Raw genomic sequence first — 57,119 nt, 5'->3', positions numbered from 1 at the left:
AGTTTTCAGAGGGTGCTGTGAAAAAAATCCAGGAAGCTGGAGGAAAGGTAGAGGTGATTTAAATTGCTGTCCACCTTAATTAATGCCTGGAAAGTGCCTGATTTAAGGAAACGGATGCTTTATACGCTGATAATGTTGTTAATTTTCAGAGCTGGATCCCATATTCCTATCCCTAATATAGATGCGTCCATTATAAAAGATTACCTGAAAAGTGGACAATTATTAGGTTTTTTTGATATAATATCAGGTGGTGCATTCAGGGATTTTACAATATTTGCTATGAGCATTATTCCTTATGTCAACGCCTCAATAATACTTCAGCTTTTGACAATTGCTATTCCAAGCTTGGAACAATTGGCAAAAGAGGGTGAGGAAGGACGTAAAAAGATTGCTCAGTATACGAGATATGGGACGGTAATACTGGCATTGATACAGGCAATCGGCTTGACATTTGGGCTGAAAGGTGCTATTGTAAATCCCAGTTTTATAAATATGACGATAATAGTCCTGACGCTTACGGCAGGAACGGCGTTTCTTATGTGGTTGGGTGAACAGATCACTGATAAAGGTATAGGCAATGGTATATCCCTTATAATTTTTGCGGGTATAATTGCGAGAATACCGAGTATGATTGCAACCACATTTAAATATGTGAGTGGAGGCACTACCAGCTTCTTGGGTGGATTAGGTTTTTGGATTGCTATATTGTTGTTAATTGTATCCGTTGTAGTAATGCAGGAAGCGCAAAGGCGTATTCCTGTACAATATGCTAAGAGGACGGTAGGAAGAAAGGTATACGGAGGCCAATCCACACATATACCCTTGAGATTGCTACAGGCGGGGGTTATACCAATAATTTTTGGCCTTTCGATAGTGGGTTTTCCATTGCAGATCGCAGCGTTTTTACCAAATACTACATTTGCTACCATAGTAAATAGATACTTTAACTGGAATAGCTTCGCATACAATTTGATTGATTTCATATTGATCATATTGTTTACTTATTTCTATACGGCTATAATTTTCAACCCTATAGAAGTAGCTGACAATATGAAACAATACGGTGGTTTTATACCGGGTATAAGGCCAGGAAAACCGACGGCAGATTATTTGACCCGGATAATGTATAGAATCACTTTTGTTGGCGGTGTTTTTCTTGCCCTTATTACGGTCATACCGATATTGATAATGAGTGCTACAGGTCTAAACGTAGCATTTGGCGGTACAGCAATCCTCATTGCCGTTGGTGTTGCCATAGATACTATCAAGCAATTGGAAGGACAAATGTTGATGCGCCATTATCAAGGATTTCTAAAATGAGGTGATAACATGAATGTTATATTGATGGGTCCGCCAGGAGCGGGAAAGGGCACCCACGCAGCGAAAATAGTTGACAAGTACGGTATACCTCATATTTCAACTGGCGACATATTCCGCGAAAACCTAAAAAATGGGACAGCACTGGGGAATAAGGCGAAAGAGTATATGGATAAGGGACAATTGGTACCTGATGAGATCGTCATCGAAATAGTAAAGGACCGCTTGAAGAGACCTGATTGTGAAAAGGGGTTTTTACTTGATGGCTTTCCCAGAACAATAAAACAGGCAGATGCTCTCGACGACTTTTTGAAAGAAATGGGCAAAAAAATTGATGCAGTGATTAATATGGTAGCAGAAAGGGAAACATTAATAAATAGGGTAATTTATAGAAGAGTATGCCCGGAATGTGGTGCCGTTTATCATTTAATAAATATTCCGCCAAAAGTAGAGGGCAAATGCGACGTATGTGGTGCAAATTTAATACAGAGAAAAGACGATACAAAAGAGACGATTGAGAAGCGATTAGATGTATATGATGAACAGACTAAACCTCTGATAGATTATTACAGCAAAAAAGGTCTTTTGTATGAAGTAGATGGCGGTAAGCCTATTGAGGAGGCTTTTGCAGATATTTGCCGCATATTGGGGAGCATCGACGATAAATGATTATAATTAAATCGCGCCGCGAGATAGAGATTATGAAAATCGCAGGTAGGATCGTCGCGGAATGCCTTCAGCTGGTTGGCGAAAAGATTAAGCCAGGGGTTAAGACAATTGAGCTGGACCGCGTCGCAGAAAATTATATAAAGAAAAATAGGGCAATTCCTTCTTTCAAGGGATACAATGGCTTTCCTGCAAATATATGTGTTTCAGTTAACGAGGAGGTTGTACACGGTATTCCTGGCGATAGGGAATTAAAGGATGGAGATATAGTAAGCGTTGATATCGGAGTGATTTATAATGGGTATCACGGCGATGCGGCGCGTACCTTCCCTGTAGGGAATATATCTGCCTCTGCGAAAAGGTTGATTGAGGTTACAAAAGAAAGTTTTTTTAAAGGTATCCAGTACGCTACCAGCGATCATCGGCTATACGATATTTCATACGCCATTCAAAGATATGTGGAATCCAATGGTTATTCTGTTGTGAGAGAATATGTAGGTCATGGCATAGGTCGTAGTATGCATGAAGATCCACAGGTTCCGAATTTTGGATGTTCGGGGAGGGGTGTAAGGCTTAGAGAAGGTATGACTCTTGCCATTGAGCCGATGGTCAACGAAGGCACTTTTGAAGTACGTACTCTTGACAATAACTGGACTGTTGTGACAGCAGACGGCAAACTATCTGCACATTATGAAAACACAATTGCTATTACACCTGAAGGACCTGAAATATTGACTATTCTGGCAGGTGAAATAAATGAATAATAGTAGTGATTTAACCCCTGGTCAGATTGTTAAATCGAAAATGGGCAGAGATAGTGGCAGATACTTTATTGTTTTGGCTGTAGATGGTGGATATGCGTTTATTGCTGATGGAGAGCTACGTAAGGTAGATAAACCTAAGAAAAAAAATATAAAACATCTTTTAAAGACAAATGAGTGCGATGAGTTCATTAGAGATAAAATATTGAGTGGCAAAAAGATTTCGAATGCGGATTTAAGAAAGGCTCTGGAAAAATATAAAAAGGCGTGAAATGGGGAGGTAATTTCCTTGCCTAAAGAAGATGTCATTGAGGTAGAGGGGACTGTTGTTGAGGCGTTGCCTAATGCGATGTTTCAGGTAGAGTTGGAAAATGGCTATAGGGTGTTAGCCCATATATCTGGCAAACTGAGAATGAACTTTATAAAAATCCTTCCGGGAGATAAAGTGACTGTAGAATTAACTCCTTACGACCTTACGAGAGGTAGGATCGTATGGAGAGGAAAGAAAGAAAAGGAGTGATTTTGTATGAAGGTAAGGCCATCGGTTAAACCGATTTGTGAGAAATGCAAAGTCATAAAGAGAAAAGGTAGGGTTATGATTATCTGCGAAAACCCGAAACATAAACAGAGACAGGGTTGAAAGGAGGCACGATTATGGCGAGAATAGCAGGCATTGATTTACCAAGAGATAAAAGGGTTGAAATAGGTTTGACGTATATATATGGGATAGGAAGAGCTACTTCAAAGAAGATATTAGAAAAAGCCGGGGTAAACCCGGATACCCGTGTTCGAGATCTTACTGATGAAGAAGAAAGGAAATTAAGGGAAATAATTGAGAATGAATATAAGGTCGAGGGAGATTTAAGAAGAGAAGTTGCGACAAATATAAAAAGGCTTATAGATATCGGATGTTATAGAGGTATCCGGCATCGTAAAGGATTGCCCGTACGAGGTCAGCGTACCAGAACTAATGCCAGAACGAGAAAAGGGCCTAAGAGGACTGTGGCCAAGAAGAAGAAATAAAAGTAAGAGGAGGGACGTATATGCCTAAAAACGTTAAAAAGGCCAGAAGAAGGCGCGATAGAAGAAATGTGGAAAAGGGTATTGCGCACATTCACTCAACTTTTAATAATACTATTGTAACGCTTACAGATATGACCGGAAATGCTATTTCATGGGCTAGCGCTGGTACAGTGGGTTTCAAAGGTTCAAGGAAATCCACACCTTTTGCGGCGCAGATGGCTGCAGAAGCAGCTGCAAAGGCGGCTATGGATATGGGCATGAGAAATGTAGAAGTATATGTCAAAGGGCCTGGAGCAGGCAGGGAGGCGGCTATAAGGGCGCTTCAAGCAGCAGGATTAGAAGTAAACGCGATAAAAGACGTTACGCCTATTCCGCACAATGGATGTAGGCCACCGAAGAGAAGAAGATTGTAAAGGAGGTGCTATAAATGGCGAGATATACTCAACCAGTTTGCAGGAGATGCAGAAGGGAAGGAATGAAATTATTCTTAAAAGGAGATAAATGTTATACAGATAAATGTCCGGTAAGCAGAAGGGCTTTTGCTCCTGGACAGCACGGCCAGAATAGAAAGAAGTTATCAAACTATGGTGTTCAGCTGAGGGAAAAACAAAAAGTGAAAAGCATTTATGGAATATTAGAAACGCAGTTTAGAAGGTATTTTGAAGAAGCAGAAAGGCGCAAGGGTATAACGGGTGAAAACCTGCTGCAGATGTTAGAGAGGCGCCTTGATAATGTAGTATATAGACTGGGTTTTGCATCCTCAAGGGCACAGGCAAGGCAGATAGTTAAACATGGCCATATACTGGTAAACGGGCAAAAAGTTGATATCCCTTCATATGAAACAAAGGTAGGGGATGTGATTTCAGTTAAAGAGAAGAGTCGTCAAATGCAGGTGATAAAAGACAATTTAGAAGCTAACAGAAATGTACCCGATTGGCTCCAGTTAGATAAAGATAATTTCCAAGGCACTGTAGTGGCATTGCCCAAGAGAGAGCATATTGATATACCGATTGAGGAGCATTATATTGTTGAGCTTTACTCTAAGTAATGTAAAGATAGCAGTTACCCTCGGTTTTGAAACATGGAACTCATGGATTAGGAGGGTTTTCATATCATGATAGAGATAGAAAAACCAAAAATAGAATGTCTGAAGAGGAACCCGGAAGGCACATACAGCATGTTTAGTATAGAGCCATTGGAGAGAGGATATGGCATTACTCTGGGGAATTCGTTGCGGAGGGTATTGCTTTCCTCGCTTCCGGGTACTGCCGTAACTTCAATAAAGATTGATGGCGTATTACATGAATTTTCGACGATTCCTGGCGTGGTAGAAGATGTACCTGAAATAATTTTAAATATAAAACAGCTGGCTTTAAAATTGCATTCCAACGATGACAAACCAATAGTGGCTTATATAGATAAGACGGGTGAAGGGGAAGTAATAGCAGATGATATAAAGACTGACGCTGATCTAGAAATAGTCTATCCAGATATGCACATCGCAACACTGGAAAAGGACGCTAGACTCCATATGGAATTAACTATAGCCAATGGAAGAGGGTATGTTACGGCAGAGAGGAATAAGCTTCCTGATCAGCCGATTGGATTGATTCCCGTTGATTCAATATTTACTCCTGTCAAAAAAGTCAATTATAATGTAGAAAACGCTAGAGTTGGGCAGATAACAGATTATGATAAACTTATTTTAGAGGTTTGGACCAATGGGAGCATTAAACCGGATGAAGCTATAAGCCTGGCGGCAAAGATATTAATAGAACATCTAAACTTATTTGTTACTATGTCCGAGCATATAAATGACATGGAGATTTTGGTGGAAAAAGAAAATAATCAAGATAATCATCTTATTGATATGCCTATAGAAGAATTGGATCTATCTGTAAGGTCATATAATTGCTTAAAGCGAGCGGGAATAAACACGGTTGGTGAATTGACGCAAAAAACTGAGGAAGAAATGATGAAAGTTCGAAACTTGGGGAAAAAATCATTGGAAGAAGTACAGCAGAAATTAAAGGCATTAGGACTTAGTTTAAAACCAAGTGAGGAGGGATAAAGGATGTACCATAGGAAATTAAGGCGTCCTACTGACCAGCGTATGGCGATGTTGAGAAATCTTACTACAAGTCTTTTAAAACATGGGAGAATAAAGACGACAGAAGCCAGGGCAAAAGAGACCAGAAAGTTTGCTGAAAAAATGATAACACTGGCTAAGAGAGGGGATCTCCACGCAAGGAGACAGGCTCTTGCGTTTATATATGACGAAACGGTTGTCAAGAATCTGTTTGATGAGATAGCGCCACGATATGCCGACAGGCAGGGTGGATATACAAGGATCATAAAAATAGGTCCAAGGCGCGGTGATGCAGCGCCAATGGCGATAATTGAGTTAATATGAGTAGACAGGGATTAAGTATTGCTTAATCCCTATTTACATTTTGGGGATAAATAATATATAATACAATTGTGGTTATTATGCGAAAAAATGAATATTTCTATATTAAAATTAAAGCATAAGAGGTGTAATTGTTGAATATAATCACTGCCAGGGATTTAATATATAGGTATAATTCAATGAGGAGTAGGGATGAGCAGTCAGAAAATGATGCGGCTCTAAACGGTATAAATGTGGATATAAAGCAAGGGGAATTTGTGACGATAATAGGGCATAACGGTTCAGGTAAATCTACATTGGCCAAGCATTTTAACGCATTGTTATTGCCGTCATCAGGAACAGTTTTGGTAGATGGTATTGATACCAGAAATGGTGATATGGTATGGAATATAAGACAGACAGCTGGCATGGTGTTTCAAAACCCCGATAATCAGCTGGTGGCCTCGGTTGTAGAAGAAGATGTAGCTTTTGGTCCGGAAAATTTGGGTATACCGCCCCAAAATATCAGAGAGAGGGTGGATGAAGCCCTTAGAGCAGTGGGTATGATAGAATATGCTAAAAAAGCTCCACACCTTCTATCAGGGGGTCAAAAGCAAAGGGTTGCAATAGCAGGTATTATAGCCATGAGGCCAAAATGTATCATATTGGATGAAGCTACTGCAATGTTGGATCCTTCAGGAAGACAGGAAGTTATGAATACTGTTAAAAAATTAAATAGAGAAGAAGGAATAACCATAGTAAACATCACCCATTATATGGATGAAGCTGTGGATGCAGATAGGGTAATTGTGATGGATCATGGTACTATTGTTATGAATGGTACACCCCGAGAGGTATTTAAAAACGTTGAGTTATTAAAACGATTAGGCTTAGATGTGCCACAGGTAACCGAATTGGCTTATTTAATAAGAAAAGATGGTTATGATATTCCTGTAAATATTTTAACTGTTGATGAAATGGTGGAATTGATATGTCGATTGTGATAAAAGATCTAACATACATTTACAACAAGGGAACACCTTTTGAAGCCGTTGCGCTTGATAACATAAACCTTACTATAGATGACGGCGAATTTATTGCTATTATAGGCCACACAGGTTCGGGTAAATCTACTCTTATTCAGCAGATGAATGGGCTTTTAAAACCCACATCAGGCCAGATATTAATAGACGACATCGATATAACTGTTAGAGGTTCAGATATAAAGAAAGTGAGGCAAAAAGTAGGGCTTGTCTTTCAATATCCTGAGCACCAGTTATTTGAGGAGACCATTTATAAAGATATTGCATTTGGCCCAATCAATATGGGTCTTGATGAAAAAGAAGTAGAAAAAAGAGTAAGATATGCCATGGAACTGGTTGAATTGGATTATGAAACATTAAAAGACAAATCGCCTTTTGAGATATCGGGGGGACAAAAGAGAAGGGTAGCTATCGCAGGAGTATTAGCGATGAAACCGAAGGTGCTTATACTTGATGAACCAACAGCAGGACTGGACCCAAAAGGGAGAGATGAAATTTTAGGCAATATAAAGAAGTTGCATCAAAAGGAAAATATGACCATTGTACTAGTTTCTCACAGCATGGAAGATGTGGCAAAGTATGCTAATAGAATAGTGGTTATGAATAAAGGCAGGGTCGCGATGACAGGTAAGCCAGCAGAGGTATTTGCAAGAATGGAGGAGCTTAAAGAGATGGGCCTTGGGGTACCGCAGGTTACTCAGTTGATGAAAGCCCTTAAAGATAAAGGATTTGATGTCAATGATCGCATATATACTGTGGATGATGCCAAAAAAGAACTCATAAAAATCATAAGGAGTAAGAAAAATGGCCATTAAAGATATTACAATAGGTCAGTACGTTCCTGGTGAAACACCTATACATAACATGGATCCCAGGGTAAAGATTTTATTATCTATTGTTTTTATAATAGTATTATTTATAGTAAAAAATTATACGGGATATGTTTATGTTGTGCTTTATATTATGGCATCTGTCTATATTTCAAAGGTCCATTTAAGCTATATTTTCAAAGGTTTAAAACCTCTCCTGGCAATATTATTTATAACCATGGCGATAAATATGTTTTTGACACCGGGTCATACCATATGGTCTTATGGTTCTATCAGGTTAACAGCAGAAGGTTTGAATTTAGCCATATTTATGAGTATACGATTGATACTTCTCATAGTTGGAACTTCCCTGTTGACTTTGACGACATCTCCCATAATGCTTACAGACGGTATAGAATTGATTTTGAGTCCTTTCAAGCGGATAGGTGTACCTGCTCACGAGCTGGCCATGATGATGACTATTGCGTTAAGATTTATCCCTACGCTATTGGATGAAGCTGATAAAATTATGAAGGCACAAATGGCCAGAGGAGCGGATTTTGAAAGCGGTAATATAATAAAACGGGCAAAGGCTATGGTGCCATTATTAGTGCCTTTATTCATAAACGCTTTTAGAAGAGCTGATGAACTGGCTATGGCTATGGAAGCCAGGTGTTACAGAGGTGGTGAAAACAGGACTAGAATGAGGCAGCTTCGCATTGAGAAAAGAGATTATGTGGCGATTATTGTTACAATCGTTATGATATTGCTGGTAGTGATGGATAGGTTTGTGGTGAGCTTATGAATAACATAAAGCTTATAATTGAATACGATGGCACCAATTATCATGGATGGCAATACCAGACCAACGCGAATACCATTCAAGGCGAGATGCTGAAAGCTATAAAAAAGATAACAGGAGAAAATGTTAATCTTATAGGGGCTGGTAGGACAGATGCTGGCGTTCACGCCAAGGGCCAGGTAGCCAATTTTAAGTGCAATGTCAGGATACCTGAAAAGCGTCTACCTTATGCGCTAAACAGTGTATTGCCTGATGATATTGTAGTAAAAAGTGCAGAAATAGTTGATGAGGATTTTCATGCGCGAAAGAGCGCATTGAGCAAGGAATACAGATATTATATCTTGAATAGCGAACAACCTTCAGCTTTGCTGAGAAATTATGTATATCATTTTAGATACAGATTAAACCTTGACCATATGAAAAGAGGTGCTGAACTTTTAGTTGGCACTCATGATTTTTCAGCTTTTAAAGCGGCAGGCGGTAGTGTGACGTCGTCTGTGAGGACGATTAAGCGCTTAGAGCTAAACACTATTGATGAAATAATAGAGTTAGTAGTGGAAGCTGATGGCTTTTTATACAATATGGTTAGGATAATAACAGGCACACTGCTTCTGGTGGGGACCGGACGGATGGTATGGAGCGACATAAGTCAGATAATTAAATCAAAGGATCGAAATAGAGCAGGACCTACGGTTCCTCCACAGGGCTTGTATCTTTATAAGGTTTTTTATTGACATGTGTATAATAATATATTATACTAAAACATAGTGTAATTTAAGCCCCGGTTTTTCATTCTATGCTTTTTGAGGAGGTAAAGAAGTTGAAAACATATCTGGCAAAACCAAATGAGATAGAGAAAAAGTGGTATCTAGTAGATGCTAAGGATAAAGTCCTTGGAAGATTAGCCAGTAAGATTGCTGTTATACTTATGGGTAAGCATAAGCCTGTGTATACTCCACATGTAGATACAGGAGATTTTGTGGTGGTTGTCAATGCTGACAAAATAGTATTGACAGGCAATAAGCTAAAAGATAAGATGTATATTCGACATACGGGTTATCCCGGAGGACTGAAAAAGACCAGCTATGAAGTATTGATGGAGAAAAATCCAGAAAAAGCATTGTATCTGGCGGTTAAAAGGATGCTGCCAAAAAATAGGCTGGCAAGAAAGATGATTAAAAGGCTGAAAATATACAGAGGGCCAGAGCACAATCACCAAGCACAAAAGCCTGAAGCATTGGATATTTAATGGAAGGAGGAAAAATATTGGCTCTTACTTATTACGGTGTGGGTAGAAGAAAAAAATCTGTAGCAAGGGTAAGGTTGTACCCTGGGACAGGTAATATAATAGTAAATGACAGGCCTGTAGACGAATATTTCACCACCTATACACAGAGGTATATCGTAAGGCAGCCGTTAGTAGTGACAAATCTGGCCGATAAATTTGATGTAAGTGCAAAGGTTGTTGGCGGTGGTCTTACAGGTCAGGCTGACGCAATAAGGCTGGGCATCGCAAGATCCTTATTGATGGCAGATGAAACGTTGAGGCCTGTATTGAAAAAATACAAATTATTGACAAGAGATCCGAGAATGAAAGAGAGGAAGAAATACGGACTTAAAAAAGCCAGAAAAGCACCACAATTTTCAAAAAGATAAAAAGGGTTACCTTGGTATTCAGGAGAGAGTGTATGTGTTACACTCTCTTTTTATTTGCCTGGTAAATTTTAATCTTTTGGTGTTAAGATAAATCATATTGCAATGTAAATAAAGTTATAATATAATAGAAAAGACCCCAAGTACAGGGGGTGGGAAGAGGGAGGTGCATAACCACATCATGAGTGCATTAGCAGCTTTTTTTGCGGGCCTATTATCTTTTTTTTCACCATGTATAATACCTTTGTTACCTGCTTATTTATCATACATTTTAGGAACAGAGAAAAGGAACTATAGCAGATTGTTAGCATTTATTATTGGCTTTAGCATTGTGTTTGTTGCTATGGGGGCATCGGCCAGCTTGATAGGGAAGATATTAGTAGCAAACAGGATTATTTACAGAAAAATAAGCGGTATACTAATTGTACTATTTGGCCTGATGATGATGGATGTTGTTAAAATTCGCTTTATGCAGAAGGAAAGGAAACTTTTTCAATATGAAAATGGGACAGGAGGACTGTTAAGTTCATTCCTGTTGGGGATATCCTTTTCAGCAGGTTGGACTCCTTGCGTTGGGCCTATATTGTCTTCTATCTTGATGTACGCGGGGATGGCAAAGACAGTGACTTATGGAATAACGCTTTTAGCATTTTATTCCGTGGGAATGGCGTTGCCATTTATAGCCATGGCGATTGCAGTAAATTTTATTACCATAAATTTTAGGTCGGTTTACCCTTATATGAGACATATAAGGGTTTTAGCGGGCATTATAATGGTTATATTTGGCGCACTGACGTATTTTAATGCGCTTGAAAAGATTACGGGGCTCTTTTTATAATTTTTATGGGTTATAAAAGTGAAAGGAGTAAGCATATGAGTAAAAAATTTATAGCTATTGGAATTGTGATTATTGCTTTGCTTTCAGCTATGCTCATTTATATTGATAAAACAGAGAAAAATTTAAATAATCCAAAGACTGCACAGACTCAGAAGAAGGCACAAAATACTGAAAAATATGATACGGATAAGGAGCAAAAAACCGGGAATAGTGAGACAGATAATGTTGTGGTAGGGATAAACGTAGGAGATATGGCACCTGATTTTACCCTTGAAGATTTAGATGGAAACAAGATAACATTAAGCAAATTGAAAGGGAAAAATGTTATGGTAAACTTTTGGGCGACAACCTGCCCATATTGTAAGATAGAAATGCCGGATATAAACGCTTTTTATAAAACCCATAAGGATGAGCTGGAAGTATTGGCGGTAGATTTAGGCGAATCGGATTCCACTATAAAAGACTATATTAAAGATAAAGGATTTGAGTTTAAGATTCTGAAGGATACAAATGGCGATGTTGGCTATGCATATGGTATTAGATTTATACCAACCACTTTTTTCATAGATAAAAAAGGCATTATAAGAGCGGTTGCCAACGGCGCTATGACTCATGACGAGATAAGTCAATATTATAACGCTTTGAAATAAAATTTCGTGGACAAGTTTCATGTATTAATGTTATAATGCTGTAGATGACTTTAAATTAGCCCGGTGAGGCTAAAAAGGAGGAATTCTTTTGAGTAAAAAAGTCTACGATATCAAAGAAGTACCGCCAGTAAGGGAATTTGTGCCGTTATCCTTACAGCATGTTTTTGCTATGTTTGGGGCAACTGTTCTCGTACCTTTATTGACTGGACTGGACCCATCAGTGACCCTTTTTACTTCAGGACTCGGCACACTTATATTTCATCTGGTTACAAGGGGTTATGTTCCGGCATACCTTGGGTCGTCGTTTGCTTTTATTACACCTATCATTGTTGCGACAAAAGAATTTGGCTTAAAAGGTGCATATACGGGTATGTTAGCGGCGGGTCTTTTGTATGTGCTGGTATACATCATCATAAGTATTACCGGAGTAGACTGGATTGACAAAATTTTGCCGCCAGTGGTAGTAGGACCTGTGGTCATGATAATAGGTTTGAGCCTGGCACCGGTAGCTGTTCAGCAAGCTCAGGAAAATGTTCTGGTTGCAGCGGTTACAGCTTTGTTTATAATTATATTTGCTATTTTTGGCAGAGGTTTTTTAAAGATAATACCTATTTTGCTGGGCACCATGTGCGGATATGTATTTGCCATGTTGATAGGTATTGTGAATTTTAAACCTGTAAGGGAGGCAGCATGGATAGCATTACCTAAATTTAATTTCCTGTCAGGTCATAGCCCTGAGCTGGTATGGGGAGCTGTTTCGTTGATTGCGCCGCTGGCTATTGTCTCTATGGTAGAAGATTTGGGACATGTCCTTGTAATAGGCAATATCGTAGAGAGAGACCTTATTAAAAAGCCTGGCATACACACCGTCTTTTTGGGTAATGGTCTTGCAACGGCGGTGGCGGCATTATTTGGAGGACCTCCCAGCACCACATATGGAGAGAATATAGGAGTTTTAGCTATAACAAAAGTGTATAGTTCTGCTGTTATAGAAGGGGCTGCTGTAATAGCTATTCTATTGAGCTTTGTCCAGAAAATAGGAGCTGCGATAGAAGTTATTCCAAAACCTGTAATGGGTGGAATAACCATAATATTATTTGGTATGATAGCTGCTGCCGGTTTGAGGACGCTTATAGACAATAAAATAGATTTTTCGGATACGAGGAATTTGCTCATAGCCTCAATTATATTTACACTGGGAGTCGGCGGAATAAAGTTTAATATAGGGAATCTGGTATTTCAAGGCGTTGGGCCAGCTACAATTATAGGCATACTTCTCAATCTTCTGCTACCGAAATCGACGAATGAGGAAGAGAAGGGAGAAAAGAAGTACCCGTCGCTGGAAATATCTTATCCAGAAGAGAATATAAGAAAGAAAGAGGAATAAAAAAATGCCGATTGAAATCGGCATTTTTTTTATTCCTCTTTTATAGCCTCAACAGGGCAATCATCTAAAGCCTGACGGGCAAGCTCCTCTACATCCTCGGGAACTTCGTCCACAATAACCTGAGCCATTCCATCATCATTCCAATCGAAAACCTCTGGGCATGTATCAATGCAAGCTCCACAGCCAATGCAGAGGTCTTGATCTACAGTTACTTTCATTATAACCCTCCTCAGTTAATTATAGCTTAAAGCTTAAATATAGCTTAAACCATTTTAAAAGCTTTTTAAAGTATTATATGTTATATAATCGCATTTGTCAAGATATGGTTTTAGCTTTTAAAATAAAATAAATGGGGTTAACAGGACTCGAACCTGTGACCTCTACGATGTGAGCGTAGCGCTCTAACCAGCTGAGCTATAACCCCATAAATTACATATCATATTATAGCACATTGATGGTATATGTCAATACATAATTTCTTTTAACTTAAATTGGTAATTTGAATGTAATTAGCATTTATAAAAACTCCGTATACATATTATTTAGAGATCAAGCAATAATATAGACAAAGCTTCAATGTTTAATTTGAAATACTATGAAGATTTTTTAATTAAACGACCGATTTATTTAGAGTTAGGCAAAAGAATGGAGGGGAAAAACTATGCACAGGAAAAGATTTCTTAAACAGGATATGGAAGATGATGTTACATATGAAAAGAAGCAATTTATAGAGCAAGATGTGATATATGACTATGATGAGAGTAGTGATGAAGAATCGGGTAATGAGGAAAATAAGATAAATATGGTAAAGAAAATGCTTGAATTTAATAAAATAGAGAGGAAACAAAAGAGGGCTTAACTGCTCTCTTTTATTTCTTTGTGATATAATATTACTTGTAGTTCACGCTGAAGTTGCAGCATTTTTAATGTAATAAATGGACGGGATGGATTATATGGATAGTGTAGAGATTAAAGACGAAATAAAGAATTTTGCTTATAGCCTTGGTTTTGATTTAGTGGGGTTTACTACAGCGGAAGCCTTTAATGCAGAGATCTTGTACCAGAGAAAAGCGGAAGGATACCTGTCTGGTCTTGAAGAAAAGGATATAAAAAAGAGAGTTACACCCCGGTTGTCTCTTAATACGGCAAAAAGCATTATTGCGCTGGGCTTAAGTTATAATATACCTATAAAATATGTTCCCCAAAGGGGCTATGCCATTATATCCAGAAGTGCATACGGCAAAGACTACCACAAGGTAATGAGTGATATGATGTTAAAACTTGTAAAATATATTGAAAAGATGTATAATGTAAAGAGTATATATATGGTAGATACAGGGCCTCTCGTTGATAGGATGGTCGCTTATAGAGCAGGAATTGGTTGGTATGGCAAAAATTGTAGTATCATAAATGACGAATACGGTTCATGGATATTTTTAGGGGAAATCCTAACCGAATTAGAATTGCCACCGGATTCTCCTGTTGAGAGTCGATGTGGGGATTGCGATCTTTGCTTAAAAGCATGTCCGACCGGTGCTCTGGTTTCACCTTATACCCTTAATGCAAATAGGTGTCTATCGTATAATACTGTTAAAAAAGGCATTCTTCCTGATGATATAAAGGATAAAATGGGTATGAGGATATATGGTTGCGATACATGCCAGGAGGTGTGCCCTGTAAACAAGAGAGCTAAATATACAAATAAAAACGAGTTTATTCCACAACCTCCTATGCCACTGATTCCGTTAGAAGATGTGGCAAAAATGGATAAAAAAATTTTTGAAGAGATATTTAAACATACTTCTGCAGGGTGGAGAGGTAAAACTACTTTACAGAGAAATGGAATAATAGCTATGGGAAACTCAGGCGATAGCAGGTATTTAGAGATTTTAGAATCCTTTTTAAATGATAGCAGACCAGGCATAAGTGATGCTGCAAGGTGGTCATTGGAAAAGATAAGGAGTAGAGCAAATGGACAGGGAAACAGCTAATATGATTATGCGGACTTTGGAGAAACAATATCCGGGTGCTGGGCCAGGATTACGTTTTGAAAATCCTTTTCAACTCTTAATTGCTACAATATTGTCTGCACAATGTACTGATGCAAGAGTTAATCAGGTCACTTCAAGACTTTTTAAGAAGTACAGGTCGCCGGAAGATTTTGCTCATGCCAAATTAAATGAGATTGAGTCTGAGATAAAAGAGTGCGGGTTGTACAGGGCTAAAAGCAAACACATTATTGAAACATGTAAGAAGCTTGTAGAGGACTTTGGAGGAGAGGTTCCGCAAAACAGAGAGGACTTGATGAAACTTCCAGGTGTTGGCCGCAAGACAGCTAATGTAGTTTTGAGCAATGCATTTGGTGTAAATGCTATAGGGGTTGACACTCATGTTTTCAGAGTAGCCAATCGACTGGGGCTTGCTTCATCTAAAGATGCATTCGGGACAGAAAAAGACCTTATGGAGATATTACCAGAAGAAATGTGGGGAAAAGCCCATCACCTGTTGATATACCATGGAAGAAATATTTGCAGGGCGAAAAGACCTCGATGTGGTATTTGCCCTGTAAATTCTTATTGTAAGTATTATAATGATTTGAAGGGATGATAGAAACAATGGTGTCGGAGACCAGCACAACCGGCAAAAAAATATTCGTGGGATTTATAATTACAATCTTGGTTCTATTTATGATGGGTGTGGCTTTTGGCGGAACTTATGCTTATTTATTATTAAACGAAAAAACTATAGTTAAAAATGTATATGTGAATGGTATCAATATAGGTGGGCTATCAAAGGAAAATGCTATTTTAAAATTAAAAGAACATTATGAGCCTTTAACCCAAAGGGATTTGATACTTCAATGGGACAGTGGCGAGAAAAAAGTTGTCTATTCACAGGTAGGCGTATCTTATGACTATGAAAAAGTAGTGGATAAGGCTTATGCCATAGGTAAGGATAAAAATGTCATTAAATCGCTTAAGGATATTTACAATGCCAATAAAAAAGGCGTAAGACTGAGTTTGAATATGGAAATCGATGACAGAAAAATCGACGATATATTGGGCGTTATTGCCAAAGAAGTAGATATGCCTTCAGAAGATGCAAGGCTTTTATTTAACAATGGCGTTTTTACTGTCATACCCGATAAAAAAGGTAAAAAACTTGATCTAGCGGCATCGAAAGATTTGATATTAGCTGCTATAAAAAATGGAGCTGGTAGCGTAAAACTTAAAGTACAGGAGGTTATGCCTAAATATACAACTGATTTCTTTAAAAGGGTAAATACAAAAGTATCATCTTTTTCAACGCAGTTTAATCCTGCCGATGCTAACAGGACCGATAATATAAAAACTGCAGCAAAAGCATTAAATGGGAAATTATTGATGCCCGGTGAGGAATTTTCACTTAATAAAACACTGGGACCTAGAGTTATTTCTAATGGATACAAAACTGCACCGGTTATTGTAAACGGCAAACTGGTTGACGACGTAGGCGGTGGTGTATGCCAGATTGCTACAACCCTTTACAACGCCGTTTTAAGAGCTAATTTGGATGTGACCAGAAGAATTCACCATCAATTTCCTGTTGCTTACGTACCTCCTGGCCAGGATGCAACTATTGCAGGTGATTGGTTTGACTTCAGGTTTAAAAATACGTCTAAATACCCTATTTATATATCATCATACGTTTCTGGTAACAGGTTTAATGTAGACCTTTATGGAGACAATTATATGAATGGCATTACGCTGGATTTTAAGTCCGATATCGTCAAGGTAAATAAGGCAAAGACCATTTATGTGGACGATGATAAGTTGCCGTATGGCAAAGAAGAGGTTGAGAGACCACCTCATGACGGAATGGTTGTTGAAGTATACAGATATGTATATAAAAATGGCCGGCTTATTAAAAAAGAAAAATTGTACACAGATACCTATGAGACGGTTGACGCTATAATAAGAAGAGGTACGAACAAAGAACTCTTGCAGGATAAAGATAAGAATATAAGCCCTTCACAATCAAACAGAGCAAATGTTATGGATGCAACCCAGGATGACGCTAAAATTAATGCTCCATCGGCTAATGCGATAGAGCCGGTTGCACCAGAGCATTGACACCTCCGTTAAATTATGCTAAGATGAAAGTAATTTAATGATAATTTAATACATGATCTCGTGGTTCTCTTAGGAGATTAATAGGGAAAACGGTGAAAATCCGTTACAGCCCCCGCTACTGTGAGCGAGGATGAAACCGGCAATTACCACTGGGCAACCGGGAAGGTGCCGGGAGTAAAATGAATCGCAAGTCAGGAGACCTGCCACGAGGTTTATGCATAGCCTTCGGAGGGAAGGAGTGATGCATACAGCTTGGACGTACATAGCGCTTGTACGGTAGGAGTATGGGTTGCAGTGTGTCTATAGGACTGCTATGCGCAGAAAGCCTGCCCAAAGAAGGGGCAGGCTTTTAATTTTATTTTGGAGGTGCTTTGGGAATGAGGAGAAGAGATTTTAGAAGATTAGGAAATACTTTTGCTCTTTTGGTTGTTGTAATATTACTGTTGGCTTTCTCTGTGTCTTGTGCAGGGAGTTCGTCAAACAAGACAAAGGTTGCGCAGAATAAAGTTGCGCAAAACAAAGTAGGCGTAAAAAATAGTGTACAACATACTTCCTATCCATTAAAAGTAACCGATTTTACTGGAAGAAATGTGGAAATATCTAAAAAACCAGAAAGGATAGTATCTTTAGCTCCCAGCAACACAGAAATTATTTTTACCATTGGTGCCGGTAAAAATGTCGTAGGGGTTACTGACTTTGATGATTATCCGCCTGAAGTTAAAAGTATAGATAAGGTAGGAGGTTTTAAAGGCGCTAATGTAGAAGCAATAGCCGCTAAAAAACCCGATGTGGTGTTTGCTGCTACCACTATCAGCAAGGAAGAAGTAGAAAAGATTCAGTCATTAGGCATTCCAGTTGTTATATCTGAAGCTCAAAGCTTCAATCAGATCTACGATTCTATAAGCCTTATAGGTAAAATCACTGATAGAAATGAGGAGGCAGAAAAGCTGATTTCGCAGATGAAACAAAAGGTATCCGAAATAACAGATAAGGTCAAAGATAAAGATAAGGTTAAGGTTTATTATGCGGTTCAGGTTGGGCAACAAAATTGGACAGCAGGGAAAGGCACATTTATAGATGAAATCATCGACATGGCTGGTGGTATAAATGTGGCGTCAGATATTAAAGGATGGGCGCAATACAGTCTGGAAAAATTAGCAAAAGACAATCCACAGGTTATTTTGACTTCTCCTCATGCCGGAGATATAAAAAACCTGAACAAAATGCAGGGTTACAAGGACTTAGATGCGGTCAAAGAAAATAAAGTTATTGCCATTAATGATAACATTATTTCAAGGCCGGGGCCGAGAATAATTCAGGGTTTAGAAGCGGTAGCGAAGGCTTTGCATCCGGATGCGTTTAAATAATCATGAAAAAAGGCTTTACGTACGTTTTGTTATTGATTATTTTGGTCTTGTCAATGGGGTTTTCAGCAATGGTTGGCGCTGTAAAAATCCCATTGGCAAGATTGATTGAAATATTGGCTACGATTAATACCCCCGGCCTATACAAAACAGATAAATTAATACTTTTTTCTCTGAGGATACCCAGAATATTGGAATCGGGCCTGGTGGGAATGGCGCTGGCAGTGGTAGGAGCATGTTTTCAAGGGTTATTGAAAAATCCCATGGCAGATCCATATGTTCTGGGTGTTTCCTCAGGGGCTGCCTTTGGAGCCACCATTGCCATTATATTGGGCTTGGGAGTTGTTGCTACCAATGCTCTGGCGTTTTTAATAGCTTTAGTGACGGTTTTTATGGTTTATATCATGGCTAAAAAGGGTCCCAAAGTTGATATGACGTCAATGCTGTTGGCAGGAGTTGCTGTGAGCGCTTTTCTTTCCTCTGTTATTTCATTTTTTATGCTCTTAAATCATGAGGAGATGTCTAGGATAGTGTTTTGGACTATGGGCAGCTTGAGTTATGTTACATGGCGAGAAGTTATCATATCTACAGTAATAATATTGCCGTTGAGCTTTATCGTATATCTTTATTCTAAAGAATTAAATGCTTTATTGACAGGGGAAGAATCTGCGTATCATTTAGGAATAGATATAGAAAAGACGAAAAGGATATTACTGGTTATAGGTTCACTTATAACAGCGGCGGCTGTATCTGTGAGCGGTATTATCGGCTTTGTTGGACTTATCATTCCGCATATCGTCAGACTTTTTACAGGGCCTGATCACAGGATGTTGATACCGATAAGTGCTATATCTGGAGGAATTTTTTTAGTATGGGCAGATACATTGTCGCGATTCATATTGTCTCCTGCGGAAATACCTATAGGGATTATAACATCAGCAGTAGGAGGCCCGTTTTTCCTGTATCTCCTTGTCAAAAACAGGAGGAATAAATGATGCTTGAAATATGCGATTTACATTACGCTTACGATAGGAAGGAAATTTTAAAAGGGATTACCATGAGCATACCTGAGGCCAGTTTTCTGGGCATAATAGGTCCTAATGGGGCAGGAAAAAGTACGCTTTTGAAGAATATGTCGGGTTACTTGAAGCCATCAATGGGTAGGGTCCTTTTAGATGGCGTTGATATAAGTAAGATGGACATAAAGAAGAGGGCAAGGCATATTGGCTATGTGCCCCAGAATACCGCAATAGATTTTGATTTCACCTGTGAAGATGTGGTAAAAATGGGGCGAATGCCTTATCATACGTGGTTTCAGAAAGAGACGGAAGATGATTTTAAGGCTGTAGAGTACGCTATGAGAATTACGAATACATGGCATATGAAGGATAGATTGATAACACATCTTAGCGGTGGCGAGCGACAAAGGGTATTAATAGCTAGAGCTATATGCCAGCAACCAAAAGTTTTGCTTTTGGATGAACCCATATCCCATCTTGATATAAAATATCAGTATGAGATAATGAATATGCTCCTGGATTTGAGTTATAACGGAATAACCGTTATAGCTGTACTCCACGATTTGAGCATAGCATCACAGTTCTGCCAGAAGCTGGCGCTGATTCTGGATGGCAACATTATAGCATTTGGTAATGCTAAAGAAGTGATTACTGTTGAAAATATAAGACGGGCCTATGAAACTGATGTGGTGATTATTCGTAGCCCTATTAGTGGTATGCCTGTGGTGTTGCCTTCGCAGATGTATAAGCCGCAAAAGGAGGCGACGTGGAATTGCCCAAAGGGGTAATGATAGCAGCTCCTCATAGCGGGTCCGGTAAGACGACGGTGAGTATGGGGTTGATGGGTGTATTATCTAAAAGGTACAGGGTTAAACCATACAAAGTAGGACCTGATTACATTGATCCATCGTATCACAGGTATATTACCGGGACGCCATCTACCAATCTGGATATTTTTATGTTGGGTGAAAATACGCTTAAATTTCTCTATGCTAGAAATACTGACAGGTACGATATATCTTTGATAGAAAGCGTTATGGGGCTTTATGACGGCGTAGGCACCACTGCTTATGGAAGTTCTGCTCACGTAGCAAAATTGTTAAATCTCCCGGTTATTTTGGTAATAGATGCGGGGGCTATGGCTGCCAGTGTGTCTGCACTGGTTTCAGGATATGTGAATTATGATAAGAGGGTAAATATAGCTGGTGTCATATTCAATAAAGTGGGCAGTGAGAAACATTTTCACCTGTTAAAAGAGTGTGTTGAAAGGGATACGGGATTAAAAGTGTTGGGGTATTTGCCCATGGATAAGGCTATCGAACTTCCCAGCAGGCATCTGGGTCTTGTGCCTGCCAGTGAGATGGTAGGATTAAATGCTTCCTTTGCACGATTAAATGAGTTGATTGAAAGATATATAGATATAGACGGGATACTGAAGATAGCAGAACAGGCGGGTAGTGTATCCTATCAGGCTCCAGAAAAAATAGTGCCGTTAAGAAACAAGGTACCTGTAGCAGTGGCTATGGATGAGGCTTTTAACTTCTATTATAGTGACGGCCTTGAGCTACTGGAGCAGTTGGGCGGTGAATTGATACCCTTTAGTCCCATACGCGATGATAAGATCCCCGATGGTGTAAAGGGGTTGTATTTAGGTGGTGGATTTCCTGAGATATTTGCTAAGGAACTTAGTGAGAACAATAGCATGAAATCGTCTATAAAGGATGCTGTAAGAGAGGGTATGCCTGTTTACGCTGAATGCGGCGGGCTTATGTATCTGACGAGATCCCTCAAAGATTTAGCAGGTTGTACCTACGATATGGTAGGTATCTTTGAAGTGGGTAGTGAGATGACCCGGAGGCTTCAACGCTTTGGGTATGTTCAAGCTGAGGCATTAAGGGATAATATTTTGATGACCAAGGGAGAGATAGTAAAAGGCCACGAGTTTCACCATTCGACTTTAAAGGGTTATAATGAAGATAGCGCCTGTTATGAGGTGTCTAAACCTGATAAAAGCGCCATATGGAAAGAAGGCTTGTTATACCGCAATTGCCTGGCGACCTATGTGCATACACATTTCTGGTCAAATCCGGGTATGGCAAAGCGTTTTTTACTGATGTGTGAGGAGATGTGGTAAAATGGCTATGAAGATAATGGTGCAGGGAACTGCTTCGTCAGTGGGCAAAAGCTTGATAGTTACAGCCTTATGCCGGATATTTAAGCAAGACGGTTATAAAGTTGCACCTTTTAAATCTCAGAACATGGCATTGAACTCATATATAACAGATGATGGATTGGAGATGGGCAGGGCTCAGGTAGCTCAGGCAGAAGCATGTGGGTTAAAGCCAGATGTGCGCATGAATCCTATACTGCTTAAGCCCACTTCTGATCGCAAATCCCAGGTTATACTCATGGGAAAAGTGTATAAGACCATGTCGGCAGTGGAATATCAGAAATTCAAGCCGGAATTGGCTAATTTTGTGGCAGATGTGTTTCATAGCCTTGAGAAAGAATACGATATCATCGTAATAGAAGGAGCAGGTAGCCCCGCTGAAATAAATTTAAGAGAAGGAGATATAGTCAACATGGGTATGGCAGAGATCGCCGATGCCCCCGTATTGCTGGTAGGTGACATCGATAAAGGTGGCGTGTTTGCTTCGTTGGCTGGCACCATGTTGCTGCTGGCTGAAAGTGAAAAGGAGAGGGTAAAAGGAGTTATAATCAATAAGTTCAGGGGAGACATAGAAATATTAAAACCAGGTATTGTCATGCTTGAGGAGATTATTAAAAGACCTGTCCTCGGCGTAGTACCTTACGTTAATATAAAAATAGATGAAGAAGATGGGGCGACCGAGCGATTTTACAGGAAGACTACTTATCGAGATATTGAATACAGCAGTGGCAAGGATTCCAGCGGTGAGGTAATTGATGTAGCTGTATTACATCTTCCGCATATTTCAAACTTTACAGACTTTGATCCTTTAGAGAATATGGAAGGGGTGAACGTGAGGTACGTAAATGAAGGGCAGCCTATTGGTAAGACTGATCTCATCATAATACCTGGTACGAAGAATACCATTGGCGATCTATATGCGTTGAGACGAAATGGTTGGGAAGAGGAGATAGTAAAGCATAGAGAAAGGGGAGGATTTGTAATTGGCATATGCGGCGGATATCAAATGTTAGGAGAGCTTATTGAAGATCCTGGCAAAATAGAAAGCGATATGACAGTGTCAAGGGGATTGGGCTTATTAAATGTCAGGACTACCATAAAGGAGCATAAGGTTACAGCGCAGGTAAAGGCGGAGATATGCTGTGATTGCGAAATGTATAGGAGCTTAAATGGCATTAATATAGAAGGCTACGAAATACACATGGGTGATACGCGGCATGACGAAGGTGTAAAGGTTTTTGCTCGCATCTATAGGCGACTTAGTAGAGATGTAGAAATTTATGATGGAGCGGTATCAGATGATGGCAGGGTTTTGGGGACTTATATACATGGTATCTTCGAAAACAGCGAATTTACCAGGGCTTTTATAAATATAATACGGCAGCAAAAAGGACTTAGACCCATTGAAGCTTGCTGGGATTATAAAGTTTATAAAGAGAATCAATATGATGCGCTTGCAGATGTGGTGAGGAGAAGCCTGGATATGAGTAAACTGTATGAGATTATGAAGGAGAGTTTGCGGTGATAGAAGTCATTATTGCGTATATTTTAGATCTTATTTTGGGTGATCCGCAGGGGTATCCACATCCTGTCAGGATTATAGGAGAATTTGTGTCATTTCTGGAAGAAAAATTGAGGCGTATATATAAAGGAACTGAAGGAGAAAAAAAAGCGGGTATAATTCTCTGTGTAACAGTGGTCCTATTGACGTATGGAGTGGTATATGCCTTGCTTTTTGTGATATCAATCCTCGGGAAATATGCGGTAATGGCTGTAAGTATCTTTCTCATATATACGGCACTTGCTACGAGGAGCCTCGATGTGGAGGTAAGAAAGGTATATAAGTCGCTAAAGGATGGAGATATAGATGCTGCCCGAAAGCATCTGTCTATGATTGTGAGCAGAGAAACAGATAGATTGGATGAGAAGGATATTGCCAGGGCAGCCATAGAGACCGTGGCGGAAAATATAAATGATGGGATTGTAGCTCCTATTATGTATGCAGTTATAGGGGGCGCACCTCTGGTTTTAGCCTATAAAGCGGTCAGCACGCTGGATTCTATGGTGGGATATAAAAACGAAAAATATATCAATTTCGGATGGGCTTCTGCTAAACTTGACGATATTTTAAATTTTATACCTGCTAGGATAACAGGTATGCTAATACCTGTAGCTGCGTGGTTGCTGGGATATGACGGTAAAAGCAGTTTCAGGATAATGTTACGAGATAGATTAAAGCACGATAGTCCCAATAGCGCTCATGGGGAGGCGGCTGTTGCAGGTGCTCTTGGAATAAAATTGGGTGGGACAAATTATTACTTTGGCAGGCCTGAAAACAAACCCATTTTGGGGGAAGGCAAAAAGGATATAAAGGCGGAGCACATCATTGATGCCATAAAGATAATGTATATAACATCGCTGATTTCATTGCTCTTTTTCCTATTGGTGCGGTTTTTTATCATGATATAGTGTTATATATATTAAATTGCTAAAGGCGGAATTGTGGAGGTTGAAAATGGGACGTCTTATAATTATTACAGGCGGTGCTCGTTCAGGTAAAAGTACTTTTGCGGAAAAGCTGGCGTCAAAAACTGATAGCGTATTGTATATAGCTACATCTGTACCCTTTGATGATGAAATGAAAGATAGGGTTAGGAGGCATAGAGAAAGAAGGCCCTCCAGCTGGGACACCTATGAAGGGTATAAAGGTCTAAAAGATATTATTGCCGGCACTGATAAGAAAGCGGTGCTGCTGGATTGCGTTACTATAATGATTACTAATTTATTGATGGATGCAAATCTGGATTGGGATAATGTTCCTATGGATGTTATTGATGAGGTAGAAAAAGGCATTGAAAAAGAAATAATGGGAATCATTGAAGGAGCCAGGAAGTCATCAGCTGACGTTGTGCTCGTCACTAATGAGGTTGGAATGGGGTTGGTGCCAGAATACAGGTTGGGACGCATTTTCAGGGATATAGCCGGCAGAATGAATCAGCTGGTGGCAGCTGCTGCTGATGAGGTCTATATGGTGATAGCTGGTATTCCAGTGAAAATAAAGTAGGTTGACGAAAGAAGGTGATGATGCTTTGAAGGAACTTAAACGATTTGTGCTTATGCTCCAATTTATGACGCGTATTCCCATTCCTATAAGCCTTGAAGTAGATGAGGATGACTTCGGCAGAGGAAGCAAATACTTTCCTATCATCGGTTTTATACTGGGGCTCGCACTATATTTTACTTATTATATGAGCCAGATGGAATTGCCTGATGAGATATCTGTAATAATAGCTGTGGCCATGTCCTATGTACTGACAGGTTCAATGCATATAGATGGTCTGGCGGATACATTTGATGGCTTATTCAGTGCTAAAAGCAGGGAAAAAATACTTGAGATCATGAAAGATAGCCGTATTGGGACTAATGGCGTTCTTGCCATACTGTTTATGGTATTGTTGAAGATATTTTTTCTGGCGAATACAGACCCTCTCTATATACCTGTGGCTCTGATAATAGCTCCTGTAATGGGGAGACTGGCGATGCTGCCCGCTCTCGTTTTTTCAAAATCGGCAAGGGAAGGGAAAGGCCTTGGGGGATTATTTATCGGTAAAGTGAAATATATGGATATGATTATCGGGCTGGCTTTTGCTTTAATCATAGGCTTTTTTTTCAGCTATGTTTCTTACGCCGATATACTATTCATGACCGCTGCAGCCCTCATGAGTGGTTTTATTATCACGGCATATATTCAGTGGAGGATTGGTGGCATGACAGGAGATACATTGGGCAGCATAAGCGAGATAACTGAATTGATTGTGTATGCGTACATTTTCCTATGGGCAAGGTAGGTGGAATCTATGGGGAAGAAAATTATTGCAAGGTCTCAGGCTTCTTGCGGAGAATTTATACAAGGAATTATAGGCGGGAAAGAACTTATAGTATCATGCCCTATAGATATGTATTCCTATGCCTGCGTGGAGGTTGATGGGCCTATATATCCCCTGGCTAAAAAGGCAAAAGAGGCCGCTGTTCGTACCCTGGATTTTATAGGAGAAAAGAAGGAGGTTTTGGATAGATTGAGTATACAGGTACATTCGGATATACCTGTAGGAAAGGGTATGGGCAGCAGTACTGCCGATATTGCGGCGGTGTGTACAGCGGTAGCAGCGGTTTTTGGGGTGCAATTAGAGAGCACTGAGCTGTCGCACATAGCTGTGAGTATAGAGCCTACTGATAGCACCATATTTGATAAGATAACTCTCTTTGACTCCCGTAATGGGACGGTTATAGAACCGCTGGGCAAAGCGCCTGATATGTATGTGATTGTCTTGGAAGGACGGGATAGACTGGATACGATAGAGTTTCACAAAATCAAGAAGCATTCAGGGCATCCACTGGATGAGGCATACAGGCTATTGCGTTCCGGGATAGAAAAAGGATCTGTGGAAGATGTGGCCAGTGCAAGCACAATGAGTGCTTTAAATAACCAGCGTATACTGCCTAAGCCTTATATTGATTTTATTTTAGATAGTGCTATAGCCCGGGGTGCTGCGGGGATAACTGTGGCTCATACAGGTACGAGCATTGGTGTGTTGGTTGATGGACGCAAAGGGGATATGGAACGGATTGAGGATTTTTTTGTTCATTCCCATATCACGGACTATTATAAGGTGTATGGGCGGAAGATTATAAACAGTAAACCTGAGGTGGTCTGATGAAGATATATTTGATAAGGCATGGGCAAACAGAAGCCAACGCCAAAGGCGTATATCTAGGACAGAGTGAAACATCGTTGACTTCAAAAGGTGAACAGCAAACGGCAAAAATCATAGAGTATTTACGCATGGTAAATATCGATAAAATCTATACAAGCCCCAGCAATAGGTGTAAGATCATCGCTGACGCTTTTGATGCTCAGATTCCAATAATCGTCACCGAAGGACTTTTAGAAGAAAATTTTGGCATATTTGAAGGTTTGACCTGGCAACAGGCTAAAGAGCTATACCCTGAAGAGTGGAAAAGGTGGTGCAGCGATTTTTCTTATAAAATACCTGATGGAGAAAGTTTTATGGAATTTTATAAAAGGATTGTAAATGCCTTTAATAAGATCACTGAGGATGAGTCACATGATATTGCTGTTATAACCCATGCCGGTCCCATAAGGGCAATATTATCACACGTAGTTTGTGGCACCCATGATGCTTTCTGGAGGTTTAAGGTGGATAATGGGAGCATTTCTGTGATTGACGTTGTAGACGGCTATGCTGTCATTGAGAAATTCAATTTTGATTTTAAATGATTAAAAATATTAATTCATAGGTTGGATTGAGGTGTTATTATGCACGATGAAGAAGCTCTTTTGATATTGGCCCATGGTAGCAGGGCCGCTGGAACAGAAGAGGTTATATACAGGATAGCGGATAGAATTAAAAATATGTCTTCATTTAGAAGTGTTGTAGTAGCTTTTTTGCAGTTTAATCATCCTGATATCCATGAAGCCATAAAAAAGATCGTTGATGACGGCATAAAAAGGATCATAACAGTGCCTTTTTTTCTTTTTGAAGGCAACCATGTGCAGGAAGATATACCAAGGGAATTTGAAAAAGCAATGAAACAATATCATGTGGATATAAGGATGACAAAACCCATAGGATATGATGATAGATTGGTGGAAATCCTCATGGACAGGATAAGCGAGGCGATAAAATGAACGGAATGCATTTTATATGTGATCCCTTGGAAATCGAACGAAAGAGTTTTGAAATAATAGACTCCCATATACCTGCAGGGAAATTTGGCAGTAAAGAGCTATGGGTGCTTAAAAGGGTTATTCATGCAACAGCAGATTTTGATTATGTAGAGACGCTCAGAATAAGCCATGATGCTATTGATGCGGGGATCAATGCTTTTAAAAAAGGTGTTACCATAGTTACTGATACAAAAATGGTTGCGGCGGGTATAAATAAAAAAGCTTTAAATAAATGGGGATGCAATGTAAAATGCTATATCGATGATCCAGATGTGGTATCTTATGCAAAAAACAACTGTATAACCCGATCTATGGCTGCTATGATAAAGGCTGTAGAGGAACCTGATAATAGAGTGTTTGCCATAGGGAATGCCCCCACGGCGCTTTATCAACTCGTAGAATTGGTAAAAAATAGGAAGGCAAGACCAGAACTGATTATAGGAGTACCTGTGGGATTTGTGGGGGCGACGGAGTCCAAGGAACTCTTAAAAGCGCTGGACATCCCGTATATAACTATTGAAGGTAGAAAAGGTGGAAGCACTATTGCGGCAGCTATAGTTAATGCTCTACTTTACATGGCATAAAAAATCGGCGACTAAAAGGGGGCAATTGATATTGGAACGCTATTTGCTGAAAGATGGTAAAAAACTTAGATATGGCTACACCACAGGATCCTGTGCTGCAGCTGCTTCAAAAGCGGCGACGTTTATGCTATACACTGGTGTTGCGATAGATAGGGTAGAAATAGATACCCCAAAAGGCTGGAGGCTTTCCCTGGATGTTTTGGATGTATCATTAGGTAAAAACTACGCCAGGTGTGGTATTAAGAAGGATGGTGGAGATGATCCTGATGTCACCAATGGCCTTGTAGTATATGCTATGGCAGAAAGAGCTGAAAAAGGTATAGAAGTGAGGGCCGGGGAAGGAATTGGTACCGTTACAAAGCCAGGTCTACAAGTAGCACCGGGGAATCCAGCTATAAATCCCGTTCCCATGGAGATGATTTTTAAGGAGGTAAAAGAGGTTTTACCGCCGGACAAAGGTGTCGTACTTACGTTGAGCATACCAGGTGGCGATAAGGTAGCACAAAAAACTTACAATCCCAGGCTTGGTATCGTAGGTGGACTTTCTATATTGGGGACGACGGGTATTGTGGAGCCCATGTCTGAGGAGGCTTTGAAGGAGTCTCTGGCTTTAGAGTTGTCTGTTATCAGCCGCCAGGGAAATAGCCGGGTAGTACTGGTACCAGGTAATTATGGTCGGGATTATGCGGTAAAGATGGGATATGACGACAGAATAATCGTATCTTATGGTAATTATCTTGGCTTTATGCTGGATAAATCGGTAGAATACGGTTTTAAGAAGGTATTGCTTATAGGACACATAGGTAAACTTATAAAAGCATCAGCTGGTATATTTAATACCCATAGCAGGATAGCTGATGCCAGAGCTGAGATTATGACAGCCTATGCGGCCTATCTTGGGGCAAAACATGACGCTATAAAAGAACTTTTACATAGCAATACATCAGAAGATGCTTTAGATGTCCTGGACAGATATGGGTTGGACTTGAAGAAATACGGGCAATTGGTTGCAGATAGGATAAAAGAAAAATGTGAGGGATATACATACGGGGCCTTAGAGGTAGATGTGGTTTTATTTTCTCTCAAACGGGGCCTGCTGGCCAGAAGCCCTATGGAGGTGCAGGTATGATAAGCGTTGTGGGCGTTGGTCCAGGCGCATTGGAATACATAGTTCCTGAGGCCATGAAGAGGATAAAAAGTGCTGACATATTGATTGGTGGTGCCCGTGTCCTTTCTCAATTTAAGGATATCAATTGCGTGAAATATGTTATAAAGGCAGACACAGACTGGAGCGTTATTCTCAAACAGCCAGGACACAAAGTTATAATGGCATCAGGAGACCCCGGGTTATATGGCATTACGGAGCTGGTAAAAAGATATACTGACGAAGATATTGATATAGTACCGGGTATAAGTTCGGTGCAGTATATGTTTTCGCGGCTTCAAATGCCGTGGCACGACTGCAAGATCATAAGCCTGCACGGAAGAGAACAGGATGTGATTGAGGCTGTAAGCCGTTATCCTGTAGTGGCTGTATTAACTGATTGCAGGCATAACCCTGTATACATCGCAAAGATACTCTATGGCAACGGAATAAGGGACAGGCAGATCTATGTAGGAGAAAATCTGTCCTATGGTAATGAAAAAATAAGGAAGTTTTCTGTGGACGAGCTGGTAAATTATGATGGCGATTTTGATATAAATGTGGTGGTGATAAGATGAAATGGAGATATGTTACCCATGGCATTCCCGATGACATGTTTATCAGAGGCCAAATTCCTATGACCAAGCAGGAGATAAGGGCAGTGGTGCTTTCGAAACTTCGACTTATGGAAAATAGTATAGTATGGGATATAGGTGCAGGTACAGGTACGATAACTGTGGAAGCAGCTTTGTGCGCTAGAAATGGCAGGGTGTTTTCTGTGGAAAGAGACAGTGAGGCGGTAGAGCTTATAAAGTGCAATGTGGAAAAATTTGAGCTGGAAAATGTCACGATTATAAAAGGCCATGCACCGGAAGCATTACAGGATTTGCCTGATCCCGACAGAGTTTTTATAGGGGGAAGCGGCGAGAGGTTAGGGGATATTCTTGATGAAGTGGACCTCAGGCTTACATCAGATGGAATCGTAGTTATAGACTCTATAACCATAGAATCTACATATCAGGCAATTACTTTTTTTAAAACCCATGGATATATTACAGATGCGATAAGTATCAATATAGCGGTATCAAAGGATGTGGGAATGAAAACCATGATGCTGGCTAGAAACCCTGTTTATATAGTGACAGGTGTGAGGTGATTATATGGCGAGATTTTACGGGATAGGCGTAGGTCCAGGGGATCCTGAACTCATTACATTAAAGGCTGTAAAAATACTTTCTGATATCGATGTGGTAGTAGCACCATCGGGAACCGGGCAGGAAAGTATTGCTCTGGAAATCGTCAAACCTTATTTAAAAACGGCAGAAGTAGTTTTAATAGATTTTCCTATGACTAAAGATCATTCACTTCTTCAGAGAAAGTGGAAAGAAAATGTGGAAATAATAAAGGGCTTTCTGGATTCGGGTAAAAATACAGCTTTTATAACTATAGGAGATCCCATGATATACAGCACATATATCTATATTTTAAAACATCTGAATGGGTATAAGGTTGAAACAATTCCCGGTATAACGTCTTTTACAGCGGCAGCAGCCAGATTAAATATACCTATAGCAGAGGGTAGCCAGCCATTTGTGGTAATTCCATCCAATGATATTGATGTTATAGAAGAAGTGCTGTCCACTTACCATAATGTGATACTGATGAAAGTAGCCAGGAATTACGATGAAATAATACGCTTACTAAGTGAAAAAGGATTTGAGGCGGGTCTGGCTATAAGATGTGGACATCCAGATGAGGTTGTAACAAGGGACTTAGGGCAATTTTCAGGCAGAAAAATTGATTACCTTTCATTAATAATAGCCAAAAAGAGGTAAAAAGAGGCGGTGGTTATATATGATATATTTTATAGGTGCAGGCCCCGGGGATCCTGAACTTATGACGATAAAATCTGCAAAAATCATGGGTCAGTGCTAGGTGGTAATATATGCTGGTTCCCTGGTCAATCCTGAGATTTTAAGATACACCAGGGCAGAGGCCAAAATATACGACAGCTCATCTATGACCCTTGAGGAGATAATAGAGGTGATGAAAGATGCGGATGCGAAAGGATGGGATGTAGCCAGGATACATACAGGGGACCCGACTATATATGGAGCCATAAGAGAGCAGATGAGGTTACTGGATCATTATGGTATTGCATATCAGGTTATACCTGGAGTAAGCTCCTTTACTGCTGCAGCAGCAGCGCTGAAAAAGGAACTTACGCTTCCCGAAATAGCTCAAACCGTAATACTAACGAGAGCAGAGGGGCGTACCCCTGTCCCACCGGGAGAAAAACTATCAGAACTGGCGAAACATGGGGCAACAATGGCTATATTTTTAAGCGTACATGATATCTATAATGTAGTGGATCAGCTTAAATCCGGTTATCCGGAAGATACTCCGGTAGCGGTGGTTTATAAAGCTTCATGGCCTGATGAAATGATCATTGAAGGTACTTTATCCGATATTGCTCATAAGGTTGTAGATGCGGGGATTAAAAAAACTGCTATGATACTGGTAGGAAGGTTTCTGGGCGACGCTTTTCAAAATTCCCGACTTTACGATAAGACTTTTTCACACGGTTATAGGGATGGCATAAATACTTTTTTAAATGGTAAAGAGGCTTACGGCAAAAAAAATAGATTAGCTGTTATTGCCCTTACAAAGGGAGGATGTGAGATGGCCCGCATTCTCGGGAAAAAACTGAATTGCGATATCTATGTTAATGAAAAATTTGCTGAGGATGGCGAAATGGTCATAAAAGGCGATTTTAGGGATTTTGTCCATGGAATTTTTGAAAAATATGATGGTTTTGTATTCATTATGGCAATGGGAATAGTGGTAAGGGCCATATCGGGTATTGTTAAAGACAAAAGGGTAGATCCTGCTGTTGTGGTCATGGATGAAAAAGGCCGTTTTGCTATAAGCCTCCTCTCAGGGCATATAGGCGGTGCCAACGAGCTAGCCAGGCAGGTAGCAGATGTGATAGGAGCACAACCGGTTATAACTACAGCCACAGATATAAATGGTTATACGGCTGTAGATGTTCTGGCTAAGCGACATGGCCTGTATATTGATAATTTTAAAGATCTGGTTGCTGTAAACAGTGCTATAGTCAACGACGAACCAATAGCGTTTATATGTGATGGGAATATGCTTAAACTGATCAAATCTGACGATATCAAATTGCCACCTAGTGCTTTTGTGGTGAATATGGATGACGGTTCACTCAGGATACCGGAAGGTATAAAGGCGTGTGTATATATCACAGATAAGGTTGTGGACTGCGTATTTCCTCACGTGATTTTAAGACCTAAAGATATCTATATTGGCATAGGTTGTAAAAGAGGTATCCCTTCTGGTAAAATAATAGACTTTATAGAGAGGGCATTTGAAGAACTGGCTTTATCGCCTCATAGCATAGCGCAGATAGCCAGTGGGGAGATGAAAAAGGATGAAAAAGGACTTTATGGCGCTGCTGAGCATTTTTCTGTGCCTATAAGTTTTTTGGAGAAGAGAAAGATAGCTGATGTAGAAAATAGGTTTCCTGTTTCTGAGTTTGTGAGGGAAACCGTGGGCGTCGGCAGTGTAGCAAGGCCGTGCGCTTACATCATTAGCGATGGAGGAAAAGAGCTGGGATATTATTCTGGTGATGGCATTACGTTAGCGGTGTACAAAAAGCCATGAGGAGGTGTGGATTTTGGCCTGGATAAAGGTAGTGGGCATAGGTCCAGGGGATTATGGAAATATGACGATAAAGGCCATAGAAGCCATAAAAGAATGTGATGTTGTAATCGGTTATAAGACGTATATTGAACTTATAAAACCGATGGTGACAGATAAAGAGATTATATCCTCAGGTATGAGGCAGGAAGTGGATAGATGCAGGGTGGCTATAGAAGAAGTAATGGAAGGGAAAAACGTGTGCGTTGTGAGCAGCGGGGATGCTGGTATTTACGGCATGGCAGGACTTATTCTGGAGGTTATCAAAGAAAAAGGAATAAACCCTGGAGAATTAGGTTTTGAGGTAATACCAGGTGTAAGTGCCTTTAATGCAGCTGCATCATTATTAGGAGCACCTCTGATGAACGATTTTGCGTGTATAAGCTTATCTGATCACCTTACCAGCTGGAGCATCATAGAAAAACGCATAGAATACGCCAGCATAGGCGATTTTGTGATAGTTATCTTCAATCCGAGAAGCAAAGAAAGAGAGGAGCATCTGGGCAAAGCGCAGCAAATCATGTTGAAGTACAAAAGCCCATCTACCCCTGTTGGAATAGTGAAAAATGCGGGAAGGGAGGGACAGAGTGTGGTGATAACCGATCTGCAGAATATGCTTTTACATCCTATTGATATGCTGACAACTATAATAGTAGGGAAATCTGATACCTATATTTATGACAGCAAAATCGTTACTCCAAGGGGCTATAGCCTATGATATTGGTTTTAGGCGGAACCTATGAGAGTAGAATAGTAGCTGATTACCTGGTGAATAAAGGATACGACGTGACTGTCAGCACTGTCACGGAATACGGTAGCAGTCTGTACAGAGGGGGTCATACCCACGTAGGGGCATTGAATAAAGACGATATGGAGAAATATATAAGGGATAATGGGATAAACGTAGTTGTCGATGCCACACATCCTTACGCTGTAAATGTGAGTAGAAATGCTATGGAAGCTTGTGCAGATACCGGTATAAAATATATTCGCTATGAAAGAGAGAGCGTACAATGGAATTACAGTGGTATAATAGAAGTGAAAGGATATCGAGAAGCAGCAGATGTGTGCCTGAATTATCAGCGTATTTTCCTTACGATTGGGAGCAATGGCTTAGAATATTTTGCAGGACTTCTAAAAGCGGGAAAGGAACTGGTAGCCCGCGTATTACCTATGAGTTCTATTATTAAAAAATGCGAAGATATGGGTTTAAAACCTGATAACATAATAGCAATCAAAGGACCTGTTGGTTATGAGCTCAACCTCTCTATGTTTAAGGAGTACAGGGCTGATGTTATTGTAACCAAGGATAGCGGAAAAGTAGGTGGCGTGGTTGAAAAGATAAAAGCTGCAGAAGAGCTGGGGATAGATGTAATTATGATAGAGAAGCCGCCTTTAAGTTATCCTGTAGTGGTAAAAGACTTAGAACAGTTGATGAAAGAAATGGGGAAGGGATTATGAAATTAAGTAATTTAAAGGTTATAGGCATTGATCAAAATACCCCTATAGACATAAGAGAAAAAGTTGCATTTAACAAAAATAACATAAACGATGCTCTTAAACAAATTATACAAATAAAAGGAAGAAATGAAGCTAGCATAGATGAAGTGGTAATATTGTCCACCTGTAACAGGACGGAGATTTATACTTATGCTGAATCAGGTGAAATAGATTTAAGCTTTTTTTTATGCCGATACTTTGATGTAGACCCTGGTTATATAGAGAGATATATTTATCGCTATAATGGGATAGATGCCATAAGGCATTTATTCAGAGTTGCATGTGGGTTGGAATCTATGGTAGTGGGAGAAGAACAGATATTGGGCCAGGTAAAGGATGCTTATGAAAAGGCTCAAAGAGCTGGTACGGTGCATAAGGTGTTAAGCAGGCTATTTCTGGATGGAATTGCTTTGGGGAAGAATGCCAGGACGATAACAGGGATAGCGGACATACCTTTATCTGTAAGTTACATAGCTGTTAAATTTATTGAAGAGACCTTTGAGGGTAAAATATCTGATAAAAGCGTATTTGTCATAGGTGCCGGGGAAATGGGCAAAATTGTGATTAAAAATTTGATAGCAAAAGGGGTTCAAAGGATATATGTGACCAACAGGACCCATAAGAGGACTGTGGATTTGATGCTGGAGTTTCCACAGGTGATAGCGGTAAATTATGAAGATAAGTACAATGCTATGGCCAATTGTGATATAGTAGTTAGCGCTACTGATGCCCCTCATTATACTGTAAATTACGATAAATTTAAAGAGGTTTATAAAGGCAACAGAATCTGTATGATAGATATAGCTCTTCCGAGAGATATAGATCCCAGGATTGCGGAATTGCCAGGAGTAAGCCTTTATACCATTGATGACCTTAAAGGGGTTTCTCATGAAAACAACTTGAAAAGGCGCGAATTGATAAAAGATATAGAGCAAATGGTAGATGAAGCCGTAGAAAGGTATGTGCGATGGTTTAAGCAGCAGGAGCTTGTACCGGCGATAAAGGAAATAGATGAGTTTGCAAAGAAAGTTTGCGAAGCAGAATACAATAGATTGAAAAATAAGGTGTCGCTAAGCGAAGATGATATGGAGCGGATAAAGATTGCATTGCACCGAGTAGCGTCCAAGATGGCTAACAGACACATAAAATATATAAAAGAACATGGTGGTGTGTGATGAAAATAAGGATAGGAAGTAGGGCCAGCCACCTGGCACTGGCTCAGACGCAAATTGTTATAGATGCTTTAAAATCTATTGATAACAGCCTGGATTGCGAAATTGTGAAGATCTCAACCCGTGGAGATAGATGGGTGGACAGGCCTTTAAGCGAAATAGGAGGGAAAGGGCTATTTGTCAAAGAGATAGAAAGGGCACTGTTAGATGGAGAGATAGACATAGCGGTACACAGCATGAAAGACATGCCTGCCGAGCTGGCTGATGGGCTTTGCATAGCTGCTGTATTAAAAAGAGAAGATCCCCGGGATGCCCTGATTTATAATAATGCGTCAGCTGATAAGAAAATACTTGCTAACAGCACGATGGAGCATGGAGGAGCAAACAATCAATTAAAAGGATTGAGGCCTGGTGCAAGAATTGGTACCAGCAGCCTTAGAAGGACAGCACAGCTAAAAAATCTGGACAGCAGCTTTGAAGTTGTGCCTTTAAGAGGGAATGTAGATACCCGTTTGAAAAAGATGAAAGAACAGGGCCTTGATGCAATTATATTGGCGGCCGCGGGGTTAAAAAGGTTAGGTATGGATAATATAATAAGCCAGTATATTTCTGTGGATATTATGGTTCCAGCGGTGGGACAGGGCGCTATAGCGGTGGAAATGAGGGATGGTGATCCACTATATGATACGATAAGGCTTTTAAACCATCGGGAAACAGAGATATGCGTAAGAGCTGAAAGGGCTTTTATGAATGAATTGGGCGGAAGCTGCAGGGTTCCCATAGGAGCGTATGCAGAAGTGATCGATGGAGATATTTCACTTTTAGGTATGTACCAGTTGGACGGCAAATTAAAAAAAGGGAAAATAGCGGGCAAAATTGATGAACCTGAGATTCTAGGTATAAAATTGGCCAAGCAGATCGTAAGCGGTACATCAATTTGAAATTGTTTTTAACTCGAGAGAAGAAAGAGGGAGAACATGGGTAAGGTATTTTTGGTAGGGATGGGTCCCGGTGACCCCGATTTGATAACCAAGAAAGCCGAGAGGGTTATAAAAAACGCGGATGTGCTGGTATACGACAGGCTTATAAATTCGGAAATCCTGTCATTGGCGAAGGCGGGGGCAGAGCTGATCGACGTTGGCAAATTACCTGAACATCACAAGGTACCACAAGATGAAATAAACAGGATACTGATAGAAAAGGCTAAGAATTATGAGATAGTGGCAAGGTTAAAAGGAGGAGATCCTTTTGTCTTTGGAAGGGGCGGCGAAGAGGCTCTATTTTTGCACCAGCATGGAATACCCTTTGAGGTGGTACCGGGTGTGACCTCTGCAGTGGCTGTACCGGCATATGCGGGCATACCTGTCACCCATAGGGATTTAAGCTCATCGCTGCACATCATAACAGGTCACGAGAGAGCCGGGAAAGAGAAAAGCGCTTTAGATTTTAAGGCACTGGCAGCTCTTGAGGGAACGCTGGTGTTCCTCATGGGGATAAAGAATATAGAGTACATAACCGGTGAGTTGATAAAAAATGGTAAGAGTGAAGATACCCCTGCTGCGGTGATATCCAATGGTACCATGCCGGATCAGGTAACGGTAATAGGTACGTTAAAGGATATATCTCAAAAGGTCAAAGAATCAGGCATAAGTAATCCTGCTGTAATCGTGATAGGCGATGTGGTGAGATTGAGAGGAAAGATTGACTGGTATAGACCCAGTAATGGTAAAAGAATACTGCTGACCAGGACTTTCGAGCAGTCGGTTGAATTGATGGATAAGCTGAAAGATTGCGGTTATCAAGTGATTTCATGTCCAACCATAAAGGTCGTGCCTGTCTACGATGCCGTAGGAAATTTTATAGCCAGTATAGATAAATACGATTACATGGTCTTTTCCAGCGTAAATTCAGTTAAAATTTTTAGAGAGGCCATATCCCTATATGGTTTTGATATAAGAAAGCTGAATGGTAAAAAGATCGCTGCTGTAGGCAAATCTACTGCTGACAGACTAAAGGGAATCAACATTTACGCTGATATCGTCCCTCAGGAATTTACATCTGATGCGCTGGCTGGTATGATGAAAGGAGAGATATTCGGTAAATACATTGCTGTATTTACGTCAGATATAGGTGGAGAAAAGCTCATAGAAAAATTGGAGCAATATGGAGGTTATGTGGATAAAATAGCGTTGTACAACAACGTTCCCAACTATGAGGTAAGAAGCCGTCTGATAGAGGAACTTAAGAGAGGAGTTGACATAGTGGTGTTTACCAGTCCTTCTACGTTTGAGTATTTCGCAAAAATAGCCGGTGAATATACCAGTTTGATAAATGACGTCCATATAGTGGCCATAGGTCCGGTAACACGAAGAGCTATTGAGGAATCAGGATATAGGGTTGATATAGTGCCCGAAAGCCACGATACAGAAGGCATAATTGACGCTATTAATTCATATTATGGGGAAAAATAATTTAAAAAATTATATGAAAGAGAAGTTCCAGAAAGAGAATTTATATCAAAAATATTTTTTGGTAAAACAGATCTTAAGAGAAATCAGCAGTTGTGAATACGATATTATAGGAGGGGGAGAAACTGATGGAAAATTCCAGAAAAATAGTGGTAGCGGGGCACATATGCCTTGATATAATACCGCGCTGGGTAAAAGGTAATTTATTTGATCTTGTTCCGGGACATTTGTTGGAGATGGATGGTATAAGTTTATCAACAGGAGGGGTTGTATCCAACACAGGGATTGACTTAAAAAAGCTTGGGTTTGACGTTTTACTGTTAGGAAAAGTAGGTGATGATTACTTCGGTAAGATTGTGCTGGATATATTAAGACGTGAAGGTGAAGAAATTGTTGAGGGCATGATTATAAGCCCGGGGGAAACGACTTCCTATTCTATAGTTTTAAATCCACCGGGTACGGATAGAATTTTCCTTCATTGTCCTGGTGCGAATAATACATTTTCGGATGGAGATATACCCTATGAAAAATTAAAAGACGCCTTTATATTCCATTTTGGATACCCACCTCTTATGCGGCAGTTTTTTATTGACGATGGGGTACATTTAAAAAATATGTTTGAAAAAGTAAAAGAGATGGGGGTTATTACAAGCCTTGACATGGCGATGCCAGATCCCAATACAGATGCGGGTAAAACCGATTGGATAAAAGTGCTGGAAAATGTACTTCCGTATGTAGATATTTTCTTACCCAGTATTGATGAATTGTTGTATATGATTGATAGGGAAAATTTCGAGAAACTGAATAAAGCTACAGCAAAGGAAGAAGTTATAACAGGTGATTTGTTGAGCAATTTGTCCGATAAATTGCTGGACATGGGGAGCAAGATTAACGTAATCAAATTGGGAAATCAGGGACTTTACCTCAGGACGTCAGATAAAGAGGCCTTTAAAGCAACTGCTTTAGATAAAGCCATAGATGTTTCCCTCTGGAGCAATAAAGAGCTTATGGCTCCGTGTTTTGATGCGCCGGTAATAGGTACTACTGGGTCGGGGGATGCAACTATTGCTGGTTTTCTTGCGGCTATAACTCAGGGAACATCGCCAGAGATGGCGATAAAGATTGCCATAGGGGTTGGCTCCTTTAGTGTGGGGTCTATTGATGCTACAGGAGGAATAAGGCCATTATCTGAGGTCCTTCACAGGATAAGAGAAGGTTGGGCGTGTATGCCTCTCAACATTTCTCATGAGGGATGGATTCATAAAGACTTTTACGGCGATATATTTTTAAAGGATTTTTCTTAATTCCTCCATATTGCGTGGGGGATGCTGATGCTTTATGATACCCCTATCTACGAGCAAGCTGTATATTTCCACTAGCATGGGCTTCTTAAGTTTAGCTATCTGTAAAAGCTTTGAGTCGCAAAATACTTTGTCGGGGGTACCGCTGCTTACGATTTCTCCTTCTTTCATGATGTAGATATAGTCTGCCCATGAATAAGCCAGTTCTACATCATGTGTAGATACGATTATCGTTTTACCTTTAATGGATAATGCATTGAATATGTCTATTATTCCTTCAATATGGTAAGGATCCAGGTAAGCGGTGGGTTCATCAAAGATTATAATTTCAGGGTCCATTGCCAGAACGTCGGCAATGGAAACCCTTTTTTTCTGCCCGTAACTTAGAAAATGGGTAGGCTTGTCTTTTAATAGATAAGTATCGGTGGATTTAAGTGAATCCTCTACCCGTTGCTTTACTTCAGGTATAGGAAGATTAAGATTCATGGGACCGAAAGAGACCTCCTGCTCTACACTGGCTGCAAATAATTGAATATCAGGGTTCTGAAATACGATGCCCACTTTTTTTCGCAGTTGGATCAATGATTTGCGATCATATCTTACTTCCTCACCATTATAAAAGAGTTTGCCTTTTTTGGGTTTCAGGATACCATTTAAGTGTAAAAATAGAGTGGATTTCCCCGCGCCATTGGCACCCAGCACAGCGATCTTTTTGCCCTTTTCCACTGCTATTGACACACCTTTTAAGGCCTTAGTACCATCAGGGTATTCGTATTCCACGTCTTGTAACTGAAGTATATACTTCATGATGTATAACCTCCTGTCCATAGAACTAGAGCGATAAGCGTAAACACTGTAAATGCGATAAACGCTATATTTGTATAAGAAATCTTGTAGCTGTTCTCTAAGAGCCTTATATCGCCATTATAACATCGGGATTCCATGGCAATATATAGCTGTTCAGCATTGGTATATGATTTTATAAACAAAACAGAAATCAGATAGGCGAGGGAGTTTAGTGCTGTTTTAAAAGAAATATAGCCCAGCCGTGAATCCTGAGATATATATATTTGTTCTGCCGTCTCTATCAATACAAATAAAAATCTGTATATAAGCTCCATCAAGTCTAGTAAGAGGGAAGGAACCTTCATTTTTTTAAGTACTGACATAAATTCGGGCATAGGTGTTGTAAGCGAGATAAAGTATAGGCACGATACAATGCTAAGGGATCTGGAGAATAACAGAATTCCTGTAGCAACGCCCTTTTTACTCAATCCTATATAGATATGGGCAATTCTCATATATATTATAAACACATCTGGTTTATTGCTTGTACCAAATAAAATGGTTATGATGCCCATAAAAAGGAATGTCAAAGGTAAGCTCATCAATTTAAGATAAAAACGCAGGGGTATACCGGCTCTCAAGATAGAGATGGATGCAATTATGATAATTATTGCTATATTTATGTATATATTTGGGATAAAGCTCAGCAGCATCATGGCAAAAGCGAAGAATATCTTTTCACCGGGGTGCACGTGGCGAAGTCTATTGATATACGCATATCTATCTATGGGCACTTTTTTTATCCTCTTTTCTTCCTTTTGTAAGACCTATATAATATCCTATAAACCCGGCTCCCACTGCTGCCTGTAGAGAGAATAATAGGCTTTCTATTTCTGAGCTGGGAGGTTCCCAGATAGGCTTGAACCAGGGTTTATAGGTTTTGTCAATGGAAGTTATCATTTGTTCGGCTTTATCATCAGATCCTGTGAATTTTGCGTTGTTTAGCGTGATAAGTGGGAAAACAGCGATACCGATTACCAGCAATACTAGCGATAGATTTTTTATGAAAAATTTTCTAGAAGACTTCATTTTTTAATTCCCCCTATACAACTTATTCATCTTTTGAAATTATAGATAGTTCTATTAATTCATTTTTGCTATATGAGGTGAGCAGATTTAATACTAAAACGGTCAATAACCCTTCACTTATGGCTAATGGCACCTGGGTTATGGCAAATATACCCATGAATTTTATGAGGGATTCTATTACTCCTCCCGTAGGGGACGGAAAGGCAACAGCCAGCTGAAATGAAGTAGTGACATATGTCATGAGATCACCCACCGATGCGGACAAGAATACTGCAAGCCATTGCGGTCCACCTATTTTTTTAATGCCTCTGTACAGGAGATAGGATGTTATTGGTCCTACTACAGCCATAGAGAAGGTATTGGCGCCTAGCGTAGTGATGCCGCCGTGAGCCAACAGAAGTGCCTGAAAGAATAAGACTATAAGTCCTAGAACGCTCATCGCTGTAGGGCCAAACAATATTGCGCCAAGGCCTACACCTGTAGGATGAGAGCAACTTCCAGTGACAGAGGGTAATTTTAGTGCTGATAGTACAAAAGTAAATGCGCCAGAAAAAGCTAGAAGCAATTTTAGTTTTGGGTCTGTATTTACAATTTTCTTTATGGATATCAAACCAAATATAACAAAAGGCAGTGCTGCTATGCCCCATATTAAGCACCACTTAAGTGGCAAAAAACCTTCCATAATGTGCATTGCATAAGCTATATTAGGAAATATTATCATTGCTAATATCATAATGAGTAAATTCCTTTTCTTCAATTTCTTATACCTCCCGTTTTTTAAAAACATTGAGGAACCTAAATAACACCTAATAAAAAAGAACCCTCTGCCTACGTGGCATAAGGGTTCCCCTTAAAATGTACACACAATTCTACCCTGTACATTTTAACAACCACACCCCCTATCGACCGTAGAGTTAACGGTGTATTCATATAGGCAGGTCTCCTGACTTAAGTTCATCGCCATCTTATACCTTCCCGGTTACCCAGTGGTATTATTCATAAGAGGCTCCCTATCACAGTGGCGGGACCGTGTAGGATTTTCACCCAGCTTCCCTATTAAGTTTAATCCTGAGGATTAAACACCTATATGTATCAATTATTTACTTTTATTTCATGATACACTACTTTTTAAATTATTACAACACAAAAAATTTCGTAATTTGAATACTACAAAATTATTTGAATACAAAAATAGGTTGCTGGAGAAAAAATTCACTTGCCGATGCCATTGAATTTTTTCGGAAGTAACTTGTTTGTAAATATTGTAAATTACGGATTTAAGTTATAATATGAGATGATAGAATTTATATCTTATGAGTGGTATAATCGAAATGAAAGCTGGCGTTTATAACGAAATCATAAAAAAGGGTGATATGCTGTGCAGATAGATAAAAGGCCAAGGAGATTGAGATATAACTCTCATATAAGAGATATGGTAAGGGAGACAGATATAACTGTTAATGCCCTTATGTATCCTGTTTTTGTTGTACATGGGAAAGGTATAAAACAGGAAATCAATGCTATGCCCGGAATATACCGTTTTTCTATTGATATGTTGCTTGAGGAATTAAAGGAGGTTGTATCACTTAATATACCATCTATTATGGTATTTGGCATACCGGATCATAAAGACGAAATGGCCAGTGAAGCTTATGATAAAAACGGTATTGTACAGCAAGCTATAAAGGCTATTAAAGATAGGTATCCGGAACTGGTGGTTACCACTGATGTATGCCTATGTGAATATACTGCTAATGGTCACTGTGGACTGGTCAATAATGGAATGATAGTCAACGATCCTTCTGTGGAACTCATTGCCAGAACTGCTTTATCCCATGTGGAGGCAGGAGCGGATATGGTAGCCCCTTCTGACATGATGGATGGTAGGGTAGGTGCTATCAGGAGGTTACTGGATAAAAGCGGCTATGATCATATACCTATCATGGCATATAGTGCCAAATATGCTTCGGCTTATTACGGTCCATTCAGGGAAGCTGCTGATTCTGCTCCTAAATTTGGGGATAGGCGGTCGTATCAGATGGATCCGGCTAATGCAAGGGAAGCGTTGAGAGAAATAGCTCTGGATATTGAAGAAGGAGCAGATATCATTATGGTAAAACCTGCTTTAGCATATCTCGATGTAATAGCAAAAGCCAGAGCTACTTTTAATTATCCTGTAGCAGCTTATAATGTCAGCGGTGAGTATTCTATGATAAAAGCTGCGGGAATGAATGGATGGATTGACGAGAAGGCTGTGGTTATGGAAACAATGACTGCAATTCGCAGGGCTGGTGCTGATATAATAATAACGTATTTTGCAAAGGATGTGGCTAGATGGCTTATTACCCGATAATGCTGGATCTCTCAAACAAAAAATGTCTTATAGTGGGAGGAGGCAGCGTTGCTGAACGCAAAGCCAATGACCTTTTAAAAGCAGAGGCTTGTGTCACTATAATAAGCCCGAAGGTGACTGAAGGCATAGAAAACCTGTACAGGGAAAGACGTGTGGATTTAAAATTAAGAGAATATCAACAGGGAGATCTGGAGGGTTATTTTCTTGTTATCGCTGCTACTGATGTTCCAGAAGTTAACGAAGAGATATATGCGGAAGCTTGTGATAGAGGTATTTTGATAAATACGGTAGACCAAAAAGAGAGGTCTATGTTTATATCTCCGGCGGTACTGAGAAAAGGCGATCTTATAATTGCCATATCGACTTCTGGAAAGAGCCCTTTGTTGGCCAGAAAAATAAAGCAGTTTCTCGACGATGTGATATCAGATGACATAGTTAATATAGTATATAAGTTAGGGGATATAAGAGATGATGCAAAAGCTCGCTTTGATAATATTGAGGATAGGATCAGGTATTACGAAGATGTGATAAAAAAGTACATAAGGGAGTGATATTATGAATAGATCGATTTCCCATGCGTTGTTTGAAAGGGCAAAAAAGGTTATGCCTGGCGGTGTAAACAGCCCTGTCAGAGCTTTTAAATCGGTTGGGATGAATCCTCCGTTTATCGCCAGGGGATATGGGAGCCATATATGGGACGTAGATGGCAATGAATACATAGATTATGTCAATTCATGGGGACCGCTTATATTGGGACATGCTCATCCAGCTGTCGTTGATGCTATAAAAAGGCAGCTTGAGCTAGGGACTAGTTATGGCGCTGCTACGGAGATTGAGGTAAAAATGGCTGAACTGGTATGTGAATTGGTTTCATCTGTGGAAATCATAAGGATGGTAAATTCAGGGACAGAAGCCACCATGAGCGCTATAAGGCTGGCAAGGGGTTATACAGGCAGAAACAAGATAGTAAAGTTTGCAGGCTGCTATCATGGCCATTCTGATAGCTTGCTTATAAGGGCTGGATCTGGAGCCACTACTTTTGGTGTTCCGGACAGCAAAGGCGTACCAGGGGATATGGCAAAAGATACATTGATTTGCAAGTACAATGATGTAGCCATGCTGAAAGATATCTTTGAAAAATATGGTAGTGAAATAGCTGGCGTGATAGTCGAGCCTGTAGCCGGCAATATGGGGACGGTTTTACCTCATATGGATTTTTTAAGAGCTCTCAGGGATTTGACAGGTAAATATGGAGCATTGCTTATATTTGATGAGGTCATGACGGGTTTTAGGGTTTCGCTTAATTGTGCTCAGGGATTATATGGTATCAAACCCGATCTCACTACATTTGGCAAGATAATTGGTGGAGGTTTACCTGTAGGAGCTTACGGAGGACGGGAGGAAATCATGAGATATATTTCACCTGATGGACCTGTATATCAGGCTGGGACATTATCAGGAAATCCTCTGGCGATGGCTGCAGGTTATGCTACATTGACTTTATTAAAGGACAATCCTGAAATTTACCATGAATTAGCAAACAAAGCTGAATACCTAAAAAAGAATTTTTGCGAGATAGCTAAAGAGAATGATATAGACATTAAAATTAACAATGTGGGATCAATGATGACTGTTTTCTTTAACGATGTAGATGTGGTAGATTATGAAACGGCGTTAAAATCCAGGACCGATATGTATGCTGCGTATTTTAAGGAGATGTTAGAGCAAGGTATATATATGCCTCCGTCTCAATTTGAAACTTTCTTTATCAGTACAGAGCATAGCTATGAAGACCTGGATAAAACTATTGAAGCTTTTAAATTGGCAATGGAAACATTGAGGCGTTATATATAGCTTCAGCGGCCCGGAAAGGTTAAATGCTTGATAAATAGCTTGACGTTCATATAAAATATACATAAAACAAACGGGGATGAGGGGAGTTTAGGTGCTACTGGAACTTATAAATTATCTTTTGATCCTGACAGTTTTGAATGTTTTGATACCCACTTTTTTTGCTAGACTTCTTCATTATAACGTCCTTTGGAAGGGAAAGGCTGAAGGCAGGTACGTAGTGCTGACGTTTGATGATGGTCCGGATCCTATTTATACCGAAAAAGTACTGGATATTCTTGATAAATACAATGTCAAAGCGTGCTTTTTTATGGTAGGTGAGAAGGTTTTAAAATATCCAGACGTGGCAAAACAGGTGGTAAAAAGAGGCCACGAGATAGGTATTCACGCTTTTCGACATAATTTGAGGTTTATTATTAATCCTTTGGTTACGAGAAAAGAATTGCTTAAAGCTTTTGATGCCGTGAAGCGGGTAACAGGTGTGTCTCCTGAGTATGCCAGGCCGCCTTGGGGCTGTTTGAATCCTTTTTTTTACAGAGAATCCAGGAGACTGAATTATAAAGTGGTTTTGTGGTCATTTATGAGCTGGGACTGGGGAAGGACGACGGCAGATTATATAACAAAAAGAGTTTTATCCAGGGTAAAAGATGGTTCTATACTTATATTTCACGATAGTGGTGATTCACCAGGCGCTTATAATGGCGCACCGGCGATGATGATAGAGGCTTTGGAAGTGATTATAAAACAGTTAAAAAATGAAGGTTATAGTATAAAGCCCCTTGGTGAGGTGTGTTGATTTGTGAAAAATGTATTTTTATGGTTATGGATGAAATGGGAAAAGTTATATGAAAGAATTGCGGGCATAGTATATATTAGCGACGAAAATATATTTAGAATTGCTTTAAAAAGGTATCACGGTAAAAATATTGAATTATCAGATGGGACATTATTGAAAAAAGGAGACGAATATATTGAGTTGCATTTAAATAATAAATTGGCTACCAGTGTATTAAAGGATATGAGTCCTTTGTCGATGCTGAAATGGGTTAAGTCGAGTTTATATGGATTGGCACAATTTGTAAAAAACGAACCCTATGTGAGAGCAGATGTGATGATGGGTTTGACTATTTTTGGTATAAAAGGTATAGAACGTTTTGGTTTTGAGATTGTAGAACTAAATAAGGTTGAGAGTTTCTTGGTATCAATATATGAAGGCTTTTTATATGCGATTTTCCATGGCAAGACAAAAGCGTTATATAGCAAAAATCAGGCGAAAAAGTTTAAAGCCAGAAGAATTCTCATGTCGCGTAAAGTATTGCTCGAATTATATGGAGATGCGAGGTAGAATAAATGAGCTATTTGAATAAAAAGAATTATATTTATATTTTATTGACAATTTTTATAAGTTTTTTTACGCTTTATATCATTTTTAAAATAACAAATGAAAATAGCTTGGTTTATTTAAAAAGACTTGATGCTAAGTATATATCTATAATTATGGCTGTAATTTTTTCTAGTTTATTTATTGATACGATACGTGTATCTGAACTTTTAAATGCCATGGGAGAAGATCTTCCGTTCTGGTATTTGATTAAATTTAACCTTTCAATGTTTTTTATTACGGCGGTAACACCTTTTGGTTCAGGCTCATTGCCTCTGGCTATATATCTTTTTAATAAAAAGAAAATCGCACCCAACAAAGGGCTTATGATTTTTACTTCCAAGCTGTTATTTTCAGGGATATTTTTTGGCACAATACCTCCCATATTGTTGATTTTTTTCCGAAAGCAAATTCAAATGAACGGCTATATTTTATACTTTGGCTTATTGGCCAGCTGCATATCTACTTTTTTACTTATAGTTATGATATATATTATACTTAAGCCTGAGATGGTTATTGCTGTAATAAGGTGGTTTAACAGCTTAAATTTATCTAAAAAATATAATTTAGATAGGTATTGTCAGATTGCAATAGATGAGACTATAGAATATAACAAACGGTTTAAAGAACTTTTTTCGGTTGGTAATAACTTCAGGCTATTGTCAGGGCAATTGGTGTATTCCGTTGTATATTGGATACTTTTTTACAGTATAGCACCTATTATTTTGATAGCGCTGAAAATACATTTTAACTGGTTTGCTGTTGTAGCAAGACAATTTATTTTTTACGATGTGCTTTCTTATAATTTTATTCCCAGCGGCGCTGGAATTATGGAGGTGGGTTTTACGGCCATTTTTTCTCACGAAGTTCCTAAGGCGATGTTAGGTATATTTATTGGCATATGGAGATTTTTCACTTATCATGTATATTTGCTGATATCCTCTATTGGCTTTTCTTTGACACTTAGAGAGTACAGCAGTCAAAAGGTATAGGGTGATGCATATGCTAAATAAAAAGCGGATATTATGGTTATTAACTCTTATATTTATAGGTGTGGTAGCAATAACTGTTCGCCTGGGTGTTATACAGATTGCCGAAGGACCCCGTTACAAGGCTATGGCTACTGCTCAGAATACTTTAGATGCTTCTATTATGCCCGTAAGAGGTGAAATAAAGGATAGAAATGGAAATCCTCTGGCTGTTAATGTTAGTACTGGAGATATATATGCCGAATTAAATGTAATAAATGATAGAAAAATGGGTAAGAATTATCCAGAAATTTTTGCAGAGAAGCTCTCTAATATATTAGGCGTTAAAAAAGATGATATTTTAAAGCAAATAACACAAAAGGATGCCGTGGAAGTTCTCATTAGGAGAAAAGTTCCGGAGGATATTATAAAAAAGATAAAACAAGCAAATTTAGAGGGTGTCAGAATAGTAGATAGCATGGGAAGAAATTATCCCTATGATAATTTTCTCTCTCAGGTATTAGGTTTTACCGGGATAGATAATCAAGGTTTAAATGGCATTGAAGCGATGTTTGATAAATACCTGTATGGCATACCGGGGAGAATTATCACACAGGTAGATGCTGCTGGCAGAATACTTGATAATGGTACGCAGAAATATTATGAAGCTACAAAGGGCGACGATGTAATATTGACTATTGATGAAGTTATTCAACATTTTGCTGAAGAAGCTGTACAGAAAGCTTATGTTGATAATAACCCTGAAAATGTCATAGCTATAGTGGTGGACCCGAAGACGGGGGAGATATTAGCTTTAGCCAGCAGGCCTGACTATAATCCCAATAGACCTTTTGATACATCACAGAAATTGTGGAATTCCCCGGCCGTTACGTTGAACTATGAACCGGGATCGGTATTTAAGACTATAACGGCTTCTATTGCATTGGATACAGCCACAGTTGGATTAAGCGATAGTTTTTACTGCAATGGGTATCTTAATGTAGCGGGCAGAAGGATAAATTGTTGGAAACCTCATGGGCAGGAAACTTTTGTGCAGGGTGTGCAGAATTCATGTAATGTAGTATTCATGGAAGTAGGTGAAAGGCTTGGACGGGCTACTTTATATAAATACATATATGCCTTTGGGTTTGGACAGCCTACGGGGGTTCAATTACCTGGTGAAGAGGCGGGGATTATTATTCCAGAAAATAAAGTGGGCCCTGTGGAACTGGCCACTATATCCTTTGGCCAGGGTATTTCTGTTACACCTATGCAGATGATTTACGGTTTTTCAGCGGTTATAAACGGAGGTAATCTGATGAAACCTCTTATAGTAAGGAAAATTGTGTCCAGCGATGGAAAGGTTGCTAAGGAGTATAAACCACAGATTGTAAGACAGGTAATATCCAAGCGTACTTCTGATGTCATGAGGGAAATTTTAGAGAGTGTGGTTTCAGAAGGTACTGGAAAGAATGCATTTATACCTGGCTATAGAGTGGGCGGGAAAACTGGAACAACCCAGGGGTACTCAAAAGGCCATTATGTGGCTTCATTTGCCGGATTTGCTCCTGTTGATGATCCCAAAATAGCTGTTCTGGTTGTCATAGATCAACCAAAAGGCGAGGGACATATGGGAGGAGAAATAGCTGCGCCGGTAGCTAGAGATATTATATATAATTCTTTGAGGTATTTAGGTGTCAAACCGGTATATAAAAACGACAGTGCAGGCAATATCGAGCTGATAATGCCGGATCTGATCAATTTAACATATAAAGATGCTGTATCCAGGATTTCAAAGTTGAATTTAAAATATCAAGTGATAGGTAAAGGTGATACAGTTGCAGCTCAGGTTCCCGACCCGGGTACTAAGGTCAATCAGAGCGAAACAGTTACGCTTATATTGAAGTAAGGGGAATTAGGTTCCATTTTAATTCTCCTTTTTTATTTTTTAATTTATTCACATTTTAAATTGCGCTTTTAATTTATTTATTTATATTATATAATTAAATTAAAATAAATTAAAAAGAAGAGGGGAGATAACATGAGTATTAAAGTTACTGTTTGGAACGAGAATTTAGATGAGGAGTACTTTGAAGAGCTTATGAAATCGAGGCCTGCGAATTGGAGACAATTACCTCCTGAAGTAGAAGCACAGTTCAGGGAAAGATTAAGAAAGATGTTTGAAGAGATAAGAAGTGTTTATCCTGAGGGTATTCATGGAGCATTAAAAAGACATCTGGAGGAAGAAGAAGACTTTGAGGTTAGAACAGCTACCTTGAGAGAACCAGAACACGGTCTTACAGAAGAAGTCTTAAACAATACCGACGTTCTGATCTGGTGGGGACATATGGCACACGACAAAGTTAGTGATGAAGTGGTAGATCGGATACAAAAAAGAGTTTTGTCTGGCATGGGACTTATTGTATTACATTCCGGGCATGAATCTAAAATCTTCAAACGTCTTATGGGAACAACCTGTTCTTTAAAATGGAGAGAAGCAGGAGAAAAGGAAAGACTTTGGGTTGTATCACCAAATCATCCGATTGTAGAGGGTGTTGGAGAATATATAGAATTGGAGCATGAAGAGATGTATGGAGAATTTTTTGACATTCCAGATCCAGATGAACTTGTATTTATAAGCTGGTATAAAGGTGGAGAAGTATTCAGAAGCGGATGTTGCTGGACGAGAGGCTATGGAAAAGTGTTCTATTTTAGCCCTGGGCATGAAACCTATCCAAATCTTCATAATGAAAAGGTTTTAAGAGTAATTAAGAATGCTATTCGTTGGGCAAGACCAAAGGCAAACAGGACGAATTTAACGAGTCAAAATGTAAATCCTCTTGAAAGATTGGATTAAATGCGATTGCAATAAAAATATTAAGGACAATAATGATTGATAAGCACGCCATTGCCTCAAAGAGATTGGAAGAGAGGGTTAACAATGAAACAGTTACCGTTTATCAGAAAAGAAAAAGGGATACATACTCTGTACGTAGATGGTGAACCCTATATAGTTTTAGGTGGTGAGGTTCACAATTCTAGTTCATCCAGCTTAGAGTATATGAAAGAAAAAGTATGGCCAAATTTGAGAGGCTTGAATCTCAATACAGTCCTGGTACCTGTGTTCTGGGAGCTTATAGAACCTGTTGAAGACAGCTTTGATTTTAAGCTGGTGGACGGGATTATAGAACAGGCCCGGGAGGAAAATGTACGCCTTATATTATTATGGTTTGGATTATGGAAAAATGGCGCATCAACCTATGTTCCCGGATGGGTAAAGAAAGACTATAAGAAATATTTCAGGGCACGTTATCCAGACAATGAGGCATCGGATACTATTTCACCCTTATGTGATGCGGCGGTAAAGGCAGACGCCAAGGCTTTTAGAAGGCTTATGAGACATCTTAGAGAGATTGATGGTGACAGGAATACTGTTATCATGATCCAGGTTGAAAATGAAATAGGTTTTCTGGGAAGTGAAAGAGATTTTTCGGATTTTGCAAATGCAGAGTTTGAAAAGCCTGTTCCTCCTGAGGTAGCAGTATCTTTTGGTAAAAGTGGCAATTGGAGTAAAGTGTTTGGCAGAGATGCCGCGGAATATTTCATGGCTTATCATTATGCCAAGGCAGTAGAAAAAATTGCAAAAGCTGGAACGGAAGAATATCCATTACCCATGTATGTAAATGCATGGCTTGAGCAATTTCCAGAGAGACCAGGTTCATATCCCAGTGGAGGCCCCATAGCAAAGGTTATGAAGATGTGGAAGATTGCAGCACCTACAATATACCTTTGTGCACCTGATATATATCTGCCAAGCTTCGCAGACATATGTGAAGAGTATACTACTAACGATAACCCCCTGTTTATTCCAGAAGCGAGAAGAGATGCTACTTCAGCTGCAAATGTATTTTATGCAATTGGCAAGCATAATGCACTAGGTTTTTCTCCGTTTGGAATTGAGGACCTTTTTGCACCTCCTTCAGCTGATAGTGATAGTACCTCTAATAATGAGACAGGGTTATATCTAGCTCAAAGTTATAAATTGCTAGGAAGCATGATGAATATTATACACAAATACAGAGGAACCGATAAAATGACAGGTTTCTTACAAAACAACAATAATGGCTGTATTATACCTCTTTCGGAGTATGACTTGAAATTAACGTATCTGCAACCGGAAGAGGGCAAGCCAATATCTGGAGGAATTGTTATAGAGGTTTCAGAAAATGAGTTTATTTTGGCCGGAATGGGTTTTACTGCGGAATTTCTTCCCAAACGTGGCGAAAAAGCTAAGGTCGGGTATATAAGAATTGAGGAGGGAACCTTTGAGAACAACAATTGGATAAGGAGAAGAGTTCTTAATGGTGACGAGGCTATGAGGATTTCAGTGGGGAGATATCCTGGTGCAATTCGTGTTGAAATGTATAAATATGAATAAAACAGGACAAGAGATGATAGGTAAAGTGGCAGATCCCTATGGCTGGCATAATATGATGCGAAGAAATTCAGCGAGGAGGAATGGTATTAGATGAAAAAAGTGCCAGAATATTATGATTTACTGCCAGGATACAGTTTTAATTTTTTGGTCAGTCTGGATTATATAAACAATCGTTTTCCAATGCATAGGCATAATTTCTTTGAGATTTACGTCGTTATTTCTGGACATGGAAAAGAAGTTATCAATGGAAAAGAATATTATCTACAAAGGGGTTCTTTGACATTCCTCCTTCCCTGGCACATCCACGAAATATTTGCAGACCCTGAAGAACCGTTAAGGTTGATCCGGTGCAACTTCGGCATGGAAGTGGTCATGGAAGACATCAACTCTCATGGTGGAATGGCAGAAATTGTATACAAGCATGTATATTCGGATCCTAGTATTCAGTTGCCACCGGATATAGCTGAACAGGTTATCACGATTTTTGAAGGCCTCCTGGAGGAATTTCGAGGCGATAAACCTTGGAAAGAGATACTGATAAAAGCAAAAATTATAGAGGTTTTAGTATATTTCAATCGGTTTAGAAATAAAGGCTCAAATCCCGAACTGCCTGAGGAATACAGGATTGTTGAAAACAGCGATATATCAAATTTGCTTCCCTATATTCATTTTCACTGTAATCAGGATATTACACTGAGTGATTTGGCAGAAAAATTTCATTGCAGCGAGACGAAGTTAAATGAGTATTTGTATTCTCATACCGGTTTAAGCTTTACAGATTATTTGAATGAAGTGCGTATAAGGTTAGCCTGTGCTCTGTTGTCCAATCCAGAACTTAAAATATCTGAGATTTCAAAAATAGTTGGATACAAATCCATGAAGACGTTTTATCGAGCTTTTAAAAGTTTAAAAGGATTTTCACCAGAAGAATTCAGGCAGTACTATTTTACAGAAGAGGGAAGAAAAGAACCTTTTCCGTTTCCGTCTCCTTTGATGTGGAAAATCATCCACTACATTCAGCTCCATTATAGCGAAGACCTTACTCTTTCAGATGTAGCAAAAAAGTTCCATTACAGTGAATCTTCTCTAAGTGAGCTTTGCAAGCGTCAAACTGGTCAGAGCTTTATCGATATGCTCCATGAAATACGTGTTTTTCATGCCTGTTCGTTATTGTTATCAACAGATATGTCAGTAACAGATATTGGATTTGAGGTTGGGTTTAATTCCAGTGAGACTTTTTTCCGTGTTTTTAAAAAGTTAAAAGGGGTTTCTCCTGAAAAGTATCGGCAAAAAGCTAAAATTTTTACTGAAAAAATCAATACAAATAAATATAATTGTCTAAGTCAGGCATAAAAAATGAAAAAATGACATATTTTCTTTTAAAACTGATTTTATAATATAAATTAAGACACAATGATCATCTATCTGTTTCTATTAAAGGTAAGAGGGGGTAATTTTGGATGAAATTATGTATTTCAAGTTGGAGTTTGAGAAGCGAATTTGGGACAGACGGAATTGATATGATTGAATTTATTCGCTTGGCAAAGGAGGAGTTTGGCGCAGATGCTATAGAGTTATTGCCCATGCACATTAGTCCACCCACGACTCCCAAGCCCAAGGGATCATTTGGAGGTGGTGAGTGGGAAAAGATGTCAGAAGAAGAGCGACAAGCGATGTTTAAAAGAATGATGGAACATGTGCGTAAAATATACAAAACGAGACCTACAAACCTGGAAGAGGTCAAAGCTGCACTGGATAAATATGGTGTAAAGGTTATGAATATGCCCCTTGATTACGGTGATATTTCCAATCCTGATGATGAAACAAGAAAAGAAGACATTGAGATATTGAAAATGTGGATTGATATAGCCGCATTTTTGGGTAGTAAAAGCGTTAGAGTTAATACAGGTTTTAGATCAAGCGAAAAGGATTTAAATACTATTGTTTCTTCTTACAAAGAACTGGCAGAATACGGTGCAACCAAAGGTGTTGCGGTGGCCATGGAAAACCATGGTGGTGTATCAGCAGATCCAAAGAATATTGTAAAAATTTTTGAGATGGTTAATCATCCCAATTTCAGAATATGTCCTGATTTTGGCAATTTTGATGATGATATCAGGTACGAGGCGCTGGACATGATATTTGATCTCAATCCTATCCTGGTCCACGCAAAAACTTACGATTTTGATGAGCAGGGTAATCAAACACGCTTTGATTTTGGCAGATGTATAGAGATTGCCAAGAAACATGGCTATGATGGATATTATTCTGTGGAATTTGAAGGACAGGGAGACCAATTTGAAGGAGTAAGAAAAACTATTGCGTTGCTTAGAAAGTATCTTTAATGCTATTAAATCCATCCCATGAAAGATATTTAAAAGAGAGGAGTACGATGTTATGAAAAATGGAAAATTGCAAATAGGAATTATAGGATGTGGAGGCATTGCAAACGGTAAACATATGCCTGCGTTGGCTAAATTGAAAGACATGGCTGAAATGGTAGCCTTTTGTGATATTATTGAAGAAAGGGCTATTGCTGCGGCGCAAAAATATGGAACGCCTGACGCAAAGGTATATGTGGACTACAAAGAGTTGCTTAAGGATGATTCCATTGATGTTGTCCATGTGCTTACTCCCAATGTATCTCACTGCCCTATTACTGTAGATGCATTTGACGCAGGTAAGCATGTGATGTGCGAGAAGCCTATGGCAGCTTCTGCAGCGGATGCCAAGAAAATGCTGGATGCAGCGAAACGCTCTGGCAAAAAATTTACTATTGGATATCAAAACCGTTTTAGAGACGAAATCCAGACATTGTATAGGGCATGCAGACAAGGAGCACTTGGAGAGATTTACTTTGCTAAAGCTCACGCCGTTCGTAGGCGTGGCGTCCCTACATGGGGTGTATTTACTGATAAAGAAAAACAGGGTGGAGGACCACTTATTGATATAGGAACTCATGCCCTCGATTTGACTCTATGGCTTATGGACAATTATAAGCCCAAGTCTGTCACAGGTTCTGTGTTCTATAAGTTGAAGGACAAGCCAGAAGGCAACATGATGGGTCCGTGGGATCCAGCTAAATTTGATGTAGAGGATTCTGCCTTTGGGTTTATCAAGATGGAAAATGGTGCGACTATCTTCCTTGAAGCTGCCTGGGCGCTTAACACGACTGATGTGAGAGAAGCTGCTACTACGCTGTGTGGTACCGAGGGCGGTGCTGAGATAAAGGCTGGTGCATTTGGACGGCCGGAGTTGGTTTTCAACAGTGTCAAATATGGCAAACTTTTCGAAGAAAGGCCTCAATCTGCACCACCAATAGCTTACTTTGGGCCGAATGCAGAAACAGAGGGGGACAGGGAAGCAAGGCAATGGCTGCAAGCGATTATAAACGATACTGAGCCATTGGTTAAACCAGAACAGGCTTTTGTGGTGACTCAGATTCTTGAAGCTATTTATATTTCTGCTCAGACCGGAAAGACAGTAGAGTTTTAATAACATATAAATATCAAAGTAAAAGCTGTCTGAGGCCAGAGAAATTGGACTCAGGCAGCTTTTTTGTAATCTTTTTTTCTAACCAAAAACGGTTTTATGTAATCTATATATGTGAAACACTCGTTAGGTTGGCAATTCTGAACCTGGTATAAATTTAAAAAAGAAAGGGGGTGTAAGAACTCTTATGAGTTAAGCAAGAGGTATGGTAGATGAAAATATAATAAATATAGTAAGGGAAGCGATGCAAGGAAGCCCTGAAGCTTTTAGCAAACTGGTAGAAGTTTTTACGCCTATGTTACGGTCTATTGCCAGGTGTTATTTAAACGAGTATTTTGACATAGAAGATGTCCTGCAAGATGTTTGGATAAAGATATACACTAATTTAGATACCCTTAGGGAACCGGAAAAATTCAAGAGCTGGATCGCTAAAATAATGAGGTATCATTGTATCAAGGCATGTAAAACACAGCGGGCGATTCATGGTAGGTAGCTAGTTTTAGATATAGAAGAGAGGCACGATCTTATAGAACTTTATACCAGCGGCGACGAAATAGCCTTTGATCTAGAGAAAATGGAATTAAAGGATATAATCGAGGATATCTTAAGCAAAATTCCAGAAATGTACGCTGTACCGCTTAAGCTTTATTATATAGAGAATATGAGCGTAAAAGAGATTGGCCATGTACTAGCTTTAAATGACAGTACTGTAAAATGGAGGCTTTATCAGGGACGAAGTTTATTTCGAAAGCTGGCAGGAGAACAGCTGTTGAGTGGATATATTAGAATAAGACAAGCGGTGTAATGTCAAGTAGTATTTTTTGGAACCTTGAAAAATAAAGGCCTCAAAAACTCTAAAAAAGGCAACACTTAATAAACCCACCATATATTGGATAATAATGGAAGGAAACTTAGCTGATATTCAGTTAAATGTATTTACTAAATCTATCCATTACCTCCCGGTTGGTAGATTTGGCCTTTGCTCAGCAAGGCAAAGACCAGTCTTACAAGCTTACGTGCCGTTAAGACGAGGGCTCTCTTATGCTGGTGTTTGGTAACCTCATTGTACTTCTTGCAGTAAAAATCAGCATACTCTTTTGCGTGTATCCTTACG

General features: G+C 39.4%; 67 protein-coding genes, 1 tRNA gene, 2 pseudogenes and 2 riboswitches (1 of these 72 running past the window's edge). Of the genes and pseudogenes, 63 read left to right on the top strand and 7 right to left on the bottom strand.

The window, feature by feature from the left end:
* The 21 genes from rplO to BUB87_RS06220 all read left to right on the top strand — a co-directional run.
* A protein-coding gene (gene rplO / locus BUB87_RS06320; RefSeq protein ID WP_073342960.1) for a 50S ribosomal protein L15 crosses the window boundary here: on the top strand, positions 1-62 show its 3' end. 382 nt of this gene lie to the left of the window's left edge; the window shows 62 of its 444 coding nt (coding positions 383-444); the start codon falls outside the window, past its left edge; its stop codon occupies positions 60-62.
* Position 63: 1 nt separating this feature from the next.
* Positions 64-1,320 carry a preprotein translocase subunit SecY gene (secY, locus tag BUB87_RS06315; RefSeq protein ID WP_073342957.1) on the top strand — a complete coding sequence of 419 codons (1,257 nt, stop codon included), beginning with the start codon at positions 64-66 and terminating at the stop codon, positions 1,318-1,320.
* 9 nt (positions 1,321-1,329) lie between these two features.
* A complete protein-coding gene (locus BUB87_RS06310) occupies positions 1,330-1,986 on the top strand; it encodes an adenylate kinase (protein ID WP_073342954.1) in 657 nt (218 codons plus the stop codon).
* Positions 1,983-2,747, top strand: a complete 765-nt coding sequence (gene map, locus BUB87_RS06305; RefSeq protein WP_073342951.1) for a type I methionyl aminopeptidase — start codon at positions 1,983-1,985, stop codon at positions 2,745-2,747. The genes BUB87_RS06310 and map overlap by 4 nt, the downstream gene beginning before the upstream one ends.
* Positions 2,740-3,015 carry a KOW domain-containing RNA-binding protein gene (locus BUB87_RS06300; RefSeq protein ID WP_073342948.1) on the top strand — a complete coding sequence of 92 codons (276 nt, stop codon included), beginning with the start codon at positions 2,740-2,742 and terminating at the stop codon, positions 3,013-3,015. Before map ends, BUB87_RS06300 begins: the two co-directional genes overlap by 8 nt.
* A gap of 18 nt (positions 3,016-3,033) precedes the next feature.
* Complete coding sequence (gene infA / locus BUB87_RS06295) at positions 3,034-3,264, top strand: translation initiation factor IF-1 (RefSeq protein WP_073342946.1); 231 nt, start codon at positions 3,034-3,036, stop codon at positions 3,262-3,264.
* A gap of 6 nt (positions 3,265-3,270) precedes the next feature.
* Entirely contained in the window at positions 3,271-3,384 is a 114-nt protein-coding gene (gene rpmJ / locus BUB87_RS06290) for a 50S ribosomal protein L36 (protein WP_073342943.1), read from the top strand.
* A 14-nt stretch (positions 3,385-3,398) separates the two neighbouring features.
* Positions 3,399-3,767 carry a 30S ribosomal protein S13 gene (gene rpsM / locus BUB87_RS06285; protein WP_073342940.1) on the top strand — a complete coding sequence of 123 codons (369 nt, stop codon included), beginning with the start codon at positions 3,399-3,401 and terminating at the stop codon, positions 3,765-3,767.
* 20 nt (positions 3,768-3,787) lie between these two features.
* On the top strand, positions 3,788-4,180 hold the full coding sequence (gene rpsK / locus BUB87_RS06280; protein ID WP_073342937.1) for a 30S ribosomal protein S11: 393 nt from the start codon (positions 3,788-3,790) through the stop codon (positions 4,178-4,180).
* Positions 4,181-4,194: 14 nt separating this feature from the next.
* Positions 4,195-4,815, top strand: coding sequence for a 30S ribosomal protein S4 (gene rpsD / locus BUB87_RS06275; protein ID WP_073342935.1), 621 nt, complete (start codon positions 4,195-4,197; stop codon positions 4,813-4,815).
* A 66-nt stretch (positions 4,816-4,881) separates the two neighbouring features.
* Entirely contained in the window at positions 4,882-5,838 is a 957-nt protein-coding gene (locus tag BUB87_RS06270; protein WP_073342932.1) for a DNA-directed RNA polymerase subunit alpha, read from the top strand.
* A gap of 3 nt (positions 5,839-5,841) precedes the next feature.
* Positions 5,842-6,180 carry a 50S ribosomal protein L17 gene (gene rplQ, locus BUB87_RS06265; RefSeq protein ID WP_073342930.1) on the top strand — a complete coding sequence of 113 codons (339 nt, stop codon included), beginning with the start codon at positions 5,842-5,844 and terminating at the stop codon, positions 6,178-6,180.
* Positions 6,181-6,356: 176 nt separating this feature from the next.
* Positions 6,357-7,160 (top strand): energy-coupling factor transporter ATPase, encoded by an 804-nt coding sequence (locus BUB87_RS06260; protein ID WP_407641827.1) that lies wholly within the window; start codon positions 6,357-6,359, stop codon positions 7,158-7,160.
* Positions 7,148-8,014: an energy-coupling factor transporter ATPase gene (locus tag BUB87_RS06255; RefSeq protein WP_073342924.1), complete on the top strand. Its 867-nt coding sequence runs from the start codon at positions 7,148-7,150 to the stop codon at positions 8,012-8,014. The genes BUB87_RS06260 and BUB87_RS06255 overlap by 13 nt, the downstream gene beginning before the upstream one ends.
* Positions 8,004-8,813 carry an energy-coupling factor transporter transmembrane component T family protein gene (locus BUB87_RS06250; RefSeq protein WP_073342921.1) on the top strand — a complete coding sequence of 270 codons (810 nt, stop codon included), beginning with the start codon at positions 8,004-8,006 and terminating at the stop codon, positions 8,811-8,813. The genes BUB87_RS06255 and BUB87_RS06250 overlap by 11 nt, the downstream gene beginning before the upstream one ends.
* Positions 8,810-9,544 carry a tRNA pseudouridine(38-40) synthase TruA gene (gene truA / locus BUB87_RS06245; protein WP_073342918.1) on the top strand — a complete coding sequence of 245 codons (735 nt, stop codon included), beginning with the start codon at positions 8,810-8,812 and terminating at the stop codon, positions 9,542-9,544. The genes BUB87_RS06250 and truA overlap by 4 nt, the downstream gene beginning before the upstream one ends.
* Positions 9,545-9,630: 86 nt before the next feature.
* Entirely contained in the window at positions 9,631-10,059 is a 429-nt protein-coding gene (gene rplM / locus BUB87_RS06240) for a 50S ribosomal protein L13 (protein ID WP_073342915.1), read from the top strand.
* Positions 10,059-10,466, top strand: coding sequence for a 30S ribosomal protein S9 (gene rpsI / locus BUB87_RS06235; RefSeq protein ID WP_073342912.1), 408 nt, complete (start codon positions 10,059-10,061; stop codon positions 10,464-10,466). The genes rplM and rpsI overlap by 1 nt, the downstream gene beginning before the upstream one ends.
* A gap of 178 nt (positions 10,467-10,644) precedes the next feature.
* Entirely contained in the window at positions 10,645-11,301 is a 657-nt protein-coding gene (locus tag BUB87_RS06230; protein WP_073342909.1) for a cytochrome c biogenesis CcdA family protein, read from the top strand.
* Between the two features lie 35 nt (positions 11,302-11,336).
* On the top strand, positions 11,337-11,951 hold the full coding sequence (locus BUB87_RS06225; RefSeq protein ID WP_073342907.1) for a TlpA family protein disulfide reductase: 615 nt from the start codon (positions 11,337-11,339) through the stop codon (positions 11,949-11,951).
* An 88-nt stretch (positions 11,952-12,039) separates the two neighbouring features.
* Positions 12,040-13,338 (top strand): solute carrier family 23 protein, encoded by a 1,299-nt coding sequence (locus BUB87_RS06220; protein WP_073342904.1) that lies wholly within the window; start codon positions 12,040-12,042, stop codon positions 13,336-13,338.
* Positions 13,339-13,367: 29 nt separating this feature from the next.
* Here BUB87_RS06220 and BUB87_RS06215 read toward each other — a convergent pair whose 3' ends face one another.
* Both BUB87_RS06215 and BUB87_RS06210 read right to left on the bottom strand, forming a co-directional pair.
* Positions 13,368-13,556 carry a ferredoxin gene (locus BUB87_RS06215; protein WP_073342900.1) on the bottom strand — a complete coding sequence of 63 codons (189 nt, stop codon included), beginning with the start codon at positions 13,554-13,556 and terminating at the stop codon, positions 13,368-13,370.
* 132 nt (positions 13,557-13,688) lie between these two features.
* Positions 13,689-13,762 (bottom strand) — tRNA-Val (locus BUB87_RS06210).
* Positions 13,763-13,999: 237 nt separating this feature from the next.
* On the opposite strand from BUB87_RS06210, the gene BUB87_RS06205 reads away from it, so the two are divergent.
* The 28 genes and pseudogenes from BUB87_RS06205 (at position 14,000) to BUB87_RS06065 (ending at position 39,650) form a co-directional block, all read left to right on the top strand.
* Complete coding sequence (locus tag BUB87_RS06205) at positions 14,000-14,197, top strand: hypothetical protein (RefSeq protein WP_073342897.1); 198 nt, start codon at positions 14,000-14,002, stop codon at positions 14,195-14,197.
* Between the two features lie 94 nt (positions 14,198-14,291).
* Entirely contained in the window at positions 14,292-15,329 is a 1,038-nt protein-coding gene (queG, locus tag BUB87_RS06200) for a tRNA epoxyqueuosine(34) reductase QueG (RefSeq protein ID WP_073342895.1), read from the top strand.
* A complete protein-coding gene (gene nth, locus BUB87_RS06195; protein ID WP_073342892.1) occupies positions 15,310-15,945 on the top strand; it encodes an endonuclease III in 636 nt (211 codons plus the stop codon). Before queG ends, nth begins: the two co-directional genes overlap by 20 nt.
* Positions 15,942-17,450 carry a VanW family protein gene (locus BUB87_RS06190; protein WP_084110970.1) on the top strand — a complete coding sequence of 503 codons (1,509 nt, stop codon included), beginning with the start codon at positions 15,942-15,944 and terminating at the stop codon, positions 17,448-17,450. The genes nth and BUB87_RS06190 overlap by 4 nt, the downstream gene beginning before the upstream one ends.
* Before the next feature lie 44 nt (positions 17,451-17,494).
* Positions 17,495-17,672: riboswitch (cobalamin riboswitch) on the top strand.
* A gap of 155 nt (positions 17,673-17,827) precedes the next feature.
* Complete coding sequence (locus tag BUB87_RS06185; RefSeq protein WP_073342887.1) at positions 17,828-18,817, top strand: ABC transporter substrate-binding protein; 990 nt, start codon at positions 17,828-17,830, stop codon at positions 18,815-18,817.
* Positions 18,814-19,809 carry a FecCD family ABC transporter permease gene (locus tag BUB87_RS06180; protein WP_073342885.1) on the top strand — a complete coding sequence of 332 codons (996 nt, stop codon included), beginning with the start codon at positions 18,814-18,816 and terminating at the stop codon, positions 19,807-19,809. The genes BUB87_RS06185 and BUB87_RS06180 overlap by 4 nt, the downstream gene beginning before the upstream one ends.
* Positions 19,806-20,621 carry an ABC transporter ATP-binding protein gene (locus BUB87_RS06175; protein ID WP_073342882.1) on the top strand — a complete coding sequence of 272 codons (816 nt, stop codon included), beginning with the start codon at positions 19,806-19,808 and terminating at the stop codon, positions 20,619-20,621. The genes BUB87_RS06180 and BUB87_RS06175 overlap by 4 nt, the downstream gene beginning before the upstream one ends.
* Positions 20,606-21,967: a cobyrinic acid a,c-diamide synthase CobB gene (locus BUB87_RS06170; protein WP_073342880.1), complete on the top strand. Its 1,362-nt coding sequence runs from the start codon at positions 20,606-20,608 to the stop codon at positions 21,965-21,967. The genes BUB87_RS06175 and BUB87_RS06170 overlap by 16 nt, the downstream gene beginning before the upstream one ends.
* Position 21,968: 1 nt before the next feature.
* The gene (locus tag BUB87_RS06165) at positions 21,969-23,528 is read left to right on the top strand and encodes a cobyric acid synthase (protein ID WP_073342877.1); all 1,560 of its coding nucleotides are present in this window, start codon (positions 21,969-21,971) and stop codon (positions 23,526-23,528) included.
* The gene (gene cbiB / locus BUB87_RS06160) at positions 23,528-24,472 is read left to right on the top strand and encodes an adenosylcobinamide-phosphate synthase CbiB (RefSeq protein ID WP_073343026.1); all 945 of its coding nucleotides are present in this window, start codon (positions 23,528-23,530) and stop codon (positions 24,470-24,472) included. The genes BUB87_RS06165 and cbiB overlap by 1 nt, the downstream gene beginning before the upstream one ends.
* A gap of 46 nt (positions 24,473-24,518) precedes the next feature.
* On the top strand, positions 24,519-25,067 hold the full coding sequence (gene cobU / locus BUB87_RS06155; protein ID WP_073342875.1) for a bifunctional adenosylcobinamide kinase/adenosylcobinamide-phosphate guanylyltransferase: 549 nt from the start codon (positions 24,519-24,521) through the stop codon (positions 25,065-25,067).
* Between the two features lie 25 nt (positions 25,068-25,092).
* On the top strand, positions 25,093-25,851 hold the full coding sequence (cobS, locus tag BUB87_RS06150; RefSeq protein ID WP_073343023.1) for an adenosylcobinamide-GDP ribazoletransferase: 759 nt from the start codon (positions 25,093-25,095) through the stop codon (positions 25,849-25,851).
* Between the two features lie 9 nt (positions 25,852-25,860).
* On the top strand, positions 25,861-26,718 hold the full coding sequence (locus BUB87_RS06145; protein ID WP_073342872.1) for a GHMP family kinase ATP-binding protein: 858 nt from the start codon (positions 25,861-25,863) through the stop codon (positions 26,716-26,718).
* A complete protein-coding gene (cobC, locus tag BUB87_RS06140; protein WP_084110961.1) occupies positions 26,718-27,302 on the top strand; it encodes an alpha-ribazole phosphatase in 585 nt (194 codons plus the stop codon). Before BUB87_RS06145 ends, cobC begins: the two co-directional genes overlap by 1 nt.
* Positions 27,303-27,341: 39 nt before the next feature.
* Positions 27,342-27,713 (top strand): sirohydrochlorin chelatase, encoded by a 372-nt coding sequence (locus BUB87_RS06135; protein ID WP_073342867.1) that lies wholly within the window; start codon positions 27,342-27,344, stop codon positions 27,711-27,713.
* Positions 27,710-28,336, top strand: a complete 627-nt coding sequence (locus BUB87_RS06130) for a precorrin-8X methylmutase (protein WP_234945974.1) — start codon at positions 27,710-27,712, stop codon at positions 28,334-28,336. The genes BUB87_RS06135 and BUB87_RS06130 overlap by 4 nt, the downstream gene beginning before the upstream one ends.
* Before the next feature lie 31 nt (positions 28,337-28,367).
* A complete protein-coding gene (gene cbiD / locus BUB87_RS06125; RefSeq protein ID WP_073342864.1) occupies positions 28,368-29,465 on the top strand; it encodes a cobalt-precorrin-5B (C(1))-methyltransferase CbiD in 1,098 nt (365 codons plus the stop codon).
* Positions 29,462-30,058 (top strand): precorrin-6y C5,15-methyltransferase (decarboxylating) subunit CbiE, encoded by a 597-nt coding sequence (gene cbiE, locus BUB87_RS06120; RefSeq protein ID WP_073342862.1) that lies wholly within the window; start codon positions 29,462-29,464, stop codon positions 30,056-30,058. The genes cbiD and cbiE overlap by 4 nt, the downstream gene beginning before the upstream one ends.
* Positions 30,055-30,636 (top strand): precorrin-6Y C5,15-methyltransferase (decarboxylating) subunit CbiT, encoded by a 582-nt coding sequence (gene cbiT / locus BUB87_RS06115; RefSeq protein WP_073342859.1) that lies wholly within the window; start codon positions 30,055-30,057, stop codon positions 30,634-30,636. The genes cbiE and cbiT overlap by 4 nt, the downstream gene beginning before the upstream one ends.
* 4 nt (positions 30,637-30,640) lie before the next feature.
* Complete coding sequence (gene cobI, locus BUB87_RS06110; RefSeq protein WP_073342856.1) at positions 30,641-31,315, top strand: precorrin-2 C(20)-methyltransferase; 675 nt, start codon at positions 30,641-30,643, stop codon at positions 31,313-31,315.
* 19 nt (positions 31,316-31,334) lie between these two features.
* A pseudogene (cobM, locus tag BUB87_RS14685) lies at positions 31,335-32,060 on the top strand (precorrin-4 C(11)-methyltransferase); the annotation flags it as partial.
* Between the two features lie 18 nt (positions 32,061-32,078).
* The gene (gene cbiG, locus BUB87_RS06095) at positions 32,079-33,170 is read left to right on the top strand and encodes a cobalt-precorrin 5A hydrolase (RefSeq protein ID WP_073343018.1); all 1,092 of its coding nucleotides are present in this window, start codon (positions 32,079-32,081) and stop codon (positions 33,168-33,170) included.
* A 13-nt stretch (positions 33,171-33,183) separates the two neighbouring features.
* Positions 33,184-33,924, top strand: a complete 741-nt coding sequence (gene cobJ / locus BUB87_RS06090) for a precorrin-3B C(17)-methyltransferase (protein WP_073342852.1) — start codon at positions 33,184-33,186, stop codon at positions 33,922-33,924.
* Complete coding sequence (cobK, locus tag BUB87_RS06085; RefSeq protein ID WP_073342850.1) at positions 33,921-34,667, top strand: precorrin-6A reductase; 747 nt, start codon at positions 33,921-33,923, stop codon at positions 34,665-34,667. The genes cobJ and cobK overlap by 4 nt, the downstream gene beginning before the upstream one ends.
* Complete coding sequence (gene hemA, locus BUB87_RS06080; RefSeq protein ID WP_073342848.1) at positions 34,664-35,881, top strand: glutamyl-tRNA reductase; 1,218 nt, start codon at positions 34,664-34,666, stop codon at positions 35,879-35,881. The genes cobK and hemA overlap by 4 nt, the downstream gene beginning before the upstream one ends.
* Positions 35,881-36,819: a hydroxymethylbilane synthase gene (gene hemC / locus BUB87_RS06075; protein WP_073342845.1), complete on the top strand. Its 939-nt coding sequence runs from the start codon at positions 35,881-35,883 to the stop codon at positions 36,817-36,819. The genes hemA and hemC overlap by 1 nt, the downstream gene beginning before the upstream one ends.
* 36 nt (positions 36,820-36,855) lie before the next feature.
* Complete coding sequence (gene cobA, locus BUB87_RS06070; RefSeq protein ID WP_073342842.1) at positions 36,856-38,349, top strand: uroporphyrinogen-III C-methyltransferase; 1,494 nt, start codon at positions 36,856-36,858, stop codon at positions 38,347-38,349.
* A 125-nt stretch (positions 38,350-38,474) separates the two neighbouring features.
* Positions 38,475-39,650 carry a carbohydrate kinase family protein gene (locus BUB87_RS06065; protein WP_073342840.1) on the top strand — a complete coding sequence of 392 codons (1,176 nt, stop codon included), beginning with the start codon at positions 38,475-38,477 and terminating at the stop codon, positions 39,648-39,650.
* Here the strand turns inward: BUB87_RS06065 and BUB87_RS06060 are convergent.
* From BUB87_RS06060 to BUB87_RS06045, 4 genes are read right to left on the bottom strand one after another with little or no spacing between them, the layout of a single operon-like run.
* Positions 39,633-40,454: an energy-coupling factor ABC transporter ATP-binding protein gene (locus BUB87_RS06060; protein ID WP_073342838.1), complete on the bottom strand. Its 822-nt coding sequence runs from the start codon at positions 40,452-40,454 to the stop codon at positions 39,633-39,635. The genes BUB87_RS06065 and BUB87_RS06060 overlap by 18 nt on opposite strands.
* A complete protein-coding gene (gene cbiQ, locus BUB87_RS06055; RefSeq protein ID WP_073342836.1) occupies positions 40,451-41,227 on the bottom strand; it encodes a cobalt ECF transporter T component CbiQ in 777 nt (258 codons plus the stop codon). Before cbiQ ends, BUB87_RS06060 begins: the two co-directional genes overlap by 4 nt.
* A complete protein-coding gene (locus BUB87_RS06050; protein ID WP_073342834.1) occupies positions 41,214-41,522 on the bottom strand; it encodes an energy-coupling factor ABC transporter substrate-binding protein in 309 nt (102 codons plus the stop codon). The genes cbiQ and BUB87_RS06050 overlap by 14 nt, the downstream gene beginning before the upstream one ends.
* Before the next feature lie 22 nt (positions 41,523-41,544).
* Positions 41,545-42,255 (bottom strand): energy-coupling factor ABC transporter permease, encoded by a 711-nt coding sequence (locus tag BUB87_RS06045; protein WP_327021789.1) that lies wholly within the window; start codon positions 42,253-42,255, stop codon positions 41,545-41,547.
* 183 nt (positions 42,256-42,438) lie between these two features.
* Positions 42,439-42,624, bottom strand: a riboswitch (cobalamin riboswitch).
* Between the two features lie 276 nt (positions 42,625-42,900).
* Between BUB87_RS06045 and hemB the strand changes: the two genes are divergently transcribed.
* The 14 genes from hemB to BUB87_RS05975 all read left to right on the top strand — a co-directional run bounded on the left by hemB (position 42,901) and on the right by BUB87_RS05975 (position 56,810).
* Positions 42,901-43,875 carry a porphobilinogen synthase gene (gene hemB, locus BUB87_RS06040; protein WP_073342829.1) on the top strand — a complete coding sequence of 325 codons (975 nt, stop codon included), beginning with the start codon at positions 42,901-42,903 and terminating at the stop codon, positions 43,873-43,875.
* Positions 43,857-44,426, top strand: coding sequence for a precorrin-2 dehydrogenase/sirohydrochlorin ferrochelatase family protein (locus BUB87_RS06035; protein ID WP_073342826.1), 570 nt, complete (start codon positions 43,857-43,859; stop codon positions 44,424-44,426). The genes hemB and BUB87_RS06035 overlap by 19 nt, the downstream gene beginning before the upstream one ends.
* Positions 44,427-44,430: 4 nt before the next feature.
* Positions 44,431-45,729: a glutamate-1-semialdehyde 2,1-aminomutase gene (hemL, locus tag BUB87_RS06030; RefSeq protein WP_073342824.1), complete on the top strand. Its 1,299-nt coding sequence runs from the start codon at positions 44,431-44,433 to the stop codon at positions 45,727-45,729.
* A 91-nt stretch (positions 45,730-45,820) separates the two neighbouring features.
* On the top strand, positions 45,821-46,522 hold the full coding sequence (locus BUB87_RS06025; RefSeq protein ID WP_073342821.1) for a polysaccharide deacetylase family protein: 702 nt from the start codon (positions 45,821-45,823) through the stop codon (positions 46,520-46,522).
* A gap of 3 nt (positions 46,523-46,525) precedes the next feature.
* On the top strand, positions 46,526-47,071 hold the full coding sequence (locus BUB87_RS06020) for a YkoP family protein (RefSeq protein ID WP_073342819.1): 546 nt from the start codon (positions 46,526-46,528) through the stop codon (positions 47,069-47,071).
* Positions 47,072-47,076: 5 nt separating this feature from the next.
* On the top strand, positions 47,077-48,099 hold the full coding sequence (locus BUB87_RS06015) for a lysylphosphatidylglycerol synthase transmembrane domain-containing protein (RefSeq protein WP_073342817.1): 1,023 nt from the start codon (positions 47,077-47,079) through the stop codon (positions 48,097-48,099).
* Positions 48,100-48,109: 10 nt separating this feature from the next.
* Positions 48,110-49,984, top strand: a complete 1,875-nt coding sequence (locus BUB87_RS06010) for a penicillin-binding transpeptidase domain-containing protein (protein WP_073342814.1) — start codon at positions 48,110-48,112, stop codon at positions 49,982-49,984.
* Between the two features lie 132 nt (positions 49,985-50,116).
* The gene (locus BUB87_RS06005) at positions 50,117-50,932 is read left to right on the top strand and encodes a ThuA domain-containing protein (protein WP_234945972.1); all 816 of its coding nucleotides are present in this window, start codon (positions 50,117-50,119) and stop codon (positions 50,930-50,932) included.
* An 84-nt stretch (positions 50,933-51,016) separates the two neighbouring features.
* Entirely contained in the window at positions 51,017-52,513 is a 1,497-nt protein-coding gene (locus BUB87_RS06000) for a GH35 family beta-galactosidase (RefSeq protein WP_073342811.1), read from the top strand.
* Positions 52,514-52,603: 90 nt separating this feature from the next.
* Positions 52,604-53,866 (top strand): AraC family transcriptional regulator, encoded by a 1,263-nt coding sequence (locus BUB87_RS05995; protein ID WP_073342809.1) that lies wholly within the window; start codon positions 52,604-52,606, stop codon positions 53,864-53,866.
* Positions 53,867-53,973: 107 nt separating this feature from the next.
* Positions 53,974-54,858, top strand: coding sequence for a sugar phosphate isomerase/epimerase family protein (locus tag BUB87_RS05990; protein ID WP_073342807.1), 885 nt, complete (start codon positions 53,974-53,976; stop codon positions 54,856-54,858).
* Between the two features lie 52 nt (positions 54,859-54,910).
* Positions 54,911-56,008 carry a Gfo/Idh/MocA family protein gene (locus tag BUB87_RS05985; RefSeq protein WP_073342805.1) on the top strand — a complete coding sequence of 366 codons (1,098 nt, stop codon included), beginning with the start codon at positions 54,911-54,913 and terminating at the stop codon, positions 56,006-56,008.
* Positions 56,009-56,210: 202 nt separating this feature from the next.
* Positions 56,211-56,498, top strand: a complete 288-nt coding sequence (locus tag BUB87_RS05980; RefSeq protein ID WP_073342802.1) for an RNA polymerase sigma factor — start codon at positions 56,211-56,213, stop codon at positions 56,496-56,498.
* 81 nt (positions 56,499-56,579) lie between these two features.
* On the top strand, positions 56,580-56,810 hold the full coding sequence (locus BUB87_RS05975) for a sigma factor-like helix-turn-helix DNA-binding protein (protein WP_073342799.1): 231 nt from the start codon (positions 56,580-56,582) through the stop codon (positions 56,808-56,810).
* 140 nt (positions 56,811-56,950) lie between these two features.
* Here BUB87_RS05975 and BUB87_RS14110 read toward each other — a convergent pair.
* Positions 56,951-57,119, bottom strand: a pseudogene (locus tag BUB87_RS14110) (IS110 family transposase); the annotation flags it as partial.

The sequence above is a fragment of the Caldanaerobius fijiensis DSM 17918 genome, assembly GCF_900129075.1.
Taxonomy (GTDB): Bacteria; Bacillota; Thermoanaerobacteria; order Thermoanaerobacterales; family Caldanaerobiaceae; genus Caldanaerobius; species Caldanaerobius fijiensis.
The sequence above is the reverse complement of the archived record's forward strand: the minus strand, read 5'-3'. Positions and strand labels throughout refer to the sequence as shown.

Bases quoted from the DNA above. Each gene is read 5' to 3' on its own strand.
- BUB87_RS06250 (WP_073342921.1), top strand. From the start codon at position 8,004: ATGGCCATTAAAGATATTACAATAGGTCAGTACGTTCCTGGTGAAACA.
- BUB87_RS06145 (WP_073342872.1), top strand. From the start codon at position 25,861: ATGGGGAAGAAAATTATTGCAAGGTCTCAGGCTTCTTGCGGAGAATTT.
- BUB87_RS06130 (WP_234945974.1), top strand. From the start codon at position 27,710: ATGAACGGAATGCATTTTATATGTGATCCCTTGGAAATCGAACGAAAG.
- BUB87_RS06010 (WP_073342814.1), top strand. From the start codon at position 48,110: ATGCTAAATAAAAAGCGGATATTATGGTTATTAACTCTTATATTTATA.
- rpmJ (WP_073342943.1), top strand. From the start codon at position 3,271: ATGAAGGTAAGGCCATCGGTTAAACCGATTTGTGAGAAATGCAAAGTC.
- rpsD (WP_073342935.1), top strand. From the start codon at position 4,195: ATGGCGAGATATACTCAACCAGTTTGCAGGAGATGCAGAAGGGAAGGA.
- BUB87_RS06005 (WP_234945972.1), top strand. From the start codon at position 50,117: ATGAGTATTAAAGTTACTGTTTGGAACGAGAATTTAGATGAGGAGTAC.
- BUB87_RS06135 (WP_073342867.1), top strand. From the start codon at position 27,342: ATGCACGATGAAGAAGCTCTTTTGATATTGGCCCATGGTAGCAGGGCC.
- cobI (WP_073342856.1), top strand. From the start codon at position 30,641: ATGGCGAGATTTTACGGGATAGGCGTAGGTCCAGGGGATCCTGAACTC.
- queG (WP_073342895.1), top strand. From the start codon at position 14,292: ATGGATAGTGTAGAGATTAAAGACGAAATAAAGAATTTTGCTTATAGC.
- BUB87_RS06050 (WP_073342834.1), bottom strand. From the start codon at position 41,522: ATGAAGTCTTCTAGAAAATTTTTCATAAAAAATCTATCGCTAGTATTG.
- hemL (WP_073342824.1), top strand. From the start codon at position 44,431: ATGAATAGATCGATTTCCCATGCGTTGTTTGAAAGGGCAAAAAAGGTT.
- BUB87_RS05995 (WP_073342809.1), top strand. From the start codon at position 52,604: ATGAAAAAAGTGCCAGAATATTATGATTTACTGCCAGGATACAGTTTT.
- map (WP_073342951.1), top strand. From the start codon at position 1,983: ATGATTATAATTAAATCGCGCCGCGAGATAGAGATTATGAAAATCGCA.
- nth (WP_073342892.1), top strand. From the start codon at position 15,310: ATGGACAGGGAAACAGCTAATATGATTATGCGGACTTTGGAGAAACAA.
- BUB87_RS06190 (WP_084110970.1), top strand. From the start codon at position 15,942: ATGATAGAAACAATGGTGTCGGAGACCAGCACAACCGGCAAAAAAATA.
- truA (WP_073342918.1), top strand. From the start codon at position 8,810: ATGAATAACATAAAGCTTATAATTGAATACGATGGCACCAATTATCAT.
- cobK (WP_073342850.1), top strand. From the start codon at position 33,921: ATGATATTGGTTTTAGGCGGAACCTATGAGAGTAGAATAGTAGCTGAT.
- BUB87_RS06225 (WP_073342907.1), top strand. From the start codon at position 11,337: ATGAGTAAAAAATTTATAGCTATTGGAATTGTGATTATTGCTTTGCTT.
- rpsK (WP_073342937.1), top strand. From the start codon at position 3,788: ATGCCTAAAAACGTTAAAAAGGCCAGAAGAAGGCGCGATAGAAGAAAT.
- BUB87_RS05975 (WP_073342799.1), top strand. From the start codon at position 56,580: ATGGAATTAAAGGATATAATCGAGGATATCTTAAGCAAAATTCCAGAA.
- BUB87_RS06015 (WP_073342817.1), top strand. From the start codon at position 47,077: ATGAGCTATTTGAATAAAAAGAATTATATTTATATTTTATTGACAATT.
- hemA (WP_073342848.1), top strand. From the start codon at position 34,664: ATGAAATTAAGTAATTTAAAGGTTATAGGCATTGATCAAAATACCCCT.
- BUB87_RS05990 (WP_073342807.1), top strand. From the start codon at position 53,974: ATGAAATTATGTATTTCAAGTTGGAGTTTGAGAAGCGAATTTGGGACA.
- BUB87_RS06000 (WP_073342811.1), top strand. From the start codon at position 51,017: ATGAAACAGTTACCGTTTATCAGAAAAGAAAAAGGGATACATACTCTG.
- cbiT (WP_073342859.1), top strand. From the start codon at position 30,055: ATGAAATGGAGATATGTTACCCATGGCATTCCCGATGACATGTTTATC.
- BUB87_RS06045 (WP_327021789.1), bottom strand. From the start codon at position 42,255: ATGATATTAGCAATGATAATATTTCCTAATATAGCTTATGCAATGCAC.
- cobU (WP_073342875.1), top strand. From the start codon at position 24,519: ATGGGACGTCTTATAATTATTACAGGCGGTGCTCGTTCAGGTAAAAGT.
- BUB87_RS06175 (WP_073342882.1), top strand. From the start codon at position 19,806: ATGATGCTTGAAATATGCGATTTACATTACGCTTACGATAGGAAGGAA.
- BUB87_RS05985 (WP_073342805.1), top strand. From the start codon at position 54,911: ATGAAAAATGGAAAATTGCAAATAGGAATTATAGGATGTGGAGGCATT.
- BUB87_RS06300 (WP_073342948.1), top strand. From the start codon at position 2,740: ATGAATAATAGTAGTGATTTAACCCCTGGTCAGATTGTTAAATCGAAA.
- BUB87_RS06185 (WP_073342887.1), top strand. From the start codon at position 17,828: ATGAGGAGAAGAGATTTTAGAAGATTAGGAAATACTTTTGCTCTTTTG.
- cbiE (WP_073342862.1), top strand. From the start codon at position 29,462: ATGATAAGCGTTGTGGGCGTTGGTCCAGGCGCATTGGAATACATAGTT.
- rpsI (WP_073342912.1), top strand. From the start codon at position 10,059: ATGGAAGGAGGAAAAATATTGGCTCTTACTTATTACGGTGTGGGTAGA.
- BUB87_RS06065 (WP_073342840.1), top strand. From the start codon at position 38,475: ATGGAAAATTCCAGAAAAATAGTGGTAGCGGGGCACATATGCCTTGAT.
- BUB87_RS06310 (WP_073342954.1), top strand. From the start codon at position 1,330: ATGAATGTTATATTGATGGGTCCGCCAGGAGCGGGAAAGGGCACCCAC.
- cobC (WP_084110961.1), top strand. From the start codon at position 26,718: ATGAAGATATATTTGATAAGGCATGGGCAAACAGAAGCCAACGCCAAA.
- cobA (WP_073342842.1), top strand. From the start codon at position 36,856: ATGGGTAAGGTATTTTTGGTAGGGATGGGTCCCGGTGACCCCGATTTG.
- BUB87_RS06205 (WP_073342897.1), top strand. From the start codon at position 14,000: ATGCACAGGAAAAGATTTCTTAAACAGGATATGGAAGATGATGTTACA.
- BUB87_RS06270 (WP_073342932.1), top strand. From the start codon at position 4,882: ATGATAGAGATAGAAAAACCAAAAATAGAATGTCTGAAGAGGAACCCG.
- hemC (WP_073342845.1), top strand. From the start codon at position 35,881: ATGAAAATAAGGATAGGAAGTAGGGCCAGCCACCTGGCACTGGCTCAG.
- BUB87_RS06035 (WP_073342826.1), top strand. From the start codon at position 43,857: ATGGCTTATTACCCGATAATGCTGGATCTCTCAAACAAAAAATGTCTT.
- BUB87_RS05980 (WP_073342802.1), top strand. From the start codon at position 56,211: ATGGTAGATGAAAATATAATAAATATAGTAAGGGAAGCGATGCAAGGA.
- BUB87_RS06215 (WP_073342900.1), bottom strand. From the start codon at position 13,556: ATGAAAGTAACTGTAGATCAAGACCTCTGCATTGGCTGTGGAGCTTGC.
- BUB87_RS06260 (WP_407641827.1), top strand. From the start codon at position 6,357: ATGAGGAGTAGGGATGAGCAGTCAGAAAATGATGCGGCTCTAAACGGT.
- BUB87_RS06230 (WP_073342909.1), top strand. From the start codon at position 10,645: ATGAGTGCATTAGCAGCTTTTTTTGCGGGCCTATTATCTTTTTTTTCA.
- BUB87_RS06255 (WP_073342924.1), top strand. From the start codon at position 7,148: ATGTCGATTGTGATAAAAGATCTAACATACATTTACAACAAGGGAACA.
- rpsM (WP_073342940.1), top strand. From the start codon at position 3,399: ATGGCGAGAATAGCAGGCATTGATTTACCAAGAGATAAAAGGGTTGAA.
- BUB87_RS06060 (WP_073342838.1), bottom strand. From the start codon at position 40,454: ATGAAGTATATACTTCAGTTACAAGACGTGGAATACGAATACCCTGAT.
- rplQ (WP_073342930.1), top strand. From the start codon at position 5,842: ATGTACCATAGGAAATTAAGGCGTCCTACTGACCAGCGTATGGCGATG.
- BUB87_RS06165 (WP_073342877.1), top strand. From the start codon at position 21,969: ATGGCTATGAAGATAATGGTGCAGGGAACTGCTTCGTCAGTGGGCAAA.